This window comes from Pseudoalteromonas sp. SG43-4, assembly GCF_014164325.1.
In the GTDB taxonomy this organism is placed as follows: domain Bacteria; phylum Pseudomonadota; class Gammaproteobacteria; order Enterobacterales; family Alteromonadaceae; genus Pseudoalteromonas; species Pseudoalteromonas distincta.
Window position 1 is genome coordinate 216,337 of record NZ_JACJFB010000004.1, and the last position, 46,550, is coordinate 262,886.

At 39.2% G+C, this 46,550-nt stretch carries 38 protein-coding genes; 15 read left to right on the forward strand and 23 right to left on the reverse strand.

Features of this window, described 5'->3' with window-relative positions; all coding sequences use genetic code 11:
* Positions 1–385: 385 nt before the first annotated feature.
* On the reverse strand, positions 386–745 hold the full coding sequence (locus H5160_RS06100; RefSeq protein ID WP_024596018.1) for a DUF5522 domain-containing protein: 360 nt from the start codon (positions 743–745) through the stop codon (positions 386–388).
* Between the two features lie 43 nt (positions 746–788).
* Between H5160_RS06100 and H5160_RS06105 the strand changes: the two genes are divergently transcribed.
* Entirely contained in the window at positions 789–1,115 is a 327-nt protein-coding gene (locus tag H5160_RS06105; RefSeq protein ID WP_182737069.1) for a hypothetical protein, read from the forward strand.
* A gap of 93 nt (positions 1,116–1,208) precedes the next feature.
* Here H5160_RS06105 and H5160_RS06110 read toward each other — a convergent pair whose 3' ends face one another.
* The gene (locus tag H5160_RS06110) at positions 1,209–2,177 is read right to left on the reverse strand and encodes a class 1 fructose-bisphosphatase (RefSeq protein ID WP_182737070.1); all 969 of its coding nucleotides are present in this window, start codon (positions 2,175–2,177) and stop codon (positions 1,209–1,211) included.
* A gap of 154 nt (positions 2,178–2,331) precedes the next feature.
* Between H5160_RS06110 and H5160_RS06115 the strand changes: the two genes are divergently transcribed.
* Complete coding sequence (locus tag H5160_RS06115; RefSeq protein WP_182737071.1) at positions 2,332–4,761, forward strand: zinc-dependent metalloprotease; 2,430 nt, start codon at positions 2,332–2,334, stop codon at positions 4,759–4,761.
* Positions 4,762–4,859: 98 nt separating this feature from the next.
* On the opposite strand, the gene H5160_RS06120 is transcribed toward H5160_RS06115, so the two are convergent.
* Positions 4,860–5,633, reverse strand: a complete 774-nt coding sequence (locus H5160_RS06120) for a YggN family protein (protein WP_024605080.1) — start codon at positions 5,631–5,633, stop codon at positions 4,860–4,862.
* A 326-nt stretch (positions 5,634–5,959) separates the two neighbouring features.
* Positions 5,960–8,854, reverse strand: a complete 2,895-nt coding sequence (rapA, locus tag H5160_RS06125) for an RNA polymerase-associated protein RapA (protein WP_024595181.1) — start codon at positions 8,852–8,854, stop codon at positions 5,960–5,962.
* A 305-nt stretch (positions 8,855–9,159) separates the two neighbouring features.
* Here rapA and H5160_RS06130 point away from each other — a divergent pair, with 305 nt between their 5' ends.
* From H5160_RS06130 to H5160_RS06140, 3 genes are read left to right on the forward strand one after another with little or no spacing between them, the layout of a single operon-like run.
* Positions 9,160–10,557 carry a PhoH family protein gene (locus H5160_RS06130; protein ID WP_182737072.1) on the forward strand — a complete coding sequence of 466 codons (1,398 nt, stop codon included), beginning with the start codon at positions 9,160–9,162 and terminating at the stop codon, positions 10,555–10,557.
* Positions 10,558–10,608: 51 nt separating this feature from the next.
* Positions 10,609–14,418, forward strand: a complete 3,810-nt coding sequence (locus tag H5160_RS06135; RefSeq protein ID WP_182737073.1) for a PAS domain-containing hybrid sensor histidine kinase/response regulator — start codon at positions 10,609–10,611, stop codon at positions 14,416–14,418.
* On the forward strand, positions 14,402–15,301 hold the full coding sequence (locus H5160_RS06140; RefSeq protein ID WP_024605076.1) for a diguanylate cyclase: 900 nt from the start codon (positions 14,402–14,404) through the stop codon (positions 15,299–15,301). The genes H5160_RS06135 and H5160_RS06140 overlap by 17 nt, the downstream gene beginning before the upstream one ends.
* 66 nt (positions 15,302–15,367) lie before the next feature.
* Here the strand turns inward: H5160_RS06140 and H5160_RS06145 are convergent, their stop codons facing one another.
* Positions 15,368–15,748 carry a DUF3192 domain-containing protein gene (locus H5160_RS06145; protein WP_024596200.1) on the reverse strand — a complete coding sequence of 127 codons (381 nt, stop codon included), beginning with the start codon at positions 15,746–15,748 and terminating at the stop codon, positions 15,368–15,370.
* Positions 15,749–15,933: 185 nt separating this feature from the next.
* Positions 15,934–16,878, reverse strand: a complete 945-nt coding sequence (locus tag H5160_RS06150) for a D-2-hydroxyacid dehydrogenase (protein WP_182737074.1) — start codon at positions 16,876–16,878, stop codon at positions 15,934–15,936.
* Between the two features lie 389 nt (positions 16,879–17,267).
* Here H5160_RS06150 and H5160_RS06155 point away from each other — a divergent pair, with 389 nt between their 5' ends.
* Complete coding sequence (locus tag H5160_RS06155) at positions 17,268–18,401, forward strand: 1-acyl-sn-glycerol-3-phosphate acyltransferase (RefSeq protein WP_154903727.1); 1,134 nt, start codon at positions 17,268–17,270, stop codon at positions 18,399–18,401.
* Between the two features lie 105 nt (positions 18,402–18,506).
* Positions 18,507–18,752: a DUF1289 domain-containing protein gene (locus H5160_RS06160; RefSeq protein ID WP_008170756.1), complete on the forward strand. Its 246-nt coding sequence runs from the start codon at positions 18,507–18,509 to the stop codon at positions 18,750–18,752.
* Here the strand turns inward: H5160_RS06160 and H5160_RS06165 are convergent.
* Positions 18,749–19,447 carry an ABC transporter substrate-binding protein gene (locus tag H5160_RS06165; protein ID WP_182737075.1) on the reverse strand — a complete coding sequence of 233 codons (699 nt, stop codon included), beginning with the start codon at positions 19,445–19,447 and terminating at the stop codon, positions 18,749–18,751. The two genes, H5160_RS06160 and H5160_RS06165, sit on opposite strands and share 4 nt — an antisense overlap.
* 119 nt (positions 19,448–19,566) lie before the next feature.
* On the opposite strand from H5160_RS06165, the gene H5160_RS06170 reads away from it, so the two are divergent.
* From H5160_RS06170 to H5160_RS06180, 3 genes are read left to right on the forward strand one after another with little or no spacing between them, the layout of a single operon-like run.
* Positions 19,567–19,770: a DUF3283 family protein gene (locus H5160_RS06170; RefSeq protein ID WP_024596204.1), complete on the forward strand. Its 204-nt coding sequence runs from the start codon at positions 19,567–19,569 to the stop codon at positions 19,768–19,770.
* Positions 19,771–19,784: 14 nt separating this feature from the next.
* Positions 19,785–20,186, forward strand: coding sequence for a GNAT family N-acetyltransferase (locus tag H5160_RS06175; RefSeq protein WP_182712853.1), 402 nt, complete (start codon positions 19,785–19,787; stop codon positions 20,184–20,186).
* Between the two features lie 25 nt (positions 20,187–20,211).
* The gene (locus H5160_RS06180) at positions 20,212–24,714 is read left to right on the forward strand and encodes an EAL domain-containing protein (protein ID WP_165723841.1); all 4,503 of its coding nucleotides are present in this window, start codon (positions 20,212–20,214) and stop codon (positions 24,712–24,714) included.
* 16 nt (positions 24,715–24,730) lie between these two features.
* Here H5160_RS06180 and H5160_RS06185 read toward each other — a convergent pair whose 3' ends face one another.
* On the reverse strand, positions 24,731–25,684 hold the full coding sequence (locus H5160_RS06185; RefSeq protein WP_182712851.1) for an ion transporter: 954 nt from the start codon (positions 25,682–25,684) through the stop codon (positions 24,731–24,733).
* Complete coding sequence (locus H5160_RS06190) at positions 25,684–28,353, reverse strand: bifunctional acetate--CoA ligase family protein/GNAT family N-acetyltransferase (RefSeq protein WP_039488310.1); 2,670 nt, start codon at positions 28,351–28,353, stop codon at positions 25,684–25,686. Before H5160_RS06190 ends, H5160_RS06185 begins: the two co-directional genes overlap by 1 nt.
* 114 nt (positions 28,354–28,467) lie before the next feature.
* Between H5160_RS06190 and H5160_RS06195 the strand changes: the two genes are divergently transcribed.
* Both H5160_RS06195 and H5160_RS06200 read left to right on the forward strand, forming a co-directional pair.
* Positions 28,468–29,184, forward strand: a complete 717-nt coding sequence (locus H5160_RS06195) for an SIMPL domain-containing protein (RefSeq protein WP_002962579.1) — start codon at positions 28,468–28,470, stop codon at positions 29,182–29,184.
* A gap of 321 nt (positions 29,185–29,505) precedes the next feature.
* Positions 29,506–29,949, forward strand: coding sequence for a hypothetical protein (locus H5160_RS06200; protein WP_182737077.1), 444 nt, complete (start codon positions 29,506–29,508; stop codon positions 29,947–29,949).
* Here H5160_RS06200 and H5160_RS06205 read toward each other — a convergent pair.
* The 8 genes from H5160_RS06205 to H5160_RS06240 all read right to left on the reverse strand — a co-directional run bounded on the left by H5160_RS06205 (position 29,932) and on the right by H5160_RS06240 (position 36,959).
* Positions 29,932–30,600 (reverse strand): hypothetical protein, encoded by a 669-nt coding sequence (locus H5160_RS06205; RefSeq protein WP_165723838.1) that lies wholly within the window; start codon positions 30,598–30,600, stop codon positions 29,932–29,934. The genes H5160_RS06200 and H5160_RS06205 overlap by 18 nt on opposite strands.
* 90 nt (positions 30,601–30,690) lie before the next feature.
* Positions 30,691–32,526 carry a DUF885 family protein gene (locus H5160_RS06210; RefSeq protein WP_182737078.1) on the reverse strand — a complete coding sequence of 612 codons (1,836 nt, stop codon included), beginning with the start codon at positions 32,524–32,526 and terminating at the stop codon, positions 30,691–30,693.
* A gap of 79 nt (positions 32,527–32,605) precedes the next feature.
* On the reverse strand, positions 32,606–33,742 hold the full coding sequence (gene hemW, locus H5160_RS06215) for a radical SAM family heme chaperone HemW (protein ID WP_002962575.1): 1,137 nt from the start codon (positions 33,740–33,742) through the stop codon (positions 32,606–32,608).
* On the reverse strand, positions 33,739–34,338 hold the full coding sequence (rdgB, locus tag H5160_RS06220) for an RdgB/HAM1 family non-canonical purine NTP pyrophosphatase (protein WP_182737079.1): 600 nt from the start codon (positions 34,336–34,338) through the stop codon (positions 33,739–33,741). The genes hemW and rdgB overlap by 4 nt, the downstream gene beginning before the upstream one ends.
* 4 nt (positions 34,339–34,342) lie before the next feature.
* Positions 34,343–34,786: a DUF4426 domain-containing protein gene (locus tag H5160_RS06225; RefSeq protein WP_154903714.1), complete on the reverse strand. Its 444-nt coding sequence runs from the start codon at positions 34,784–34,786 to the stop codon at positions 34,343–34,345.
* Positions 34,787–34,846: 60 nt separating this feature from the next.
* Entirely contained in the window at positions 34,847–35,380 is a 534-nt protein-coding gene (locus H5160_RS06230) for a YggT family protein (RefSeq protein WP_002962568.1), read from the reverse strand.
* A 26-nt stretch (positions 35,381–35,406) separates the two neighbouring features.
* On the reverse strand, positions 35,407–36,228 hold the full coding sequence (gene proC, locus H5160_RS06235; RefSeq protein WP_039488316.1) for a pyrroline-5-carboxylate reductase: 822 nt from the start codon (positions 36,226–36,228) through the stop codon (positions 35,407–35,409).
* A 17-nt stretch (positions 36,229–36,245) separates the two neighbouring features.
* Positions 36,246–36,959, reverse strand: coding sequence for a YggS family pyridoxal phosphate-dependent enzyme (locus H5160_RS06240; RefSeq protein ID WP_165723833.1), 714 nt, complete (start codon positions 36,957–36,959; stop codon positions 36,246–36,248).
* A 2-nt stretch (positions 36,960–36,961) separates the two neighbouring features.
* Between H5160_RS06240 and H5160_RS06245 the strand changes: the two genes are divergently transcribed.
* The gene (locus H5160_RS06245) at positions 36,962–38,002 is read left to right on the forward strand and encodes a type IV pilus twitching motility protein PilT (protein WP_024596218.1); all 1,041 of its coding nucleotides are present in this window, start codon (positions 36,962–36,964) and stop codon (positions 38,000–38,002) included.
* A gap of 9 nt (positions 38,003–38,011) precedes the next feature.
* A complete protein-coding gene (locus H5160_RS06250; RefSeq protein WP_002961946.1) occupies positions 38,012–39,148 on the forward strand; it encodes a PilT/PilU family type 4a pilus ATPase in 1,137 nt (378 codons plus the stop codon).
* Positions 39,149–39,222: 74 nt separating this feature from the next.
* Here H5160_RS06250 and ruvX read toward each other — a convergent pair whose 3' ends face one another.
* The 6 genes from ruvX to H5160_RS06280 all read right to left on the reverse strand — a co-directional run bounded on the left by ruvX (position 39,223) and on the right by H5160_RS06280 (position 43,651).
* Positions 39,223–39,672 (reverse strand): Holliday junction resolvase RuvX, encoded by a 450-nt coding sequence (ruvX, locus tag H5160_RS06255; protein WP_182737081.1) that lies wholly within the window; start codon positions 39,670–39,672, stop codon positions 39,223–39,225.
* 37 nt (positions 39,673–39,709) lie between these two features.
* Positions 39,710–40,267: a YqgE/AlgH family protein gene (locus tag H5160_RS06260; RefSeq protein WP_002961948.1), complete on the reverse strand. Its 558-nt coding sequence runs from the start codon at positions 40,265–40,267 to the stop codon at positions 39,710–39,712.
* 115 nt (positions 40,268–40,382) lie between these two features.
* Positions 40,383–41,333, reverse strand: coding sequence for a glutathione synthase (gshB, locus tag H5160_RS06265; RefSeq protein WP_182737082.1), 951 nt, complete (start codon positions 41,331–41,333; stop codon positions 40,383–40,385).
* Between the two features lie 54 nt (positions 41,334–41,387).
* The gene (gene rsmE, locus H5160_RS06270; RefSeq protein ID WP_002961950.1) at positions 41,388–42,122 is read right to left on the reverse strand and encodes a 16S rRNA (uracil(1498)-N(3))-methyltransferase; all 735 of its coding nucleotides are present in this window, start codon (positions 42,120–42,122) and stop codon (positions 41,388–41,390) included.
* Between the two features lie 69 nt (positions 42,123–42,191).
* Entirely contained in the window at positions 42,192–42,692 is a 501-nt protein-coding gene (locus H5160_RS06275) for a hypothetical protein (protein ID WP_082007357.1), read from the reverse strand.
* 65 nt (positions 42,693–42,757) lie between these two features.
* Positions 42,758–43,651: a hypothetical protein gene (locus H5160_RS06280; protein ID WP_002961952.1), complete on the reverse strand. Its 894-nt coding sequence runs from the start codon at positions 43,649–43,651 to the stop codon at positions 42,758–42,760.
* Between the two features lie 77 nt (positions 43,652–43,728).
* Here H5160_RS06280 and glnE point away from each other — a divergent pair, with 77 nt between their 5' ends.
* Positions 43,729–46,524, forward strand: a complete 2,796-nt coding sequence (gene glnE / locus H5160_RS06285) for a bifunctional [glutamate--ammonia ligase]-adenylyl-L-tyrosine phosphorylase/[glutamate--ammonia-ligase] adenylyltransferase (RefSeq protein ID WP_182737084.1) — start codon at positions 43,729–43,731, stop codon at positions 46,522–46,524.
* Positions 46,525–46,550: the final 26 nt, after the last annotated feature.

The window sequence follows — 46,550 nt, forward strand, 5'->3', positions numbered from 1 at the left end:
ACAGTACTTAAAAATATTATTCACAAGGAGAAGTGAAAGAGAAGAAAATGAGAAGGTAAAAACCAGTGCTTACTCGTATTTGAATACTATTTTTATACAATCACTTACTCTAAAAACGCAGCGCCTCTAAACCTCTTTGTGAATAACAGTATTTAAAAATATTACTCACAAGGAGAAGTGAAAGAGAAGAAAATGAGAAGGTAAAAACCAGTGCTTACTCGTATTTGAATACTATTTTTATACAATCACTTACTCTAAAAGCGCAGCGCCTCTAAACCTCTTTGTGAATAATTGCATTTAAAAATATTACTCACAAGGAGAAGTGAAAGAGAAGAAAATGAGAAGATAAAAATCAATGTTTGCTCGTAGTTGTATTAAATAGCTTTTACTTTTTAAAACCATAAGGGCAGTTTTTACAACCATTTTTGCAGCACGAACCACGCTTTAAAAAGAACCACTTACTAAATACCATGTAACCACTTTGCATGGTGTAGTCGAGCCCTTCAATTAAATTGTCGTTACCTCTATATTGCTTTGCAAAGTCTATTTGGGTTTTAATAGGTTGTGTATAAACACCCTCTAAAAAAGTATTTATTTTATTAAGCGTGCACTTGCGGCATAAACAACTTGTTGCTGTGATATCAAGCGGTAAAATAGCCGGCAGCTCATTGCACCAACACGCTGATATATCGTCTACATTACACGTTAGAGTACTGTGGCATTGAGTACAGTTAAGTTGAGTCATTATAATTCTTTTTAGTAACAGTGAGCCAAGAATAACAAATATTATGAATACACAAAAAGCATTAGCTGAATTTATTACATTTGGAGAGCAAAGGGACGAAGCTATATCGGTTATCGTTTCAAGCCCTGCTGATAGCAATAAAGCTCACTATACTCTCTCAACCGAGGTTTTAATTGATGTGCTTAAACGCTGTTTAAGTAACGAAATAGACTTAGATGATTTGGATCTTTGGGCAAACGTAATTGAATCGCGAGATGACATTGATTGTACTGAGCATGAAGGTTTTATTTATGCGCTCAGTAATAGCGAGCAAATGGGAGAGCTTAATCATCAAAAGCTTGCTCAAATAGTTGCGTTAGTAAAAGTTTGATTTGTTTAAAAAGCGAGGTGTAAAACCTCACCTAAAAAAACCGCACTTCAATTGAATGCGGTTTTTTAAATTGAGGACAACCGTTTTAAGCGATTATTTATGATATCCCAAGCACGTTTCTACTTCGTTTTTAGAACCTAAAATAACGGCTACTCGCTGGTGGATTGCATCAGGCTGAATATCCATAATACGCTCGGTACCGGTTGATGCGATACCGCCAGCTTGCTCTACTAACATAGCCATTGGGTTTGCTTCATAAAGTAGGCGTAATTTATTTGGCTTTTTAGGATCTTTGGTGTCGGTAGGGTAAGTAAATAAACCGCCACGGCTAAGCACGCGATGTACATCGCCCACCATTGCTGCAATCCAGCGCATATTAAAGTTTTTAGCGCGCGGGCCTGTATCGCCTGCTAGCAAATCATTGATATAGTTTTGCATAGCTGGCTGCCAATGGCGTTGGTTAGACGTATTAATGGCAAATTCGTTTGTATCAGCAGGGATTTCGGCAAAATCTTGTGTAAGTAAAAAGCTGCCTTGTGTTTTATCAAGAGTAAACATGCGCGTGCCTTTACCTGTAGTCAGCGCAAGCATTGTTGATGGCCCGTAAAGTACGTAACCTGCAGCAACTTGCTTATGGCCGGGCTGCATAAATATGCTTTGATCAGCAGCGTCAGAGCCTTCAGGCGCTTCCATAATAGAAAATATAGTACCCACAAGTGAGTTAATATCCGTATTTGACGAGCCATCGAGTGGATCAAATGCCACTATAAATTTAGCGTCTGGGTTACCTGCTACTGTGTAGTCTTCTTCTTCAGAGGCGATTGCTTTAACCGTATCTGATTCCAGTAAAATATCTTTTAACAGCTGATTAGATAATACATCGAGCTTTTTTTGAGTTTCACCTTGAATGTTTTCATCAAGGGTTGAGCCTAATACGCCAGAAAGCGCGCCTTGACCAACGCGAAACGAAATTTCTTTACATGCCGCTAAAACTGTTCGAATTAATGATAAAAGTTCTCTTGAACAACCATCTTCAAGTAATACTGGAGGGAGTCTACGCATTCTATTTTCCTGATAACGTGTTAAAACCAATCATAATGTGAGAGAGATTAGCTTAGAGCGCTGAAATTCGTCTTAAATAACTGTATTGTTTAAATAGCACCCTATAATGGGACCACCTAATCGTACTTAAAACACAAATAACAAAGATAAGATTATGAAAAAAATACCACTACTAAGTTACATATTCTTTACTGTGCTGTGCTCTATCATAACTCAAGCGCACGCAGCAATTAAGTCAATTGATGAATTTACTACGCAAATGAATCATTTTCCGGGCTATTATTCGTTTTTTTACGATACCCAAAAGGGAAAAGTATATTTAAAAGTTGATAAGTTTGAACAACAATTTTTACTGCAACAAAGCTTGCCTTACGGTATTGGCTCTAACGATATAGGCCTTGATAGAGGTCAGCTTGGTAATACTCACCTTGTGCAGTTTGAGCGTTTTGGCGACAAAGTAATGCTGCGGGCTGTAAATACTTACTATCGTGCTAACACAAGTAACAAGGCCGAACAGCAAAGTATTAAAGAAGCGTTTGCATCAAGTATACTTGCTGGTTTTAAAGTGGTTGCAGAGGATAAAGCCACAGCACTTATTGATTATACGCCTTATTTATTAAGTGATGTACATGGCGTAAGTCGCAAGCTTGCTGCACGTAAGCAAGGGAACTTTAGCCTTGATGAATCACGTAGCGCCGTTTATATGAATCGCTCAAAAGCATTTGTAAAAAACACCGAGCTTGAAGCCGTACTTACATTTAAGGGCACAAAACCAGGTGAATTTGTTCGCCAAGTAAGTGTCGACCCTTATGCGCTTACTGTTCATATGCATCATTCACTTATTCAATTACCAGATGATAACTACACACCTCGTAAGTTTAATCCGCAATCAGGTTTTTGGAGTATAGAACATAAAGATTACGCAGCGCCGCTTGGTGATTCTATGTACGTGCGTTATATACCGCGCCATCGTTTAACTAAAAAAGACTCAAGTTTACCTATTAGTGAACCTGTTAAAGCAATTGTTTATTACCTTGATCCTGGCGTACCAGAGCCCGTTAAAAGCGCTTTGCTTGAAGGTGGGAAATGGTGGAACGACGCATTTACTGCTGCAGGATATAAAAATGCATTTATAGTAAAAGTGCTGCCAAGTAGCGCCGACCCTATGGATATTCGTTACAACGTCATTCAATGGGTACACCGTGCAACGCGTGGTTGGTCATACGGTAGTTCTGTAATTGACCCGCGTACAGGTGAAATACTTAAAGGGCATGTAACACTTGGCTCATTGCGTGTTCGCCAAGATATTTTAATAGCTGAAGCACTCGCTGCTCCTTATTTAAAAGGCAATGAAGTTGCTAAAAACTTGCAAGCAATGGCGCTTGATCGTATTCGCCAATTAAGTGCGCATGAAATTGGTCACACGTTAGGTATTGCTCATAACTTTGCGGCATCGGTAGGTGATAGAGCTTCTGTAATGGATTACCCACACCCGCTACTTAGTTTTAATGAACAAGGTAAGCTTGATGTAACGCGCGGCTATGCAACAGGCATGGGCGTATGGGATACCCAGGTAATTAAATATGGTTATAGCGATTTTACTAACCAAGATGAAAGCGCAGAACTTGCTGCTATTTTAAAAGAAAATAAAGCCAAAGGCCTTGAGTTTATATCAGATAGCGACGCTCGTGCTAAAGGTGGCGCGCATCCAACAGCTCATCTATGGGATAACGGCACTAATCCTTCGCAGGAACTTTTAAGAGTACTCGACGTACGTAAAAAAGCGCTTTCGAAGTTTGGTATTAATAATATTAAAACGGGCGATTCATTATCGCAATTAGAGGAAAAACTAGTTCCGCTTTATCTGTTTCACCGTTTTCAGGTTGAGGCTGCAGTGAAACTCATAGCCGGTGTTGATTACGAATACGAAACACGCGGCGACTCAGCCGTAAAAGGCGCACAAGTCGTTAATAAAAAAACACAGCAAGAAGCGGTAAACGCTATTTTTGCAACGCTTAAGCCAAGTAACTTATTACTTCCTGAATCTGTGTTATCGCTAATTCCGCCAAAAGCATATGGTGAGTCTAAATCGCGCGAGAGCATAGTGGGGCGCACAGGATTAACGCTCGATGCAATGGCATTACCCGAGGTTGCAGTGCAGCATAGCTTGTCGCTTTTATTAAATGCACAACGTTTAAACCGCCTAGCGCAGCAGCAAGCACGTAGTAATGACTTTTATAGTTTAGATGAGTTGCTTGAGGAGCTATATAGCCAAGTGTTTAACGCGTCATCACCTAATACAATGACAGGTAAAATCACTCAGCGCGTGCAATTTTTAACTGCAAAAGCCATGGCTGATTTAGTAGCAAGCGATAGTGTAAGCCCTGAAGTGCAAGCGCAGTTACGTTACTACTTAGTTAAGTTAAGTGAAGACTTTAACCAAAACTCAATGCTGAGCCATACAAGTACTGGCGAGAGTGCGTTTAAGCAATATTTAGCTGAGCAAGTAAATCAGTTTTTAATTAAAGGGCAATGGCCAAACAACTTTAAAGTGCTGCCAATCCCGCCGGGCTCACCAATTTAGAATAAAAAGTAGAAGCGCTTAGTTTTAATCAATTACAAAGCAAAACACCGAGTATATTTATACTCGGTGTTATTTTATTCTAAAAACGAATACGTACTCTAAGATTTTATTTGCACTAAATCGTAATCGGCCATACCAGGTACTATTGCCTGTAAGCGAGACTCGGTTACATCGAGTGCATTTAAACATTCGCAATACTCAGAAGCCTTAAGCTCTAATTGATGCGCCTTTTTTTGTAGCGACTTATCAATTTCTCTTGAGATAATATCCATGCGTTGCCCCATGTCGTTAATGCGATCTTCTATATTACCTTCACGCGATTTAAACGCATCTCCAAGTGATACCAAAATAGCACCTAACGATCCATGAACAGCAGAGTGAATTTGCTGGCTGATCTCTTTAGTGAAAAAATCATCTATTTGCGAAAGTGATTGAGGGGCTATAAAAAAGAAGTCATCTCCGCGCTTAAACTTATCCATTAGCGCGCGCTCTACATACTGCAATTGTGTTTTAAGTACTTCAGGTTCTTTGTCTGACATACCTTCAACTACGTGTTCAATAGCGCTTAAACCTAAGTTAACACCATCGGTAGCAAGGTTTACTAATTCGGGGACTGTGTGGCGAATACCATTACTAAACTGTTCGAGTACTTTGCTTTCGTCATCGCTTAAATCAACCCAATAACCGCGAATAAACAGTTGGTTATTGTTATTAATTTGGACACGAGTTTGGCCTTTATCTAATATGCGAATTGCATCGTCAGTAATAATTAAACCATGACGTAATTCAACATCGCATTGGGCTTGAGCAAAGACACTAGTGCTTGAGAGCGCTATGGAAAACGCCAATATCGAACGAGATAGAAACGCCATAAACACCTCAAAAAGACTAAAATGGAAGGCGAGTAGGTTAACAAAAAAACAACTTTATGCAAGGGAAAATAAACCTATCAACTATCTCACAGAATAGTTGTATAGAGTGCAGCTTGAGTTTTTAGATATGGTTATGTTGGGCAAAATCAACAGTTCAACAAAGGGCTTAATATATAGCTAGAGAGGGTAGAAGTGGCTCATAGTAAAATAAGAACACGTGGTTTTTAAATGAAGTTTAAAAAGGTACAGCTATTTATATCAATTAAGCTTAATAGCCGACTCTAAATTTACTCTGGAGTCGGCTCAAAAGACTAAAAACTAAATATTTAGTGTGAAACCACTATTAAGCGAATTGCATCAAGTTGTAACTGCGTTTTTTCAATATACGTAGTTAGGTCGTTACGTTGCTTATCGTAGAAGGTAATTTCTTCTTGGCGAATATTCGGATTAATTTGCTTCAGGGCAACAAGTCGCTCTTGCTCTTCACTGAGTGATGTTTGCATTTTAGCAAGTGACGCTGCGCGAATAACTTCAAGTTTTTCTTGTGCCATATCTTTAGCGGTAGTGATCATTGGGTGAACAGCGCTTTGCAATGCACCGGCAAGCTTACTTGCTGTTTGGCGGCCTACGGCTGATAACTGCTGATTAAAGCCTTCAAATGCCACGTTTTCACCTAGGTTATTACCTGCTTTATCGAGCAATATACGAATTGGTGTAGGCGGTAAAAAGCGACCAACTTGTAATACTTTTGGTGCCATTGCTTCTGCAACAAAAATAAGCTCAACAAAAAAGGTACCAGGCGGTAACTTTTTGTTTTTAAGTAATGCTACCGATGCGCTACCAAAGTCGTCGTCACAAATCATATCCATGGTGCCTTGCACCATAGGGTGATCCCAGCTGATAAAGTGTACGTCTTCTTGCGAAAGTGCCGTGTCGCGATCAAAGGTAACCGTCATACCGTCTTCTTTAAGCGATGGGAACGATGCATTTAACATATGTTCCGTTGGCTTTAAGATAATGGTGTTTTCGCCTTTATCTTCTTGGCTTACGCCAAATGTGTCAAACACGTTGATCATGTAGCTTGGCAATTCAAACTGGTTATCGAGTTTTTCGATATCAGTCACAAGCGAGTCGGCAGCACCTTGACCCGATGAATGTAGCTCTAGTAAACGATCTCGTCCGCTTTCCATTTTTTTACGCAGTACCGCATTTTGTTGTGCTACTTGCTCAAGTAATGGATCGAGTTCGTCTTCATCGCAGTTATGCGCAGAAATATATTCAAGTAAGTCATCACGGAACTCTTTATAAAGCATTTGCCCCGTTGTTGATGTAGATTCGAATGCATCTAGACCTTCGTTATACCAACGTAGCAGTACTTCTTGAGCGGTGTTTTCAAAATATGGCACATGAATGTTCACATCTTGTGTTTGGCCTATACGGTCTAGTCGACCAATACGTTGCTCTAGTAAATCTGGGTTCAGTGGTAAATCAAACAACACTAAGTGATGCGAGAACTGGAAATTACGACCTTCTGAGCCAATTTCTGAACACAGTAATATTTGTGCATTATCGTACTCGTCTGCAAAAAATGCAGCAGCGCGGTCACGCTCAATAATCGACATGCCTTCGTGAAATACCGACGCTTTAATTGCTTCACGTTCACGCAGTATTTGCTCAAGGCTGATAGCTGTTTCAGCTTTGGCACATATAAGCAGTACTTTTTCGCGCTTAAGTGTTTTAAGGGTGTCGATTAACCAATCTACGCGTGGATCGAATAAACCCCAGCTTGCGCTTTCGCCTTCAAATTCTTGAAATATTTTTTCAGGAAACAGAGCACGGTGTGCACTTAGTTCAGGGTTTTGAATACCGCCCATATTACCAAGAACCGACATAGCCGTTTTATACTGCTTTGGTAATGCCATTGGGTAGGCGTGTAATTTACGGCTTGGGTAGCCGTCAATGCCGCTGCGGCTATTTCTGAATAATATACGACCTGTGCCGTGGCGATCGAGTAGCATGTTAAGTATTTCTTTACGCGCTGGTAAATCACCTTGCTGTGCTTTTTCAAGAATATCAGTAATGTCGGTTTCTTTTAATAGCTCAATTAGCGTGGCTTTGGCTGCGTCGTCCAGAGCTTGCTCTTGCAGTAATTGATTTGCCGCTTGCGCTACGTCTTTATAATTTGCTTCTTCTTCTTTAAACACGTCGTAGTCGTAAAAACGATCCGGATCGAGTAACTGTAAACGTGCAAAGTGACTGCTGTGACCAAGTTGATCAGGCGTTGCTGTAAGCAAAATAAGACCCGGAATATCTTGGCTAAGCTCTGCCATACGTTGGTACTCAGAGCTTGGCTTGCCGTTATTGATACTTAGGTGGTGGGCTTCATCTATTACTAAAAGGTCCCAATCAGCAAGCGTTGCTTGTTCAAACCAACGTTTTTTCTTGGTTAAAAACTCAAGGCTGGTAAGTACTAGTTGCTCTGTATCAAATACGTTTGGAGAATCTGCAAACGCTTCATCGCAGCGCTCTTCATCAAAAATAGAAAAACGTAAGTTAAAGCGGCGTAGCATTTCTACTAACCATTGGTGTTGTAGATTTTCAGGCACCACAATAAGTACGCGGCTTGCACGGCCACTAATAATTTGTTGATGTAGTATCATGCCCGCTTCAATTGTTTTACCAAGGCCTACTTCATCTGATAAAAGTACGCGTGGGGCAAAACGTTTACCCACTTCTTGTGCAATATAAAGCTGGTGCGGAATAAGATTAGCACGCTGACCAATTAAACCTTTAATAGGCGATTGTTCACGTTCAAATTTATGTAACCACGTTTGGTAGCGAAGTGTGTAGCGATCAAAACGATCTACTTGGCCTGCAAATAAACGATCTTGTGGTTTATTAAATTTAATAAAATGATCTAAAAAGGTTTCTTTAAGTTTAGCCGTTTCGCCATTATCAACACGGGTGCCGTGATAGCAAAGTAACTCGCCTTGTACTTCAATAGACTCTACTTCTAATTCCCATTCTTCAACGCTTTTGATCACATCGCCAGGATTAAATGCCACACGGGTAACAGGTGCTTCTGCACTAGAATAAACACGGTTTTCACCACTGGCAGGAAATAATATGCTGACCTGACGGCCTTCAATGGCAACAACGGTGCCTAATCCTAAATCTGACTCTGTATCACTGATCCAACGCTGACCTAAGGAAAAATTCATGTATGTCTCGTCTATGATGAAAAAGGCGGCTATGTTACCTGTAAGCTAACACCACTGCAAGGCGCTATTTGGCTCACTTTTAATTAATTTTGTAAGTGTTAATTATTACTATTAAAACAGCTTGTTTATGACTCTTTTTTAGGTAAATCAAAACTAATTACAGTTTGTAATAAAACGGACTTTTATGACAAATAGACTAAACTTACATTATGCCTTAGCAATTAAGTATTGCAGGTTTAAGTTTTGCCCGTTTTACTTAGTTATTTTGGTATAGCATAAAAATCATAAAACGTAAGGAAAGTGCTATGGAAAAAGCTTCGAACCTTGAAAGTAAAATGTATGTGCTAGATACCAACGTACTACTTCACGAACCACTCGCTTATTTGTCTTTTCAAGAGCATGACGTTGTAATTCCGATGACGGTGCTTGAAGAACTTGACCATATAAAAGACAGAAAACACGACGTAAGCCGTGATGCGCGCGTCGCTATTCGTGGATTAGATGAAGTTCTTAAAAATGCAACGCCTGAACAAATGCTACAAGGCGTGGCGCTGCCGAGTAACAAAAAGGCAAAAGCGAGCTCTGCAGGTACCCTCATTATTGTAAACGACCATTTATTTGCCGACTCCATTTCTGGTTTGCCAGGTAACGAAAACGACCATCGTATTATTAATTGCGCCGTGTATTTACAAAAGCAGCACAGTGATTCAAAAGTTATATTAGTAACAAAAGACATAAACATGCGTTTAAAGGCCAAAGGCGCAGGGCTTAAATATGTTGAGGATTACCGCACCGACCAACTTATTGATGACATAAGCCTGCTCACTAGTGGTTATAAAAAAATTGAAGGTGATTTTTGGGATCATGTTGGGGAGTGTAATACGCAGCAACACGGACGTGATACATTTCATCATGTGCCTAAAAACTTAATCCCTGATGTATTTTGTAATGAATATTTACTTGATGGAGGGGAGCAGTTTGCGGCGCGCGTTAAATGCTACGATGACGAGCACATAACGCTAAAAGATATTGGCGTTGAGCGCCTAATGCATCAACAAGCATGGGGCGTTAAGCCCAAAAATATTTATCAAGGGATGGCATTAGATGCACTGCTGGATACAAGTATTGAACTTGTTATTTTAACAGGGCCTGCTGGGTGTGGTAAAACCTTGTTAGCACTTGCCAGCGCCCTTGAAATGGTCATCGAAAAAGGTATTTACGATAAAGTAATAGTCACCCGTAATACCCCTGAAATAGCAGAGTCTATAGGCTTTTTACCAGGCACTGAGGAGGAAAAAATGGCGCCATGGCTTGCAGCTATCACTGATACGCTGGAGGTATTGCACAAAGGCGACGAAAATCCAATATCAAGCCGAAACTATATTATGGAGAAGGCTAATGTACAGTTTAAATCGGTCAACTTTATGCGTGGGCGTAGCATTCAAAATGCAGTGGTAATTTTAGATGAGAGCCAAAATTTAACGGCATCTCAGCTTAAAACGATTATTACTCGCTGCGGCGAAGGTACTAAATTAATTTGTACAGGTAACTTGGCGCAAATTGATAGTAACTATTTAACGCCAGTAACATCGGGCTTGACGTACATAGTAGAGCGCTTTAAAAACTTTGAAGGCAGCGCAACAATAAACCTCAACGGTGTTGTGCGTAGTCGCTTAGCGTCGTTTGCAGAAGAAAATTTATAACTTGCGCTTAACAAATTGGCTCGATAGTCTATCGATTGATTTTCGAGCCAAATGGCAGGCAGTACATTGAATTTTTTACCTCTGAAGCATTATTATCGTTCATTATTTATTGCGCTGTTAGTGCCATTGATTGTCGCTTTTTTACTGTGCTTGCACTTATATAATATAAAGCTTGAGCGGACGGTTGAAAAACGCCAAGCTGACTTTACAAATATTTCAGCGCAAGTTACCCACGGGATGGACTCGGTGAGTAATCTACTTACCACCATGTTTAACTTATACGAGCAAGTGACTTATCCCAAAATAAATCAAGATTTGCTCGAAGGTATAAATCAATATGATGGTTACTATTATCGTCATTTTATTGATCAAAGTACGGAAATTGTAGGTAAAGGTGAGTTTGCGTTATCTGCTAAGGCATTAATGCAGTGGCAGCAGGCTATTACATTAGGGCCTTCGTTTAATACAACGCTTGCATTAATGCAGTCGTTATCTGCTGTAGCGTATGTTGATGATAATGGTTTTGCTTATGTAAGCAGGCACAACAAAAGCCAAAGTTTTATGCTTACTGAAATTTTAAATGGAAAATTTAAGCCAAAATTTGCGCAAAACAAGCTTACTTCAAGTCCTATTGTTAAAGTGAATGATAATTCGTATTTTGCTATTGGTCGACAACGAAGCACAGGCTCAGCCGATTACATTATTTTAATTTATGATGTTCAAGCAATTTCTGGATGGTTAAAAAAGGTGTCACCGAACAGTGGTGAATACGTTTTTATGAACCAATCGCATCAAATTATCGCCAGCTCTAAACAGATAATAGAGCAAGCGACTGCGTTAAAAAATTATTGGCCAGGCTTGGCCGATCATCAGAGTCAAAAAACAGTATTAACTAGTGATAGTAATTACTTTATGCAGCCTATGGGTGAGTTACCTATTCACGCAGCATTTTACGAGCACAAACCCCAATTAATAAGCTCAATTAAGTATGAGATATTACTAGAGTTTACTTTTTTAACGCTATTTTTAAGTATTATGTTTGGCGTGTTTTTTTGGTTAAGTCAGCGCATTTTTATAAAGCCGATGACTCACTTAATGTCATACCTTGAGAGTAACGGGACACAACAAGAAGAGCAGCTAAATTACAAAGTACCACTGAGCTGGCAACCTTGGTTTTCTAAAGTGAAGCGTGTATTTACTAAAAACAAACAGTTAGTTGATTCATTACAAAGTGCAAATAAAGCTCTGGACGACCAAGTTCAGCTGCAATCAGAAAAACTAAGCCGCAGTTACGAAGCGAAAGAGCGCCACTTAGCTTTACTCAACACTATGCTAAACAGTGTGCCAGACCTTATTTACTTTAAAAATATTGATGGTTCATTCTTAGGATGCAATAAAGCATTTGAGGCATATATCGGTAAAGATCAAACTGCATTAGTTGGTAAATATGTAGATGATTTAGGTGACAATGATCAGCAAATAAATGCGCTTGAAAAACAAGTATTACAAAACAGAAATAGTGTTGAACAGCGAATAGAAACCGATACAAAATCGTATCAACTTACTATTGCACCTTTTTATAACGAGCACCAACACCTGTTAGGAACCATGGGCATTGGTCGCGATATTACCGAGCAGCAACAAACATTATTGGCCTTAAAATCATCTGAATCTAAATTTAGAAGTGCAATTGAATTTGCGGCTAACTGCGTGGTTTTACTCTCGCTTGAACACACCATATTGCAAGTAAATAAAGCAGCAAGAAAGCAGTTTTCTGATCAGCCAGTACTCGTTGGGGAGCAGTTGAAAGCATTATTTGATGACTCCCAATGGAAGCAGATAAAAAGCACTTTAGCGCAATTGCTAGATGACAAAAAACGCGTATACCATTTAACGCTTGCTCAAGGGGGCTTAACAAGCTGGTTGCAACTAAGTGTATCGCTTGTCTGGGATGAAAACCGCGATCCAGCTTATTATGTTATACACATTCAGGATGTGAGTGCATTAACTAAATCAAAACTAGATGCCGAACGAGCAACCCTAGCTAAAAGCCGCTTTATAGCCAATTTAAGTCATGAAATACGTACCCCTTTGAACGCTGTTTTAGGGTTGCTTGATATGTTAATAGAGCAAGGCTTAACGCAAAAGCAATTACAACAAACAGATCAAGCTAAGCATGCAGCACAAAGCTTGTTATTAATGCTTAATAGAATGCTTGATTTTGCACGTATTGAAGGTTCGCAAACCGATTTAAAACAAGCGTCTTTTAGCATGGTTGAGCTGGTGGATATTTGTGAAAGCTTAACGGCTCCATTGTGCGAAGGAAAAGGTATTGAATTTGTTATTGATATTGACCCGCTAATAGCACCTGATTTGATATGCGACAGTATACGTTTGCAGCAAATATTAGGTAACTTATTAACTAATGCCGTTAAGTTTACAAAAACAGGTTCCATTACTTTAAAAATGGAACTTATTGAAAGCGATAGCCTAGAGCAACAGCATATTTGCTTTAAAGTAATCGATACTGGCATGGGTATAGATGAAGCTGATCAAAGTCGCTTATTCGATGCTTTTACTCAAGGTGATGAATCTTCAACCCGCATACACCAAGGGGTTGGGCTAGGTTTAGCTATTGTTAAACATGCAGTATCGTTAATGGGTGGGGAGATTGCTTTAAAGAGTAAAAAAGGCCACGGCAGCGAATTTTATTTCAGTATTAGCTTTTTAGTTGATACCACTAAAAACACAGTGTTACCGACTAATACATTGGCTATTTTATCTGATCAAAGTAAAGAGCTTAAGCAGGTGACAAATGCATATAACGAACTTGCTAATATTAATTTAGATGAGGTACTAAAATACCCAATTAAGCTCTCTAATACTCAAAAAATAATAATTGATGCAGCTGACTTACCTGCACTTTTAAATGTTGAAGCGATTAATGATTCGTTATCAGCTAAAGAAACATCGGTAATTATTATTAATCATCAGCACACACTTAATTTACCGACAAGCGAGCACTTAGCTGCGCATCACGTTAAAGCATCGGCATTAGGGCAAAGGCTATTTAGTTTGAACTCTCAGCAAAAGCCTATAGTTAATACAAGTGCCGCAGTACACAGTGCAACTGAAAGTAAAGCTGATATATCGGGTCTACTTGTATTAGCCATTGATGATAATCAGCTTAACTTAGAAATAATTAGCAGTGTTCTGCGCCAAGCAAACGTAAATGTTGTTACGGCTTTAAGCGCATCAATTGGTATGGAGTTATTGCAAGTTTTGAAGCCTGACTTAATATTGATGGATGTGCAAATGCCGAAAATAGATGGCTGTCAAGCAACCGCTTTGATTCGTCAACAGTTTGACGCAAAGCAACTGCCTATTTTTGCTTTAACGGCTCATTGTGAACCTGCTGATGTAGAGCGTTCTTTAAAGTGCGGCATGAATAAACATTTAACTAAACCGGTTGTTGCTAAAGTACTTATTGATGCAATTGCTGATTTAAACTTAGTTAAACCAAGCTTTTTTGAAAAATCATTTGCTTTAACGCAGTTTAGTATGGATGAAAAACTGCTTAATACGATGATTGATAAGTTTGCTAGCTTGTGTGAAACCCAGCTATCGCAACTAGAAGAAACAACCAATAAGGATGATTTGGTACGTTTAGTGCATAGTATCAAGGGTGTAGCAGGTAATTTAGGTTTTAGACGATTATCACATTGTGCTTTATTGTGTGAAAGAACGCTTAAAACAACTAATAAGCCTATTGAGATTACACTACAAGAGCTTATCATACAGCTAGAACAGGTAATTGTTTTTATAAAAGGGCTAGGGGTTAGGGATGTCGAAAAGAGCTAAAGTACTTATTGTGGATGATGATCCAATCAACAGATTAGTACTTGAAAAAACACTTAAAGCAGAACACGACGTGTTCTTAGTTGAAAGTGGTGAAAAAGCACTGACCTTTGTAAAAACAGCGCAAGTTGATTTAATAATCCTTGATGTAATTATGCCTGGAATTGACGGCTATCAAGTACTTGTGGAGCTTAAAGAAAACCCAATAACTCAGTCTATTCCTATTATATTTATATCAGCCAATCGTAGCCATGATGATGAAGCAAAGGGCTTAGAGCTCGGTGCAATGGACTACATAACCAAGCCATTTAGCCCTTCTATTGTTCGCGTTAGAGTGCGCAACCAACTCCTCATAAAGCAAAAAAATGATTTGCTAGAAATGCTAGCTTCGATAGATGGCTTGACTGAAATACCAAATAGACGCTACCTTGATGAAAACTTATCTCGAGAATGGCGCCGCAGCAAGCGAAGTGGAACACCGCTATCGGTGTTACTTATGGATATAGACCACTTTAAACGTTACAACGATTGCTACGGACACCGTGCTGGCGATGAGTGTTTAAAGAATGTTGCGCAAGCACTTGCAGCTCAATGTGAACGTGGCAGTGACTTTATTGCTCGTTATGGCGGAGAAGAATTTGCTGCTGTGCTACCAGGAATTGATAAGCATGAAGCTATGGAGTTTGCTAATAAATTACGCAATGCTGTAAATGCTTTGAATATAGAACATAAAGCTTCATTAAATGCAGACCACATCACTATAAGTATAGGTATTGCCACTACACAAAGTGGTAAAGTGTATGCTGAGCAAGCATTATTAGAAGAGGCCGATTTAGGCTTATATGCCGCTAAAGATGCAGGGCGAGATAGAATAGTCGCACGCTAAAAACTTAATATACAAAAACGCCAATATTCATATATTGGCGTTTTTATATCAAACATTTTTTATTGGTTACTGCGTGATCATACCTAAAGCGGTGTCACCAATGCCCACCAACTTATCATTTTTAAATACAAGTGGCGTACATTCATCTTTTGTTGTTTTTGAATCTGAATGCTTGCTATGCGTTACATAAAAAAGTACTTGGTATACATCGTCATCTTTTTTTAATAGCTCAGTGAAATTAGGCGTTTTTAATTGCGTTAAAACAGACTGATAGCTGCTATCCATTTTTAGCTCCGATATAACTTCACGATTATTTTTATGCTGTGCTTGCCAGCTTGATGAGTTTTTCCCTGCCCAATGAGTCTCAGCTTCGCCATCTGACACGGCAATAACACAGCCTGTTAAAAATGGAGCGATTAAAGCGGCTGCTAAAAGTGATTTTTTCATTTTTATTTACCTTAATAAGATTTTTAATTGGTTATTAACTGTATTAAAGCAAAGAGTAGACCATATTGATAAGTTGTTATGAATCAGTTTGTTAAGTGAGTTAAGCTGTTTTTATCTAATAAAATATTAAATATATTAGTAAAAACAGCCACTTTTTAGCTTATTTGATTACTACAATAAAATGATTAAACCAAGCGGTTGCGTGATTCACCTTTAGTAAATGCCGCAATATTCAAACTTACTTCATTAATTAAACGCACAATAGATTCAGTACTTGCCCATGCAATATGTGGAGTAAGTAATAAGTTATTGCCTGTGTAATTAGCAAGTGGATTTGAAGCTTCAGCAGGTTCTTTAGTTAGTACATCAACACCCGCTCCAGCAATTAGGTTTTGCTTAAGCGCTGTTGCTAAGTCGGCTTCGTTAATAATACCACCACGTGCTGTATTAATAATAATACTGCTGGGTTTCATCATTTTTAGCTCATCTAACGAAATTAAATCGCGTGTTTCATCAGTAAGCGGGCAGTGCACGCTAATTATATCAGCGGTTTCTAATACTCTTTCAAAAGGTGTACGGCCTTCTCTACAAGAGGCGCCTTTACGCTCTGCAACCACTACATTGGCTCCAAAAGCTTGCGCTACTGTCGCCACACCTTTACCTAGCGTACCGCCGCCTATAATGGCAAATGTTTTACCTTGCAAGTCGTTAAAGCTGTAATCGAGTATGCAAAACATTTCACTTTTTTGCCATGCGCCTTGCTGGCAATCCGCCTGATAGCGGTGGGTGTTACCCAGTAAGTTAGTAATTAAAGAAAATGTATGTTGAACAACTGAAGGGGTTGAGTAGCCAGCTACATTAGTTACGGCAATACCAAATTCTTTAGCGGCTTCTAAATCAACATTATTAGTACCGGTTGCACTTACGCAAATTAATTTCAGTTGTGTTAGCTGACTAATTGTATCGCGATTCAAAACTGCTTTATTAGTGATTAATACATCAGCGCCTTGGCAATGCTCAATAACTTGCTCTGGGCTGGTAAGTTCATAAGTCGTTAATTTACCAAGTTGTTCTATACACGAAAGAGATGTTTTAGCTAACGTTGCGTTATCAAGAATAGTAATGTTCATTATGAGCCCTAAAATAAGTGGATCTGAAAGAGTTAAAATCGTAAAAAAGAGGCTTACGATCCATCAAAAATCTAAAATATGGGCTTAAGGTACTACGAAAGAAAGGCTTTGTTAATGCTATTACTACCAAATGATTAGAGGGCTATGTAGTAGTGGTCTGCCCACTAGCAGATTGAGAACATGGTATTTTGCTAGACTGATCAGTTTTTTTGCACTTATAAGCAAGCCTGTGGTCATAGAAGGTAATTAAACTCGGCTTTAAAGCAAGTTGCTAAAATAAAAAATCGTTTTTTTGGTTATTTCGCATTTTAGATTGGCTGAGTTATAATCGGATATAGACATAAACGGTGCGCTTTAGCGTGCCGTTTTTTAACATTGTAGATGTAGTAATGAGTGAATTAGAAGATAAATACGCAGATATACGCCCATACAACGACGACGAAGTTGCGGCGTCGCTTACACGTTTGATTAACGATGATGCGTTTATTGATGTAATAGCAAAGTATAATTTACCGCGCTTTTTATCGGCAGTGCCTTTTATTGCACGTCCAATGGTAAGAAGTCAGTTACGCAAAAAATGGGGCAAAGTAAGCACCGTTGAAGATGTGCAAAATGAAGTGGCGCAATACTTAGATAAACTAGTGAAGCGCACCACATCAAAAGTTACCTTTTCTGGGCTAGATCAGTTAGACGCTAATCAGGCCTATTTATTTATTTCAAACCACAGAGACATAGTGCTTGATCCTGCATTAGTTAATTGGGGTTTATATCAGCATAAAATGAAAACAGTGCGTATTGCTATTGGCGATAATTTATTGCAAATACCTTACATTACTGAGCTTATGCGTTTAAATAAAAGTTTCATTGTTAAGCGCTCTGCTAAAGCACCAAAAGAAATGTTAAAAGCATTAACCCAGTTATCGTCATATATCTATGACTCTTTAATCGGTGGAAATTCTATTTGGATTGCACAAAAAGAAGGACGTGCAAAAGACGGTTTTGATCAAACAGATCCTGCCCTTTTAAAAATGTTGCAATTAAATGGACGTAAACAAAAGAAAGAATTTGGCGATTATATTAAAGAGTTAAAAATAGTGCCTGTTTCTATTTCTTATCAATATGAACCGTGTGCAATTGCTAAGGCTAAAGAGCTTTATCATAAACAGCATCATGGTGAATATATTAAGTCAGCGGGCGAAGATATTGCCAGTATTGTTGAAGGTTTTAGTTCAGCTAAAGGGCATGTGCATTTAGCATTTGGACAGCCAATCGAATCTAAATGTGATAGTGCTGAAGAGCTTGCTAAAACAATTGATAGGCAAATTGTAGATTCGTTTTATTTGCACCCAGGTAATTACATTGCTGGTGGCTGTAAAGAGGCGGTAATAGACTCTCCAGATACAGCGACGTTTGAACAGCGTTTAGCCTGTGTACCAGAAGAGTTAAAACCGTTAGTGCTGGCCATGTACGCTAAGCCATTTCACCGTAAAACAGAGATAAATACCAATAGCTGTGAGTATTAATAATCCCAGCTCAACAAAACTAAGCAGCAATTAAATTGCTGCTTTTTTTTTGCTCAAAAATAACGCTATACTAATACCTCCTCTTCAACTGGGCGGTACTTATGCATGCAACAAATTGAAATATTTGATATTCCAAGTCCTTGCAAAAGTATTTGCTTAGTTAACAACAGAGGGTATTGCAAAGGGTGTTATCGTAGTCGGGATGAGCGCTTTTCGTGGAATACCTTATCGAACGACCAAAAAAAGAAGGTGCTTAGTTTGTGCCAGCAGCGCTACAAGCGCTACCTTCAAAAAAAGCAGCAAAATGCAGTGCCAAGCACGCAGGCGCAGCAGCAAGGGTTCGACTTTTAAAAGCTTAATCCATATTTGGCTCTTAGTGCGTACGCAGTGCCATTGTTAGTTAGGTTAATTAATGACATTTTAAGCTTTTCTACTAAGTTTTCATTACGTTTATTTAAATAATGATAAAGCGGATAAGTACTCAATACTTCTTTTACAAAACAGCCTTGAGGTGACGGGAGCTCATTATTTTGCATTATAAAGTTAATCATCAAAGCTCCCTGTACTTTTTTCTGAGCAAGCAAATTAAGTTGGGTATTCATGCTTTTAACTTTAATAATATTCCCTGCAAACTGTGTGCTTGCTAAATAATGTTCTTGCACAGGGTAGCCATCAACAATTGCGACGCTATCGAGCTGTTCTAAACTGTTAGGTAAACAGTTTTTATATAATACTAAGTCAAACTTAAATAGCTCATAATCGACTCTAATTAAGTTTTCGTAATTTTCTTCAACGCTTGCATCTCTTCCTAACTGCCCATCAAGTACGCCATTATTTGCAGCGAGCAAAGCATTTTGGTGACTAAAATCGATTATATGTATTTTAAAACCGATATCTGCGTATGCTAACTTTAATAGCTCTAAGGCATAATCAGCTTGAGGTGTACTTTGCGGACGATTAAAAGTGAGGTTGTATTGATGACTAAAACAAGAGGCGCTAAAAAATAAATTTACCAATAATAACAAGATACTAAAATGTCTATTCATTATCAGTTCCAATTACTACAGAAATAAATAAAATAAGACGCGTATAATAACAAGGAGATTACCTCTTGCCCAGTTTAGAGGGGGAATCAAATAATCTTAAAAGCGAATGAGGAAGTATTGTGAGTTTTAATTTATGCCTATTACCACGTGAAGAAAAATATCAAATTCAGTTAGATTATGAAGCGTCTTTTTGGGCGTATCAAATTAAGCGTAATAAAAAAACGAGAGAGCAAGTTTACAACACAATCCACAGCCGCCCAGTGGCAGAGCAAATGGTTTTGAAACAAAAATTTGAACAGTATTTAGCGCTAATGCTTAGCTAAATATCGATATAAAAATGTATAAAGTTGAAGTGTTAAATGAACTAAAAACCCCACTTGTGAATAAATTCTACAAAAAGCACAGCGTAAGAGGGCGTGCTAATAAACAAGATAAGGTATGGGTTACTTACTATAATAATGAAATAGTGGCAGCATGTAGGTTACAAGATAAAACAGAGTTTTTATTTTTATCTACCATGTTTGTTGCGCTGGGACATCGCGGTAAAGGTATTGCAAAACAATTGCTTTCAACACTCTTAAAGTCGCAAAATAGAGAGATAAAGACCTTCGCATATGAAAACGTAGCTGATTTATATTGTGCTATTGGTTTTAACCAGGTGTTAACATATACTCTTGCTTTACAAGTACTTTTTGATACTTACAAACATCGAAATATAGTCGCTCTAGAGTACCCATAATAATAAATAATAATATGGAATAAGCATGAGTAAATACGTTAATGGGATCATTAGTTGCTTTGTAGTTTTAATAACTATTCTAAGTTGCCAAGTAGGGGCACAAGTAAAACGTTTATCTCCTAGCGAAGGCTTATCACAAAGCTACGTTAATACAATGCTTATAGACACTAACGGTTACCTTTGGCTTTCGACAGAGGCCGGGCTTAATCGTTATGATGGCTATCAAGTTATTCCAATAAACGGCCCTAATGGTGAGTTAGAAGAGGCGATCATCGATCGTATTTACCAAGACCCTCAAGGGCACATTTGGATAGCCTCTTTACTTGCAGGCCTGTTTAGATACGACCCCGTAACAGATTCATATCAGCAATTTCTAGAAAAACCGACCAGTGAAGAAGAAATTATCAATCAGTCTGTTTTTAGTATGGTGGCCGTTGATAAAAAAACACTTTGGATTGGGCGAGGCCGCGATTTTGCAAAGCTTGATATCGCAACCGGAAAAATAACAACTATTTTTGAGCTTCCGGCTAAATATAAAAATACCCTTGTGAGAAAGCTGTTTGCCTACAATGGTTATATATTTATAGGTACAAGCCATGGTGCATACGTATTTGATATTGCCACCGAGCAAGTTAGACCTCTACAGCATTTAAAAGGTGAAGCTGAGCATATTTACCAAAATAATGTGAAGTCTTTCGCATTAGGTGAAAATAAACAGTTGTTAGTAGGGGCGGTACAAGGCTTATACGAAGTTGATATTAGTAACTTATCAAAAATGTTTGAACGCCCAGATTTACCTTTTAAAAGTAAGGTATTACTAAGTGACTTAAATGTTTGGAGCATAGTAAACGAACACGGAACAATAGATTTAGCTACCGACAAAGGCTTGTTTAAATTTGATTTAAACACAAAAGAGCTGATTAAAAATACTCGAATAGCCAAAAGTAAGTACACACTTGCCGATACCAGTATTATTGATATGGCTAAAGATAAATCGGGTGGTACATGGGTTGCGACTAAGACTGATGGAGCGTTTTACTTATCTCACGACAGCTATCATTTTAATAACGTCGATGGCACTTTGCTCGGGGGGGATGGTTTATCACATCACTCTATCTGGGGGATTACCGAATATAAAGACAAGCTTTGGCTTGCAACGCATAACGGTATTACCGAGGTTGATTTAAAAACAAATATTGGTAAAGCTTATTTAAAAGACTACAAAGTCGACTTACTCACCACTGAGTTTACCGTATATGAAATAACGCCCTATAAAGATAATTTATGGCTTTATACAAACCGTGGTTTATTTATTTTTGACCCTGTAACGCATCAAGTTAGCGAACCAAAAGTGCATAACCCTGCTGATCAAGAGCTGATTACTGGTAGAGTGCATGGCGTTACACTCATGCCAAATGGCGATCTATACTTTGTGCACTCAGATCATGGGGTATTTATATACAATATAGATTCTCAAGTAATAACGCGTCTGGGTGGCCAGTTTGACCAGTTTGAACCCTTTTTAGCTCATGGCTTTTTACCCGCGTTGAGCAATAAGCCAGACTCGCCACTATTTTTTAATGCTGGAATTTTATATCAAGTAAACCCAAGTGATTTAGCACTTAAAATGATTTACAAAGTGCCAAAGCAGCACGAAAACGTAGCCATTAGCGTGCTTTCTTATTTAATTGATAACAACAATATATTGTGGATATCACTTTCTAATTTTGGCTTGATAGGCCTTGACGCATCTACTTATCAATTAGTACATACAATCGATTTAGAGAAGAATAAATTAGGCACATTGCTTTACGATATGGTGCTAGATGATGATGGCATGATCTGGATGAGTAGCCATAAAGGCATTTGGCGATTAAACCCAGAAACACTTCATTTTCAACAATTTTCTACGTCAGAAGGGTTACTCTCTGCTGAGTTTAATAGTAACGCCATGGCACAGCTTAAAGATGGCCATATTGCGTACGGTAGCTTAAAAGGTTTTACTTATTTTCACCCAATGGAAAACCAAAATTACCAGTCACTTATTGATCACGTAAATATTACGCGAGTTGATTTAATGTCACGAGATCTATCGCTTGATTTAAAACAGCCTCTTAACGAGGTTGTGTTAAACCATGATGATATTGGGCTTGAAGTGGCATTTTCGGCTATGGCATTTAGTAATCAAGAACGCATTATTTATGAGTATCAACTCGATAACGGACAAAAAAGTTATACTCGAAATAACAACCGCGTATTGTTTCCAAAATTGAATCCAGGTAATTACCAATTAAAAGTTTGGGCTAAAGACCCCCTGACTGGCGAATATACCTCGCCTGCTATTTTAAAAATAAAAGTAAAGTATCCGCTTTGGCGTGCACCTTATTTTATGGTGCTTTACGCCATGCTGTTTATTGGTTTTGTTGCTATGTGGGTTATGCGCCGTAATAAAATTCAGCGTATTTTATTGGCAGCAAATAAAGAAAGTAAAGAAAGCGAAGCGCGTTTAAAATTAGCACTTGAAGGCAGCGAATCGGGTGTCTGGGATTGGGAGTCGAGCAACCCAAGCATTTACCAACCCCGCTTAGCGAGTGAGTTAAGCTACGAAAATGAAACCGTAAGCCTTGATGAATATTTATCTAAAATTCATCCGCAGGACAAACAGCTATTTCGCTTAGAGTGGCTTGAATTTTTATCTACCGATAAAGGCTACTTTAATTGTACCTACCGCCTGCGCCATGCAAAAGGCTATTGGCGCTGGTATAAGGACTTTGGAAAAGTAGTTGAGTGGGATGATAAAACTCCACAAAAAGTAGCGGGTACTTATACAAATATGACCCGTGAGATGGTGTTTGAAGAACACGCTTTACTATTTACGGCAGCATTTGAGCAAACACGTGATTGGGTGTTTATACTCGATAAAAACTTAAATATTCGGGCTTCTAATAAATCACTGCAAACCGCCTTTAACTTCTCCGCTGAGTCGTTATCTAGCCGGACTTTAAATTTAGGTATATCGCGCAGCAATCGTTTTGATTATTTACGCATTATGCAAAAGCTATCTGTTGGGGAGCATTTTTCGTGCGAAGACAGTGTGGTTTTAGCTAATGGTGAATCGCGTCATGTACTTGTGAAAATAAGTGCAGTGGCCGATAACGAGCAGCGCCTTAATAGTTATGTCATTATTTTAACCGATATAAACGCACAAAAATCAGCTGAAAACGAGCTGCACCTATTGGCCAACTACGATGCCTTAACTGGGCTGCCAAATCGTACATTATTTAATGACCGCGTTGAACACGCCCTTGAGCAAGCAAAACTGCATGGATGCAAAGTGGCTTTGTTACATATCAATATTAAACGTTTTAAATACTTTAATGACTCATTAGGGCACGAAGCGGCTGATGAGCTAATTAAAGAAGTTGCTGAGCGCTTAAAGTGCTCTTTGCGACCATCGGATAGTGTTGCGCGATTTGGTGGTGATGAGTTTGTCGTGTTAGTAGAAGATATTCATCAGATAGAGCAAGTACTTATAATATGTACTAAGTTGATGGATTGCGTGAATCAAAATATTGCGATTAATGGTCAAGTTGTAAACGTTAATTTAAGTATTGGTGTGTCGATATCGCCAGATGACGCAGAGCAAGGCCCCGCACTTTTAAAAGCTGCGAGCATAGCGTTATATCATGCAAAAGACTCTTTAGAAGGGCGCTACCAGTTTTATAAGCAAGAGATGAACCAGCATGTTCAAAGAGCGCTGCATCTTGAATCTCAGCTTACTAGAGCGTATCGAGAAGAAGAGTTTTGTAATTACTATCAGCCTATTATTAATGCTAAGAGCCAAAAAACAGAAGGCTTTGAAGTGCTGCTGCGTTGGCCCGAAAATAAACTAGTACAAACTCAAGAGTTTTCGCTGGCTGCAGAGGGGATAGGCTTAATTACAAAAATTATGCTGCAGACCTTTGCGCGCGCTTTATTGGAGTTAAAAGAGTGGCGAAAAGCCTCACCTAACCTGTATTTATCTATTAACTTATCAGCACTAGATTTTGAGTTTAAAGAACTCGTACCTGAAATTAAAAAAGCGTTAAATAATTCAGGTGTATCATCTGAGGCAATTGTTTTTGAAATAACCGAATCAATATTAATGCGTGATTCAAAAGAAGCGCTGCACAGCATGGAACAACTTAAAAAGTTGGGTTGTAGATTGTACATGGATGATTTTGGTACAGGTTACGCATCACTTACTTATTTAAAGCGTTTCCCTATTGATGTACTTAAAATAGATAGAAGCTTTGTACAAGACATAGGCATAGACTCTGATGATGAGGCCATTATCCAATCAACACTCGCGCTTGCAGATAGTTTAGGCAAAGAGTGTGTCGCTGAGGGCGTAGAAAGCTCGCACCAACTTGCTTTTTTAAAGGCGAGAGGGTGCAAGCATTTCCAAGGGTATTTATTTAGTAAACCGGTACCTAATACCGAAGTACTCGCGCTTATTAATCGCGATTGGAGTGATATATTTAATTAATCATAGCAGTACTTGTTTAAGGCCTTTTACCGCAGTGTCTGCAAAACAAATGGCTGTTATGCTCATTTAACTGCGTTTTAATGGCCTTATTAGCTTCTAGTTTACTCAAGCCTAACTTATGGCGTAGCTCTTCTAGGTGTACTTGTTGGGTATCATTAAGTGTGCCATCTTGAATTGACTCGTGCACTGCGTCTTCAAAAAACTGACGCCGTTTACGTATCTGTTCTGAAAAACTAGACGCCAGTAATCCGGTAGGAATAGCGACCATACCCATGCTCAGTAGTGTGATAACGCCACCGAAAAACTTACCCAATGGCGTTATAGGTACTACATCGCCATAACCAACGGTCGTTAGTGTTGCCATTGCCCACCACATAGCCGCAGGAATAGAGCCAAATTTATCGGGTTGTATATCGTGCTCAATTAAATAAATTCCGCATGAAGCTAAAATAAGCACAACGGCCATTATAAAAAAAGCAGCCATTAATGAACTACCTTCATCGTTAAAGGCTTTTAAAAGTAGCTGCATGGCGCGTGAGTAGCGAGTGAGTTTAAATACTCTTAATAATCTGAGTATGCGTAAAAAACGTAAATCGAGAGGAAATAAAAACATCATTAAGCTTGGCAAAATCGCTATTAAGTCGATTAACGCAAGTGGTGATAAAAAATACTTTAATCTGCGTTTACTGTTCGAGCCTTCCATTGCTACATATTGTGTTTTATCTACACAGGCCCAAAGCCTGGCTAAGTATTCAATAGCAAAAATAGCGACCGATACAATTTCTAAAACTAAGAATTCGTTGTAATACTGCTCTGCCACACTTGGGATTGACTCAATAACAATGGCTACAACGTTAATCATTATTATGCTAATGAGCGCAATATCAAGAATATGCCCTGAGCGTTGATATTGACCTGTACCTTCAAACAGGCAAGCCATTTTTTGGCGTAACGTTTGCGGTTCATTCATTATTTAAGTTTAAGTACCATGTTAATACTGCCTTCTTCAAAGTCGCGACTAATTTTAAAACCTAGCTTACGGGCAAGTTCGATCATCCCTGTATTCTCTGGTAAGGTTATGCCTTCAATCGACTCCACACCTTGACGTTTACAGTGATTAATTGCAGCGCTCATTAGTATACGACCAAGCCCTAAGCCTTGGCAGTCTGAGCGTACTACAATAGCAAACTCAGCATGTAAGTTATCGGGGTCCATAATGACGCGAGACACACCCAGTGTACGGGTTTTACCTTCAAAGCGTTGGCACACAATAAACGCCATTTCACGGTCGTAATCAATTTGCGTCATTTTAGCGAGTTGATCGTGGTTAAATTGTGGTAGTTCGCCAAAAAAGCGTTTATATCTGTCTTCTTTGTTAAGTGACTCGTCAAATACTTTATGGGCTTGTTCATCTTCCGGTTTTATCGGTCTGAGCGTAGCTTGAGTGTTATTTTTAAGTGTTACCACTTCAACAAGTTCAATAGGGTAGGGACGAATAGATAAGCGCTTACGATTGCTCTGAGCTTGATAGCGGTTAAGTGTCATAGTGGCATCGAGCACTAAAAACTGTCCATTGCTGGCAAGTATAGGATTTAGTTCCATTGAGCTTATATCGGGTTGATCAATAACTAACTGAGAAATACGCGTTAGCAGTGCACATAAACGATACTTATCAACTTTCTCGGGGAGTATGCGCTCCTTTAATACGCCTTTGTCGTGCGCTGCGGCAATTAAATACTTTGCCAAGTTCATATTCAGTGGAGGCAGAGCAACGGCGGCTTGTGCATATTCAAGGCCGGTGCCTGCTTCACCTAATAATATAACTGGGCCAAAATTAGGCTCGGTTTTAATTGCAATTCGCAGCTCATTTGCGCCTGCTCGCGGCGCCATTTTTTGTAATGAAAACCCTTCAATAACAGCATCCGGATAAGTGTTTTTAATACGGATAAGCATCGCAAAAGCAGTTTGTTCAACCTCGTTGGCGTCGTTTAAATTAAGCACCACCCCACCTACTTCAGACTTTGAGGCAATACTTGGACTAATCAGTTTTAATGCGACTGGAAAACCAAGCTCTATGGCTTGCTCTTTGGCTTCTGTTGGGGTGTAAGCGACCTCAGTTTGAATGCATTTAATACCATAGTGGTTCAATACTTGGCTTGCCTGATGAGTAGGTAAGTAGCTTTGTCCATCATCTAAAAACTCATTAATAAGGGTTCTAGCTGCCACCTTATTTATTTTAGCGTCATCAGTGTTCGACTCAGGTGTTTGCGTTAAATGCTTTTGGTTACGACGATACGTTACCAAGTGCATAAATGCGCCTACAGCCCCTTCGGGCGTACGATAAGTGGGTATTGCGTTGTTTGAGCACACTTTTCTGGCGGCGTAAGATGCGTCTTCACCCATAAAGTTAGTTATAACGTAAGGGCGCGCCATTTTGGGTAATGTTTGTAAGGTTTCTACAATAATGTTGGCGTAGTCTTCGCTGGGCGCAAGCGCTGAGGGAGTATGGATAATCAGTAAGTTTTTAACTTCTTTTGCGTGCAGTAAAATTTCTAATGCTTGCTTATAACGCGCAGGTGCTGAGTCGCCAAAAATATCCACAGGGTTTGAGGTGGTTTCTGATTGTGGAATGACTTTATTTAGCGCATTTCGGGTTTCAATGCTTAGTTCTGCTAATTTACCGGAGCTTTGAATTAGCTCATCAACAGCCATAACACCCGGGCCGCCACCATTAGTTAAAATTGTCAGTTGTTCTACTTTTAATAATTTTGGATGCATGGCGAGTGTTTGTGTCGCTGCAAATAGCTCTCGTAAATCATTTACACGCAGCATACCCGCTCGTTGAAATAACGCATCGTAAACAGCGTCAGAGCTTTGCTTTCCACCGGTGTGAATTTCGGCTGCAAGTGCGCCCGCAGTTGTTTTACCTGTTTTAATCGCAATTACAGGCTTACTAAAGGCCGCGGCTCTTGCTGCTGATATAAAGCCACGAATATCTTCAATGTTATCTATGTAGAGTAAAATAGCTTTGGTTTTAGCATCACGACCTAAAAAGTCGAGTAGTTCATTAAAGTTTATATCAAGGCAATCGCCTACTGATACAAAATATGAAAAGCCAATTTCTTTGTTTTTAGCCCAATCTAAAATGGTTGAGCATACTGCTGCTGATTGCGATACAAATGCTATTTTACCTGGGCTTGCCACGGTATGTGAAAAGCTCGCATTTAAACCAATATGAGGGATCAGCAAGCCTAAACAGTTGGGTCCAAGCAAAGTAACTTGCTTGGCTTGAGCACATGCTTTAAGCGCGCTTTTTTGCTCCCCAGACAGCCCATCGGCAATAACAATAGCGGTTTTACAGCCAAGCTCTCCAAGCTGCTCAATAATATCAATTAAGGTGTTTTTGTTGGTACAAATAACAGCAAGGTCGGGTACTTTTGGTAAGTCAGCAATAGAAGGGTAAGCAAGTACGCCATGTACTGCGCTATGGCTTGGAGTAACAGGCATTATTGGCCCTTTAAAGCCACCTTGAAGTAAGTTGCGCATAACCACAAAACCAGCCCGAGTTGATATGTTAGAGGCGCCAATAACGGCCACTGAGCTTGGGTTAAAAAATTGGGTTATACGCTTAAGGCTCATGGTTTTTCCTAGGCTGATTAAATTTTGCGTTATTTATAGTCTCAATGTACCCTGTTTACTGTGTTATTTCGAGCGTCTCGATGCTTATTATTGATATCAATCAAGGAGATTATTGTGAATAAAACCCCCGGTTTTTACATTGTTATAGCGGCTATTTGTTTAAGTATAGGCTTAATTAGCTTAGGGTTTATTTTAAAAAGTACCGCTTTGAGTGTGAAAGGGATGGAACGTACTGTGCAGGTTAAGGGATTGGCCGAGCGAGAAGTAATAGCCGATACGGTAATTTGGCCTCTGCAATTTAGTGATGCCGACAATAACCTTGAAAAATTAGTAAGCCGAGTTGAGAAAAAAAATGATGCGGTAACTGCTTTTTTAAAACTCCATGGTTTTGACGACGATGAAATAACAATAGGTAGCCAGTCAGTTATTGATAAGCAAGCACGTGAATACAGTAATGAAAATCAACAATTTAGATACATAGTGCGCTCAAATATTATTGTTTATTCTGCTGCGCCAGATAAAGTGCAAAACGCGCTGAGTAAAGTAAGCCAGCTTGCTAAACAAGATATCGCAATAGTGCAGGATAGCTACGAAACAAAAGTTGAATACATCTTTACTGGCCTCAATGATGTAAAGCCTGCGATGGTGCAAGAAGCAACTGAAAAAGCGCGTGAAGTCGCTAATAAATTTGCTAAAGACTCTAATTCAAAATTAGGCAAAATAAAAACAGCTCGCCAAGGGCAATTTAGTATCAGTAATCGAGATTCAAACACACCGCAAATAAAAAATATAAGAGTGGTAACCAGTGTTGAATATTATTTAAATGACTAGGGCCTGTTGACCTTTCAGGATTAAAATTTGTTCAATCTAGGGGCGATTTAATCGCGGCGTGAGGTTTGTAACCTAGCGGGCTAAGTAAAAACCGAGCAAAGCTTCCGCGTCCTGCTCACGCCCCTTACCTACATCCATGTAGGCAACAAAGAGTAAATTGCCCCTAGGTAGAACCCTTCGGGCAGCGTATGTTTGGCATTTATTCCACGTTATCGCCTATTTATGGGAAATAACCACACTACATAGGCTCTGCCTTGCCTAAATACCAAACATACTGCTGCAAATTTAACCTCGAAAGATAAACAGGCTCTAGGAAATAATATGTCAGAGTCTAAATATGGTCAGTTTGTACTGGCGCCCCGTTCGTATTTTTTCACTGCTATAGCGAGCGTAGTATTTGCGTTTATAGGCTTTAGTTATAATGCATGGCAGATGGAGGCAAGTGAAGATAACAACAATACACGCATTGCTAGCTTTCAAATCTTACAAGAACTAGCCGAGCTTGAGCTTATTGTATTTGCGGCACATTACGATAATAACAAAATAGATGGCAGCCCCAGAAAAGGCTGGGTTAAAGTTAACTTAATTCATGACTTAAGCTACTTAGCCGTTGATAAAGTACATTTAAAAACAAAAGACTTACAAAAGGTCTGGCAAACAAATTGGCCAAATATGGTTGATCACCAAAGTGCTGCACAATCTATTACACATGCCATAGACAGTGTGCGTACAGAAGTTGTGAGTGAATTAAAGCGCCTTGATTAAGTGAGCAACTTGCGCCGTTGAGCGTTGCAAGTAAGCGGCGCTCAGTAAAATTGTGGTCTCGTTAACTTTTTGCCCTTTTATTACGTTGGCAAGCTGCTGTTTAGCGTTAGGATTTTGTTTTTGCTCTATTTCCATTAATGCTAACAAAGCTGAAAATTCATGCTTTACCGGTGTGCTAGGTTTATTTGCATAGGCTATGTAGCAGGCAACCGCTGTCAAGCCATGAGAGTTGGGCTGCGCCAGCGCTTTAGCTAACTCATCATTTGATTCAAACAACATCAAAGAGCGCACATAGTTAAATGGCAGCTTTGTAGCATCGGCATGCTTAAACACATTGTGCAGTACGTTATTTCCTTGTGTATCTTGTACTAAAAAGCCTTTATTTACTTTCAGCGCAGGGGTAAAAAAGCTCAATGCGTCAATATTAGTGAGTTGATTAATAAATGGAGAAGGCGCTGTGTTAGAGCTTAATATCCGCGTTGCTATGTTTTGCATAAAGTCATACTTAACACTTAACCGTTGGGCGCTGTCATATAAATGGTTAAGCTGCAAAGTTTGCTGAGCAGGGCTTAACTGCTTAAAGTCGTTATCGAGCTCATTTAACTGTTGCTTTGAAATACGCGCATTAAGTAGTTGTATGCTTAAATCCATTATTATTTCCAAAAATCTTTTTTACTACTATAAAACAAAAAAGGCCGCAAATGCGACCTTTCATATTTAAAGCAATTGTTTAAATTGGTTTTAAGCTTTTTTGCTTGCTACCCATTCATTAACAAAGTTCTCTAGTACATTTAGTGGTACAGGACCATTTTTAAGCACTACGTCGTGGAACTGGCGAATATCAAACTTATCACCCAGTTGCTTTTTAGCGTCTTCACGAAGCTCTAAAATCTTAAGCATACCCACTTTATAAGCCGTTGCTTGTGAAGGCATTACAATGTGACGCTCAACCATTTTAACACCGTCAGATGTTGCATTAGGCGTGTTATTTACGTAGTAATCAATACCTTCTTGACGAGTCCACTTCATCGCGTGAATACCCGTATCAACCACTAGACGACATGCGCGCCATAGCTCCATTGAAAGACGACCAAAATCTGAGTAAGGGTCTGAGTACATGCCCATTTCTTTAGGAATGAACTCTGAGTATAAACCCCAACCTTCAATATACGCTGTGTAACCACCAAATTTACGGAACTTAGGAACGCCTTCTAGTTCTTGCGAAATAGCGATTTGCATGTGGTGACCCGGAATACCTTCGTGGTAAGCAAGTGCTTCCATTTGATATGTTGGCATAGCTTCCATGTCATAAAGGTTAGCGTAGTAAATACCTGGGCGTGAACCATCTGGAGCTGGCTGTTGGTAAAATGCTTTGCCCGCTGCTTTTTCACGGAATGCTTCAACTGCTTTTACTTTTAAATCAGCTTTTGGTTTAACAATGAATAACTCATCTAAGCGTGTTTTCATTGTATCAATAAGTCCAGTGGCTTCATCAAGGTAGCGTTGCTTACCTTGTGCATCATTAGGGTAGTAAAATTGTTTGTCAGTTTTCATAAACTGCATAAACGCTTTTAAGTCGCCTTTAAAGCCTACTTTATCTTTAATTTCACGCATTTCATCATGAATACGTGTCACTTCAGATAAACCAATTGCATGAATTTCTTTAGCCGTTAAATCTGTTGTTGTAGTGCGCTTAAGTGCGTTGTTATAAAACGCTTCGCCATCTGGTAATTTCCATGCGCCATCGCGATCATCAGCACGTTTCTCAAGCTGCGCTAGGTAATTAATTAGCTTAGAGTAAGATGGTTTAACAGCCGATTTTAATGCATCTGATGCATCGCTGATTAATGAGTCTTTTTCGTTTTGGTTAATTTCAAGCGCTGTTACTTTTCGTTTAAAGTCAGCAAGCAATGTAGAATCATCGCCTTTTTCAAACGGTGCACCGTGAATAATGTTTTTGCTTGAATCAATAACATGCGGGAATACAAATTTAGGGGCTATGATGCCTTTTTCTGCACGTACAGTTAAATCAACGATAAGCTGATTAATAACACCAGTTACACCATTTAGGCGTGAAATGTAGTCTTTAGCTTCTTTTACATTACTAATTGAGTGCTGATTAATTAAAAACGCAGGGATCATAGAATGCGTACCAAACATTTGGTTCACAGGGTAATTATGGTAGCGCCATTTAAAGTCAGCAATTGAGCTTTCAAGATCCTGTTTTTTTAAGTCGTAGCTAACTTTTGTTGCATCATCTAATAGATCACGATTAATTGCTTTTAATGCAACTAGGTCAGCTTTTGTTTGTGCTAAATCTTTAAGCTTTCTTTCTTCGCTGCCATCGTCCCATTTATCGTAATCTTGCTTAATCCCCATGTATGTTTGATATACAGGGCTGCTCATTACATCGCGGTTAAATGTATCTTCAAAAAATGCATTGGCTTTGTCTATTTCACTTTGTTGTGATTGAACTGCTTGTGCAATAGGGGCTGAAGTAGATTGTTGTGTTGTTTGCTGGCAGCCAGCAAGTAGTGCAACGCTTACTGCGGCCGCAATAAAAGTGAGTTTACGCATTGTTTTCCCTTTTGTTGTTAGAAACCCATTAGGGTGATTTATATTTATTAGTTTTATATTGTTGTGCAGTGCCTTAGCGCTACACAAACAATTCTAGCAGGTCATTTAAAAAGCGATGACCTTTTAAGGTTACCTGCCAATGGCTGTCTGTTTGAGTCAATAAACCTTTATTTATTGCTTGGTTTAATGCACTTTGCTGACTTTGCAGCGGCAGTGTTGTTAGTTTATTAAAATCATTAATTGGGCAAGGCTCAACAAGGCGAAAGCGATTCATAAAAAATTCAAACGCTAAATCGTCCTGCTCTACATGCCAGCTTTTATACATATATGGTTTAATTAAATCCATATAGCCGCGTGGATGTTTAACCTTTTCGGTACGCGTTATAAGCCCTGTATTTGCATCAGTAACCTTACCATGTGCGCCGCAGCCAATACCGAGATAATCGCCAAAACGCCAATAATTTAAGTTATGTTGGCATTGATAGCCCGGTTTTGCATAGCCCGATATTTCGTATTGCACGTAACCTGCTTGCGCGAGTAACTCAACCCCTTGTTCTTGAATGTCCCACAGTGTTTCATCTTGTGGCAAGGTAGGGGGCTTTGAAGCAAACTGAGTATTGGGTTCAATAGTTAGTTGATACCAAGATATATGCGGTGGATCGAGCGCTATTATTTGTTTTAAATCACTCAGAGCATCATCAAGTGTTTGCCCAGGTAAGCCATGCATTAAATCAAGGTTAAAGCTATTTAAACCGGCTTCTTTAGCTTGTTGCGCGGCATAGTTTGCCTCGTCGCTGCCATGAATCCGACCAAGTGCTTTTAACTTGTCGTTTTGCATGCTTTGCACACCGATAGAAATACGGTTAATGCCTGCTTTTACGTAATCTTTAAAGCGACCTGTTTCTACTGTACCAGGGTTGGCTTCAAGGGTGATTTCGCAGTGTTCTTCAAGCCCAATTAGGTTGTCGACTTCATTTAATAAACGGGTATAAGCTGCACCAGTTAATAAGCTTGGTGTGCCGCCACCAATAAAAATGCTGTGAATTTTACGTCCTTGCACTAAGTGCAAATCTGCTTTTAAGTCATCAATTAAGTGTTGAACATATTCAGCTTCAGGTATTTCACCTTTTTGTCCGTGGCTATTAAAATCGCAGTACGGGCATTTTTGCACGCACCAAGGCACATGCACATATAAGCTCAGTGGTGGAAGGTTCACAGGCCGCCTTTTTGCTGTAGTTCTAGTAATAATTTTTGCAGCGCTTGTCCGCGATGACTCACTGCATTTTTTTGCTCTTTTGTAAGCTCAGCACTCGTACAATTTTTCTCTGCTACAAAAAACACAGGATCGTAACCAAATCCACCGTTGCCATTTTGAGTGAGCGTAATTTCGCCCTCCCAACTAGCACTACAAATAAGCGGAGTAGGGTCGTCTGCGTGGCGCATTAACACCAGTACACACCAAAAACGTGCACTGCGAATAGGGTTATCACCTAAATCTACAAGTAACTTATCAATGTTATCTTGATCGCTGGCACCTGGGCCTGCAAAACGGGCTGAGTAAACACCGGGTGCGCCATTTAGGCCATCAACTTCCAAACCTGAGTCATCGGCAATAGCAGGCATGCCAGTAATTTTAGCAGCATGGCGCGCTTTAATAATGGCATTTTCAACAAAGGTAGTGCCGGTTTCGGCAACTTCACCTACGTTAAAATTGCTCTGTGGAACTACATTAATATTCAAAGGGCTTAGCATGTTAGCTAGCTCTTTTACTTTGCCAGGGTTACCTGTAGCAAGTACTAAAGTTTTGGTCATGTTATTAATCTACGTAAAATTTTTGCTGAAACTGTAATTTTTGAAATTGATTACTTTGTTGTATTTCAATCTCAAAGCGTAAAATCTCTTCGTTGGTGTAATCAACTTGGGCAAGGTAATAAATTGACTCACCTTCTTTTACTTCTTTAAAAGTAAGCGTTTGTTTGTTGCCAAGTAGGTTTTTAGCTGTGCCTGTAAGCTTTGCCGTTTGTGCTGTTTTATCGGCATCATTTTTTAATATAGAAATGTTTACAACCCCTTTGTAGCCACTGCGCTCAAGGTTGTACGCTTTTGCTATTTTTGGCTGAATAAAAGTAGAAGGAAAGGCGATGTAATGCACTTGCCAAGGGCCAAGCTCTTTGTATTGTGCGCCCTGCATTTCTTCGCTTTGCGCGTTAAATGCAAATGCTAAACAAGCAATAAAACAAAACTTAATTAAACGGTTCATTATGTATTCCTCAAAACATATAAAAAAGAGGCCTTTGGGCCTCTAATTAAAAAATCCATATTAGACTAAAAAATCCATAAGCAGCATTTGCAAAAACTGAATACCAATAATAAGCACTAAAACTGATAAATCTAAGCCACCCATTGATGGTAATATTTTACGAATTGGTTTTAGCATTGGTTCAGTAAGCTGGTGGAAAACCGCTTCTATAGGGTTATAGCCTTGGCTAACCCAACTTAAAATAGCGCGAATAATAAGTACCCAAAATACTAAATTAAGGCCTTCTTTTAGTACCGTTATAAGTGCTTGAATAAGTACAGGCTGTATTGCCCACGCATTATATATAACAAGCATTAAAGTACTAATTTTGGCTACAGCCACTATAAATGCCAGCAACAGAGATGCTAAATCAAGTCCGCCAAACCCCGGAATGATTTTACGCAGTGGCTTTACCGCAAACGAAGTGGCTTTAACCACAAACTGGCTCATTGGATTATAAAAGTCGGCTTTTGCCCACTGCAGCCAAAAGCGCAGTAATACCACCATTAAAAACAAATCAAACAGGGTACTGATTAAAAATTGCATGGCATTCATAGTGTAACCTTCAATAAAAAGTGGTTTTAAAGTTCTTTTTCCATTTGCTCTGCACGCGCAATACACGCATCCATTGCATCGCCAACGGTTTTAGTTAAGCCTTCGTCTTTTAAGTGCTCAACAGCTGCGTGAGTAGTGCCGCCTTTAGATGTTACGTTTGAACGTAGTTGCGAAATACTAATATCAGGCTGGCTAAGTGCCATTTCGGCAGCGCCAAGGGCTGTTTGTTGTACCAGGCGACGAGCGTCTTCATCGTTAAAGCCCAGCGCTTTTGCTTTTTCTTCTATGGCTTCCATAAATAAGAAAAAGTAAGCAGGTGATGAGCCGGTTACAGCAATAATATCGTTAATTTGTGACTCTTTTTCCACCCATACAACAATGCCCGTGCATTCAAAAACTTGTTGTACAAATTCGTGTTCGCTTGGTGTTTCGCCCGCACCATATAAACCTGATACTCCGCGACCTAATAAAGATGGCGTGTTTGGCATACAACGTACCATTTTAACGTCTTGGCCTAGCATTTCACGCAAACGTTTTACAGTTAAGCCCGCAGCAACAGAAATAAACAGTTTATCGCTAAAATCTACGCCCGACTCTTGAAACGATTTACATAAATCGCCCATCATTTGTGGTTTAACAGACAAAACAATTACATCAGCATCGCGCAGGGCTTCGTTATTGTCACTGGTGGTTTGCACCTTGAAATCAAATGCTACCTTTTCAAGCTTTTCTTGGTTGCGGTTAGTCGCAATTATGTTACTTGCGTTAAAGCCGTTTTTTACCATGCCACCAATAATGGCGTAGCTCATATTACCTGTGCCTATAAATGCGATTTTTTTATCTGACATAAATCTGTTATCACCTTTTAAGTTCGTGTTCCAAAAATGTCTGTGCCGATCCTTACCATGGTTGAGCCTGCGCTAATGGCAGCTTCAACATCGTTACTCATACCCATCGACAAAGTATCTACTTGAGGATATTGGGTCTTTAGTTTATCAAAGCAAGTTTGTAATTGCTCAAAAGATTGAATTTGCGTATCCAGTTTGTCGCTTTTAGCGGGAATTGCCATTAAACCTCGAAGTGTTAAGTGCTCACATTGGTTAATATAATCGGCAAGTTCATCTATTTCATCGCGGCGGCAACCTGACTTTGCTTCCTCATTACTTATATTTACTTGAATAAGTATATTAAGAGGTGGTTTATCGTTTGGGCGCTGGGAATCTAATCGCTTTGCTATTTTTATGCGATCAACACTTTGCACCCAATCAAAGTTAGCAGCTACTAATGCACTTTTATTTGATTGAATAGGGCCAATGAAATGCCAAATGATGTCGCTATATGACTGTAGTTGAGCTATTTTATCTATAGCCTCTTGAACATAAGATTCACCAAATTCGCGCTGACCATGCTCATAAGCTGCAATAATATCTTCGCTTGGTTTAGTTTTAGACACTGCTAGTAGAGTAACTTCGTTAGTGTTTCGCTGTGTGTTTTTTGCCGCGTCTGCAATTCTAGCGTAGGCGGATGTGAGTCGTTCTGCTATTGTAACCATATATTTATCAGTTAGTTGTGGAGTCATAAATGGATATTACCGAATTATTAGCGTTTAGTGTGCAACACAAAGCATCCGATTTACATTTATCGTCGGGTGTTTCACCTATGATACGCGTAGACGGTGATGTTCGCCGCATTAATATACCAGCCCTTGCAGACAAAGACGTAAACAGTCTGGTTTACGATATTATGAACGATAATCAACGCAAGGACTACGAACAAAACCTCGAAGTGGATTTTTCGTTTGAAGTGCCTAATTTAGCACGTTTTCGTGTGAATGCGTTTAACTCTAATCGCGGGCCTGCTGCGGTATTTCGTACCATACCAAGTGAAGTGTTAACGCTTGATGATTTAGGTGCGCCAGATATTTTTAAAACAATCTCTGATACCCCACGTGGACTCGTGTTAGTAACAGGGCCAACGGGTTCAGGTAAATCAACAACACTTGCCGCTATGGTCGATTATATAAATCAAAATAAACATCACCATATTCTAACAATAGAAGATCCAATCGAGTTTGTTCACGATAATAAATTAAGTTTAATTAACCAACGTGAAGTTCACCGCGATACACATAGCTTTTCAAACGCGCTACGTAGTGCATTGCGTGAAGACCCTGATGTAATACTTGTGGGTGAGTTACGTGATTTAGAAACAATTCGTCTTGCAATGACCGCTGCTGAAACGGGTCACTTAGTGTTTGGCACGCTACATACAACATCTGCACCCAAAACTATTGACCGTATTATTGATGTATTCCCAGGTGAAGAAAAAGCTATGGTACGCTCAATGTTATCTGAATCTTTACGTGCGGTAATTTCACAAACACTGCTTAAAAAAATTGGTGGTGGGCGAGTTGCAGCACACGAAATTATGATTGCAGTCCCTGCTATTCGTAACTTAATTCGTGAAGATAAAATTGCACAAATGTATTCGTCTATTCAAACCGGTGCGTCTGTGGGCATGCAAACAATGGATCAGTGTTTAACTAATTTAGTTAATCACGGTATTGTTACAAATACGGCAGCGAAAGAAAAAGCGCAAGACAAAACACAATTTGGTGGGTAAGAAATTATTATGGCTTTATCTTTAAACGACTTTTTACTCATAATGATTGAGAAAAAGGGTTCTGACCTATTTGTATCGAGTCAGTTACCTGTAAGTGCAAAAATAAACGGCGAGCTAATAGCTCTTAGTGACGATAGACTGACTGATGAGCAATCGCTTGAGTTAGTAGAATCTGCAATGAGCGAAAAGCAAAAAGCAGAATTTCATACAACGAAAGAATGTAACTTTGCGATTGCTACCGACGAAGGGCGTTTTCGTATTTCTGCTTTTTGGCAGCGCGATAGAGCAGGTATGGTTATTCGCCGTATTGTGACGCAAATTCCTGATGTGAGTGATTTAGGTCTGCCGTCTACGCTGACAGATGTAATTATGTCTAAACGCGGTCTTGTCTTGTTTGTAGGTGGGACAGGCACGGGTAAATCGACCTCACTAGCTGCACTTATTGGTTATCGAAACCGTAATCAACGAGGTCATATACTGACCATTGAAGATCCGATTGAGTTTGTTCATGAGCATCGTAAAAGTATTATTACTCAGCGCGAAGTAGGGCTTGATACAGAAAGCTTTGAGTCGGCACTTAAAAGCTCATTACGCCAAGCTCCAGATGTTATTTTGATTGGTGAAATTCGATCGCAAGAAACGATGGAATACGCCCTAAGCTTTGCTGAAACCGGGCACCTGTGTGTTGCAACACTACATGCTAATAATGCGAACCAAGCGATTGACCGTATTATGCATTTAGTACCAAAAGAAAAACACGATAAGCTTAAGTACGACTTAGCACTTAACTTACGTGCCATTGTTGCTCAGCAATTAGTGCCGACTGCTGATGGTGAAAGCCGTGTTGCAGCTATTGAAATATTGCTTAACTCACCAATGGTCGCTGAACTGATTAAAAATGGTGATATTGGCGGAATTAAAGAGGCAATGGCTAAGTCGAAAGAAATGGGCATGCAAACCTTTGACCAAGCGTTATTTGAGTTGTACAGACAGCAGCGAATTAACTACGCTGATGCACTGCACCATGCTGACTCGCCAAATGATTTACGCTTAATGATAAAACTGCGCAATAACGAACAACAAGGTGCGGGCTTTTTACAGGGCGTTACTATTGATGGCCTTGATGATAAAAATAGCGATCAATAATTTAAAAGTAATTAATAAAAAAGCGCCAATTGGCGCTTTTTTTATTTGTATTAAGGGTTGTTTATATAGCCAGTTTATTCACCGTAACTAGATTCAAAAAAGCTTTCTAAAATAATAACCGCAGACATATTATCTACTTTACCTTTACCTAAGTTTTTATAGCCGCCACTTTCAAAAAGTCGCGCTTTAGCATCCGCTGTCGTTAAGCGCTCATCCTGTGTTTGCACAGGAATGCCATAATGATTATGCAATCTGTTGGCAAACTTTTTTGCTTTAAAGGTAACCTCTTGTGATGTTCCATCCATATTTAGTGGTAAACCAACAACCATTAAGTCAGGCTGCCACTCGGCTACTTGTACGGCGATATGGTCCCAGTTAGGAATGCCATCTTGTGCTTTTACAGCCTTAAGGCTAGACGCACTGCCGGTTAACTCTTGCCCAATAGCAATACCAATACTTTTGGTGCCAAAGTCAAAGCCCATTACAGTGCGTTCGCCTTGCGGCTTAAGCGATTTTTTTGTCATGTGTATCTTGTTTAAGTTTGCTAAGGGTTAGTTACTATTATGCGTGACCAGCTTCAGGGCTGAGTTGGCTAATATCAAAGCCCAACATTGAAACTGCTTTTTCCCATCGTTTTTCAACGGGGGTATCAAAAATGATCTTCGGATCGGCTTCTATGATCAACCAGCTGTTATCAAGTAACTCTTGTTCGAGTTGTCCTTGCTCCCACCCTGAATAACCAAGTGTAATAATAAACTGCTCTGGTGCTTGTGCAGTGGTTAAGTTTGCTAGAACGTCTTTTGAGGTAGTGATCATAATATCGCTACTGAGTTTTTGACTTGCTGAATAACCCGATTGGGGAGAGTGCAGTACAAAACCACGGTCAGTTTTAACGGGTCCACCTGCAAACACACTTACTTTTGCTGCGTTTTGCGTTTTGTCGTTATCAATTTCTATTTTATCTAAAAGTTCGCCAACAGTAACATCAATAGGTTGGTTTATTACCAAGCCCATAGCCCCATCTTCATTGTGCTCACAAATATAGGTAACAGCACGTTTAAAAAAAGGGTCTTGCATTGACGGCATCGCGATTAAAAAATGATTTTCTAATGACTGCATAGATTTCACCCTTTTTAGTTAATGAACTTTGAGTATGGCATAGTTATTTAAATTGACATAAAAAGCCCATTAATTGCATGAAAGGCTTAAACTAATGGGCTTTTTATTGTGGTAATTACTTACCTAATTTACGCTCAATTGCATCAAATAAAATACCTGTGATAGAAATATCATAAGCAGCTTCAATTTCGCGTACGCACGTTGGTGCAGTTACGTTAATTTCAGTTAATTTATCGCCAATAATATCTAAACCTACAAATATTAAGCCTTTTTCTTTGAGCGTTGGTGCAACAGCTTGCGCTATTTTTAAATCTGATTCGCTAAGTGGACGGGCTTCACCTCGACCGCCTGCAGCCAAATTACCGCGTGTTTCACCATTTTGTGGTATACGCGCTAAACAATATGGAATAACTTCGCCATCAACTACTAGTACGCGCTTATCGCCTTGTTTGATCTCTGGAATGTAATTTTGCACCATTGCGAAGCGGCTGCCGTGCTCGGTTAACGTTTCACAAATTACACCAATGTTGGCATCGTCTTCTCTGATGCGAAAAATCGATGCGCCACCCATGCCATCAAGCGGCTTTAAAATAATGTCTTTATGCTGTGCTAAAAATTCACGAATTTGTTTTTGGCTACGTGTAACAAGTGTGTCTGGCGTATGCTCGCTAAACCATGCTGTAAACAGCTTTTCGTTAGCATCGCGAAGGCTTTGTGGCTTGTTAATTATTAACGTACCTTCTTGTTCAGCACGTTCTAAAATATACGTCGCGTAAATGTATTCAGTATCAAAAGGAGGGTCTTTACGCATTAAAATTACGTCAAGATCGGCAAGGGCTATAGTGGCTTTTTCTTCAAGCTTATACCATTTTTCTGCATTATTAAACACTTGCGCTTTAGACGCTGTAGCGTACGACTTGCCTTTACGAAGAGATAAATCGTCCATCTCCATATAATAAATTTCGTAGCCACGTTCTTGCGCTTGCATCATCATTGCAAAACCGGTGTCTTTTTTGATGTTAAATCCACTAATAGGATCTGAAATAATACCTAACTTAATTGCCATGCGCTGTGCCTTACTATAAATGTTACTGTTTATATGAGGGTGCTTTTAGTTATTTCAATTAGCTAAATCGCCAAATTGAAGTTGTAATGCACTTAAGACCGTTAAAGCGGCTGTTTCCGTTCGTAAAACGCGCGGGCCTAAGCGAATATCTACAAACTCTAGTTGTTTGGTTAGTGCCATTTCATCGTCGGTAAAGCCACCTTCTGGGCCTACTAAAAAGCGTACGCCATCTTTAGGTACCGTAATGGTTTTAATGCTGTGCTCAGCACGAGGGTGAAGAGTGAGCTTAATTGCATCGGTTTGTTGTGCAAGCCATTGTTTTAAATCTATAGGTGGGTGAATAATTGGCACAAAATTACGCCCTGACTGCTCAGCCGCAGCAATTGCAATTTTTTGCCATTGTTGGTGTTTTTTCTCAAGACGATCGCCCATTAGTTTCACACCACAGCGCTGACTAAAAATAGGGGTGATTTCGGTAATACCTAGTTCAACTGACTTTTGAATTGTAAAATCCATCTTATCACCACGAGATACACATTGACCTAAATGAATTTTAAGTGGAGATTCTACATCGTGAGGGTTAAGTTCTAATGGCATTACGACGACTGTTTTTTTTGTTACCTCAATTATTTCACTAAGGTATTCGCCACCTTCGCCATTAAAAATAGATACATGCTCGCCTACTTTCATGCGCAGCACTCTGCCAATATGCCCTGCAGCATCGTCATCTAAAGTTACAGGGGTGTTTAGGGCAATACTCGATGTTTGATAAATATGAGGAACTCGCATAGGGCGTCACTTACTACATAGCGTAAAAATATATATTGCTATGGTAAGTAAGCTGGGGGCTGTGCGCAATTATTTATTTTTATTAAGTTGTTCGGCGAGATCTATTAAATCTTGTGGGGTGTGCGCTATATCGTGATGATTTTGCGAAGGTTCCGTTAACGTCTCATCGGTAACCCGGCTTAGTGTATAGCCTGTATCATCAAGATTTATTAAAAAGCGTTCTTCATGTAAGGAGTTATAAATAAAGCGCTGCTTATCACTTGCGAGTAAATAATCGGTGCTATTGAAAAGGACTCCGTGTAAATCGTGATGATCTTTTAAATAATTAATTAACTCAGAAACGCTTATTTCGTTTTCAAGATCGCAATAACTGTAGTCTTTAATAAGCTCGTCAAACATCATTTTTACTAATTGGCGGGTATTACTGCCTGCAGCAATAAGTGTACTCGCTTTTGTTATGCCATTACTATTTACATAGTATTCGGCAAATGCGCGGCTAAATTCGTTGTCTATGTCAATTAACAAATAGTTCGTTATTTCAGGCGGCATAGAGCTAGGACCTTGTTGCATCTAAGTAATTACCATTATTACTTAAATGCAGACGTTTTAATTGCTGTATTTTCAGTAAAAAAGGTCTAAAGAGAAAACATACTAATAAGTAAATAACCTATAGCACAAAAAACAGCAAATTCTATGCATGCTACCCCAATATTATCTTGATGGTCTATTTCAAGAGCCGTATCAATATTTGGTAAAGAGATAACTTTTATCACATACGTTAAGCCGTAAAGTAGTATCCACATTACACCGCAATGCATTACAAGTGTAAATATGTTTTCAACCATTTTACCGTTTTGAAATGCTGCGCTAGATAAACCAGCATATACAGCCAACGCTAAGCCAATTGATTTTCCAGCATATCTTATACCAATAGATGTATTTTCTAGGTTAAAGTTACTTTGTAGTGACGCACCTTGGTTTGCTTTTGCAAAACGGTGTTCTCGTATTTTGCTATCAAGTGCAAACATCCCCTGAAGTGTAAAAAAGCTAACGCAAGCAATAAGTAAGTTGCTAAACCCTTGCGTGTGGGTCCACGTGTACAAGCCCAGAGCAATAATACAGTTAGCGATTAACATTCCTGAGTCTACCAATGCAGCACATACATTTTGTTTTAGTATGGCAGCTTCTTCATTAAACCTGTGGAGTATCCATTTTCTGTGAATTAAATGGCCCACTTTTATAAAAGTGAATAAGAGAACAATAATAATTAATACTTTTAACGGGTTTGACTGTGCAGTGCTTACGCTTATTTCGTCAAATAAAAAGGCTATAGTGGCTATAACAACCGATATTTCAGATGCAAAACTAATACCCATGGCAAAGTTGTCGTGTTGCGCTAACTCATCTTTAAGCGCTTGTTTTGCTTTGATTTGAGTGACAACTCGTAAACAAAAAATAGTTATGCAAATAACCGCAAAACTAATGGCAATCGCAATAAAACTAGTGTTAGATAAAGACAAATATGACATGGTGATCCTAATTAAGTTAACCTTTCTAGGTTTTAATCATTCTAGTACGGTTATTGATGATATAAAAGAGAGGATTGATGAGTAACGTGAAGCAACTTCCTATTCAATTACAAAAACTTGGCTTGATGCGCTTTGAACAGTTATACCCGCAGCAAAGTAAACAAAGTGAAGTTGTAAGGTTATTAGCATTAAGCGACTTTGCTTGGCGCAGTTTAGAGTCACAACCTGATTTAAATACCTGGCTATTATGCAAAGACGAAATACAAAATAGAGTAATAGATTCTCCTTTTAAAAACCTCAATTTAGCTGACCTTGATGAAGCACAGTGTCATAAAGTACTTCGTCAATATCGTGAAAAGTACTGGCTTAAAGTCGCCTTTTTAGATTTATGCTGTAATAACCCCATTGCCGATAGTATTAATTACATAAGCCAACTGGCTGACATGTTAATTAATAGCTCCAACCAATGGGCGCATGCACAGGTGGCAAAAGTAAATGGTGAGCCGCTTGATGAGCAAAACCAAGCAATGCCGCTAATGGTATTGGGGATGGGGAAGCTTGGCGGACAGGAGCTAAATTATTCCTCTGATATTGATCTTATTTTTGCGTATCCGCGCAGCACAAAAACCCAAGGTGGCCGCAGAAGCCTTGAGGCCCAAGTATTTTATACCAAAGTTGCACAAAAACTGATTGCAGCACTTAACCAAGCCACCGGTGATGGGCAAGTATTTAGAGTTGATATGCGCCTACGCCCGTTTGGCGAAAGCGGCCCTTTGGTTATGAGCTTTAATGCCATTGAAGATTACTACCAAGAACAAGGGCGCGACTGGGAACGCTACGCCATGTTAAAAGGGCGCTTAATTGGCACCCCTAATAAATATTGGGATGAATTTATTAAGCTTTTAAAGCCGTTTGTTTACCGCCGGTATATTGATTTTTCGGTGATTGAATCCTTGCGTAAAATGAAGTTAATGATTGCACAAGAGGTTCGCCGTAAACGCTTAACTAATAATATAAAACTAGGCGCTGGTGGTATTCGTGAAGTTGAATTTATAGTGCAAGCCCTGCAAATGGTAAGAGGTGGGCGAGAGGCTAATTTACAAACCCAATCTTTACTTAAAGCATTAAATGAGTTGGCACTTAACCAAGTTATAGATGAGCAAGAAGCAAGCGAGCTGAGACGCAATTACCTTTATTTACGTAAAGTTGAGCAGTACCTTCAAATATTTGACGATCAGCAAACGCAAACACTCCCTGATGATGAATTGAATCAGCAGCGCTTAAATTTATTATTAGAACAAGCTGATTTTTCTGCCACTTTAAACACTATAGAAAAGGTGATGAAACAAGTTAACGGTGAGTTTGCACTTGTGATTGGCGAGGAAACCGTGCCACTTGATACCTGTGAAGGCGCATTTATTAGTGCTTGGGATCATGGTGATGTGAGCTTTTTAAAAGAGGCCAGAGATGAATGGCAAGCACCCCTTAACGATTTTAAATTAAGGCTGTCTAAGGTAAATATAGGTAACCGAGGGCGTGACACTCTTGATAAGTTAATGCCTGTTTTACTAAATCAATTAAATGACTTTAATGCCAGTGCAGCAGCTTTCACAATGGTTTGCCAAATTTTTAATAAGATAATTTCGCGTACTGCCTATTTAGAATTGCTTTACGAAAACCAAGGTGCATTAAAGCAACTTGTTTTACTGTGTTGTCATAGCAAATGGATAGGGGAGCATATTTCTCGCTACCCCATATTACTTGATGAACTAATAGACCCCGCAGTTCTTTATAAGCCAACCCCGCTCACAGCGTATAAAGATGAAATAAGACAGTATTTTTTACGAATAGAGCATGACGATTTAGAACTGCAAATGGAGTCGCTTAGGCAATTTAAGCAAACGCATCAATTACGAATTGCTGCCGCCGATGCAACCGGTGTTCTTGACGTAATGAAAGTAAGCGATCATTTAACCGTACTGGCAGAGGCGATTGTTGACCAAGCTGTTAATATTGCATGGCATAACACTGTTAAGCGCTTTGGTATGCCCCCTGGCACAGATGATGAAAATAAAGGTTTTGCTGTTATTGCATATGGTAAAACAGGTGGCTTAGAAGTCGGGTACGACTCAGATCTAGATTTGGTGTTTGTGCATAATCATGATGGCTCAAGCTTAACTAACGGTGAAAAACCGATAGATTCTCGCCAGTTTTATTTAAAGCTCGCTCAGCGCCTAATGCATTTATTTAATACCCGTACTGCATCGGGCATTTTATACGAGCTTGATACACGATTACGTCCTGAAGGAGCCTCTGGTTTATTGGCTATCAATTTAGAGAGCTTTAATCACTATCAGCAAACTCAAGCATGGACGTGGGAGCATCAAGCACTTGTTCGGGCTCGATTAATTTTAGGTCAAAACGATCTGATAGATCGTTTTTCACAAATTCGTAAAAATATACTTTGCCAGCAACGCGATGATACCGTGCTAAAAGCTGATGTAATAAAAATGCGCGAAAAAATGCGCGACCATCTAGCGAAGGGAAATACTGAGAAATTTGATTTAAAACAAGATGTTGGTGGCATGGCTGATATTGAGTTTATTACGCAATATTTAGTACTTAAACACGCAAACGAGTTTGAACAGCTTACAGTTTACTCAGATAACGTAAGAATATTAACGGATGCAGCAAATATAGGCTGTATTACTAAAGAGCAAAAACAGCAGTTGATCAAAGCGTATATAGATTATCGCTCGTGTTATCACGTGTTGAGCTTGGAGCAAAAAGGCAAATTGATCCCGCGAGAAACGTTTTTACAAGATATTACTAACGTAACTAATATTTGGAATAGTATTTTTGAATTGAATTGAATTGAATTGAATTGAATTGAATTGAA

Coding starts and splice junctions, on each gene's coding strand:
- H5160_RS06190 (WP_039488310.1), bottom strand. CDS start 28,353: ATGAGCCTTAAGCGTATAACCCAATTTTTTAACCCAAGCTCAGTGGCC.
- H5160_RS06225 (WP_154903714.1), bottom strand. CDS start 34,786: ATGAACCGTTTAATTAAGTTTTGTTTTATTGCTTGTTTAGCATTTGCA.
- H5160_RS06260 (WP_002961948.1), bottom strand. CDS start 40,267: ATGCAGTCATTAGAAAATCATTTTTTAATCGCGATGCCGTCAATGCAA.
- rsmE (WP_002961950.1), bottom strand. CDS start 42,122: ATGCGAGTTCCTCATATTTATCAAACATCGAGTATTGCCCTAAACACC.
- H5160_RS06165 (WP_182737075.1), bottom strand. CDS start 19,447: ATGAATAGACATTTTAGTATCTTGTTATTATTGGTAAATTTATTTTTT.
- H5160_RS06210 (WP_182737078.1), bottom strand. CDS start 32,526: ATGCGTAAACTCACTTTTATTGCGGCCGCAGTAAGCGTTGCACTACTT.
- H5160_RS06175 (WP_182712853.1), top strand. CDS start 19,785: ATGTATAAAGTTGAAGTGTTAAATGAACTAAAAACCCCACTTGTGAAT.
- ruvX (WP_182737081.1), bottom strand. CDS start 39,672: ATGACAAAAAAATCGCTTAAGCCGCAAGGCGAACGCACTGTAATGGGC.
- H5160_RS06105 (WP_182737069.1), top strand. CDS start 789: ATGAATACACAAAAAGCATTAGCTGAATTTATTACATTTGGAGAGCAA.
- H5160_RS06150 (WP_182737074.1), bottom strand. CDS start 16,878: ATGAACATTACTATTCTTGATAACGCAACGTTAGCTAAAACATCTCTT.
- H5160_RS06140 (WP_024605076.1), top strand. CDS start 14,402: ATGTCGAAAAGAGCTAAAGTACTTATTGTGGATGATGATCCAATCAAC.
- H5160_RS06280 (WP_002961952.1), bottom strand. CDS start 43,651: ATGTCATATTTGTCTTTATCTAACACTAGTTTTATTGCGATTGCCATT.
- H5160_RS06100 (WP_024596018.1), bottom strand. CDS start 745: ATGACTCAACTTAACTGTACTCAATGCCACAGTACTCTAACGTGTAAT.
- H5160_RS06200 (WP_182737077.1), top strand. CDS start 29,506: ATGTCAGAGTCTAAATATGGTCAGTTTGTACTGGCGCCCCGTTCGTAT.
- proC (WP_039488316.1), bottom strand. CDS start 36,228: ATGTCAGATAAAAAAATCGCATTTATAGGCACAGGTAATATGAGCTAC.
- H5160_RS06160 (WP_008170756.1), top strand. CDS start 18,507: ATGCAACAAATTGAAATATTTGATATTCCAAGTCCTTGCAAAAGTATT.
- H5160_RS06110 (WP_182737070.1), bottom strand. CDS start 2,177: ATGCGTAGACTCCCTCCAGTATTACTTGAAGATGGTTGTTCAAGAGAA.
- H5160_RS06240 (WP_165723833.1), bottom strand. CDS start 36,959: ATGACTCCACAACTAACTGATAAATATATGGTTACAATAGCAGAACGA.
- H5160_RS06120 (WP_024605080.1), bottom strand. CDS start 5,633: ATGGCGTTTCTATCTCGTTCGATATTGGCGTTTTCCATAGCGCTCTCA.
- H5160_RS06135 (WP_182737073.1), top strand. CDS start 10,609: ATGGCAGGCAGTACATTGAATTTTTTACCTCTGAAGCATTATTATCGT.
- H5160_RS06185 (WP_182712851.1), bottom strand. CDS start 25,684: ATGAATGAACCGCAAACGTTACGCCAAAAAATGGCTTGCCTGTTTGAA.
- H5160_RS06230 (WP_002962568.1), bottom strand. CDS start 35,380: ATGAATGCCATGCAATTTTTAATCAGTACCCTGTTTGATTTGTTTTTA.
- H5160_RS06250 (WP_002961946.1), top strand. CDS start 38,012: ATGGCTTTATCTTTAAACGACTTTTTACTCATAATGATTGAGAAAAAG.
- rdgB (WP_182737079.1), bottom strand. CDS start 34,338: ATGACCAAAACTTTAGTACTTGCTACAGGTAACCCTGGCAAAGTAAAA.
- H5160_RS06155 (WP_154903727.1), top strand. CDS start 17,268: ATGAGTGAATTAGAAGATAAATACGCAGATATACGCCCATACAACGAC.
- H5160_RS06205 (WP_165723838.1), bottom strand. CDS start 30,600: ATGGATTTAAGCATACAACTACTTAATGCGCGTATTTCAAAGCAACAG.
- rapA (WP_024595181.1), bottom strand. CDS start 8,854: ATGAATTTTTCCTTAGGTCAGCGTTGGATCAGTGATACAGAGTCAGAT.
- H5160_RS06145 (WP_024596200.1), bottom strand. CDS start 15,748: ATGAAAAAATCACTTTTAGCAGCCGCTTTAATCGCTCCATTTTTAACA.
- H5160_RS06275 (WP_082007357.1), bottom strand. CDS start 42,692: ATGCAACAAGGTCCTAGCTCTATGCCGCCTGAAATAACGAACTATTTG.
- H5160_RS06245 (WP_024596218.1), top strand. CDS start 36,962: ATGGATATTACCGAATTATTAGCGTTTAGTGTGCAACACAAAGCATCC.
- H5160_RS06115 (WP_182737071.1), top strand. CDS start 2,332: ATGAAAAAAATACCACTACTAAGTTACATATTCTTTACTGTGCTGTGC.
- glnE (WP_182737084.1), top strand. CDS start 43,729: ATGAGTAACGTGAAGCAACTTCCTATTCAATTACAAAAACTTGGCTTG.
- H5160_RS06130 (WP_182737072.1), top strand. CDS start 9,160: ATGGAAAAAGCTTCGAACCTTGAAAGTAAAATGTATGTGCTAGATACC.
- gshB (WP_182737082.1), bottom strand. CDS start 41,333: ATGGCAATTAAGTTAGGTATTATTTCAGATCCTATTAGTGGATTTAAC.
- H5160_RS06180 (WP_165723841.1), top strand. CDS start 20,212: ATGAGTAAATACGTTAATGGGATCATTAGTTGCTTTGTAGTTTTAATA.